Raw genomic sequence first — 56,686 nt, forward strand, 5'->3', positions numbered from 1 at the left:
TAAAAGAGTCCAGAATAAAGAGTGGTTCGCATGTCCGCCGCCATTGTTGCGGACAGCCGTGCGGATATCCTCCGGCACTGCGTTTAAATCAGCAACAAGCTCATCTACGGATTTCTCTGCAAGCGCTGATCCTTCGATCGCTTTGTTCAGGTTTGTAACGTATGTGTTATGGTGCTTCGTATGGTGAATCGTCATCGTTTCCTTATCGATATGCGGTTCTAAAGCATCATAAGCGTAAGGCAATTCTGGAAGTTTGTAAGCCATAATTTTTTTCCTCCTTTAAATATATGTACTGAAATGCCGCTATGCGCGAACTTTTCTAATCTCAATGTAACAAAAGAAAGCATGGTAATCAATGAAAAAGCTCACAATCCGGCGATTCCAGCAGACATACTACACTTTATCCGTTCACAGCCGAAATTAAACCTTCTAAAGCACCGTCCACAAGAAGTATCCGATCATAAAGAGCTGAATGACTCCTTTGGCGACGACGCTTGTTAAAAAGCCGATTAAAGAGCCCAGCCCCACTTTTGCAGCGGATTTAATATCCTTTTGATGAACAAACACCTCAGCGCAGACAGCACCGATAAACGGGCCTAAAATAATGCCTGCCACGGGAATAACAAAAGGCCCGATCAATAACCCGATCGTGCTTCCCCAGATCGCCGCCCTGCTCCCGCCGTACCTTTTAATGCCAAGTAAATTTGACACGTAGTCAGCTGCGAATAAAACGGCCGCAAATACCGCCTCAATGAGCCAGAACAGGTAGGAATACGGGCTGAAGGAAAACAAAAATCCGTAAAGGAGAAAACCAGCCACTATAAAAATAACGCTTGGAATCACCGGATACACCAGACCGATAAAAGCAACGGCGAAGACCGCGATGATAATCACCCAATACAAAACACTCATAACAAAAACACCCTCCTTTGTTTTGCGGAGCGATCACCGCATTCCGCTTTTTTCTTATTATGTATGATTCCTTATCACCGCTTTAAATACTCTCGCTTGTGTTCATCCCCTGTGAACGATACAATAAGCAACATATACCAGTTTAGGCTAGGAAGTGAAGATGTTGAACATATTTACGGCTTTATGGAAAAGTACATACTCTCCGGCAGATATTGCGAAAACACGGTTTCAAGGGATAGGAAAAGCGATCCTTTATGTATTTTTGCTGTCTGTCCTTTTTACGCTGCCGAGCGCTTATTACCTCAGCTCCGGCACCGTAAACTCAATGAACGGTTTCAAAACCGTGTTAGAAAAAGATTTCCCTGATTTCAAAATTTCAAACGGCGAATTGCAGACGAAAGCCTCCGCCTCCAAGGAAACGGAAGCGAACGGGTTTGTCATCGTGTTTGATCCCACTGATGCTTACGGCGCGAAACAAATAGCGGCGAAACAAAACGCGATCGGCATTTTAAAAAATAAAATGGTGCTTGCTGTAGACGGACAGGCGACAGAAATGAATTATTCATTAATGCCTGCTGATATCACAAAAAAAGAAATCATATCAGCTTTAAACCAAAATAAAACGATGATCGTCACCGTCCTTTCCGTTTTGCTTTTCATCATGACGGCAGCCGGCAAATTCATTGAAGTCTCATTTCTCGCCGTCATCGGCCTGATCATAAAAAATGCGCAAAGAAAGACATTGAATTATCAGCAGCTCTGGAAGCTTTCGGCTTATTCCATAACGCTCTCCACCATATTCTTTACGATTATGCGCGCGCTTGTCATTACGGTGCCGAGTGAATTTTTAGTGAATTGGTTTGTAAACTTTATCATCCTTTTCCTCGTCTTAAAAGAGATACCGCCAAGAAAAACAGCTGTGTAAGACTGCCTGAGGCAGTCTTCTTTTTTGTCATGAACAAAATGGGACAAGCATACAATGAAGTAAAAATGTATGCGGGAGGCGGTTGGAATGAAGCGGCTTACTTTTTTATTCGGCAGTTTATTTGTGATATTTATTATCTTTTACGATCTGAAAATCGGGACAATCCCTGCTCAAGACCTTCCTGCATACGCAGCGGCGGCGGCTCAGCCTGCAAAACAGGAAGCATCATACAGAACGGTTACGGTCAAAAAAGGTGATACGGTGATGTCGATAGTCGGCGCACATAAAGCGCCGGAAGATATTGCGCAAGATTTTGAAACGCTGAATCCGAATGTAAAAGCAAACGCCATTCAGGCAGGCACCGCTTATAAATTCCCCGTCTATCGTAATTAAACGTTAATTTCTTGTCAGTTCGGCAAATACACTGTTACAATATAACATGTAAATAGAAGTTGCCTGACATGTAAAAGGCTCTGCCTCAAAAGCGGTAACTACAATTAAGGAGCGATTGACAAGTGAGTGAAATCACACATCGTACAAAAACGCGTCCCGTCAAAGTGGGACCTTTAACAATAGGCGGAAATAACGAAGTCGTCATTCAGAGTATGACGACGACCAAAACACACGACGTAGAAGCAACAGTAGCGGAAATCAACCGATTAGCCGAAGCCGGCTGCCAAATTGTCCGGGTTGCATGCCCTGACGAACGTGCAGCTGACGCGATTGCCGACATCAAAAAAAGGATTTCGATCCCTCTCGTTGTCGATATTCATTTTGATTACAAGCTTGCATTAAAAGCAATTGAGGGCGGCGCCGACAAAATCAGAATCAACCCGGGAAACATCGGCCGACGCGAAAAAGTGGAAGCCGTCGTAAAAGCGGCGAAAGAAAAAGGAATTCCGATCCGGATCGGCGTAAATGCAGGATCATTGGAAAAACGCATTTTGGAAAAGTACGGCTATCCGACTGCTGACGGAATGGTTGAGAGCGCGCTTCATCACATTAAAATCCTGGAAGATCTTGACTTCCACGACATCATTGTCAGCATGAAAGCGTCTGATGTCAATCTCGCCATAGAAGCATACGAAAAAGCGTCAAAAGCATTTGATTATCCGCTCCACCTCGGAATTACAGAATCAGGCACGCTGTTTGCCGGAACGGTAAAAAGCGCGGCCGGACTCGGAGCGATTTTAAGCAAAGGAATCGGAAACACGCTCCGGATCTCTTTGAGCGCTGACCCGGTTGAAGAAGTAAAAGTAGCCAGAGAGCTCCTGAAATCGTTCGGTCTCGCTTCAAACGCGGCTACGCTTATTTCATGCCCGACATGCGGACGGATCGAAATTGATCTCATCAGCATCGCAAACGAGGTGGAAGAATACATTTCAAAAGTAAAAGCGCCGATTAAAGTAGCCGTTCTCGGATGCGCCGTTAACGGACCAGGCGAAGCGAGAGAAGCCGATATCGGTATTGCCGGAGCGCGCGGCGAAGGACTGCTTTTCCGCAAAGGCCAAATCGTCCGCAAAGTCCCTGAAGAAACAATGGTCGAAGAGCTGAAAAAAGAAATCGACAAGCTGGCAGAAGAACACTACGCAAAGCTTGAGGCGGAAAAAGCCAAAGCAGAACAAGACACACAAAAAGCTTGACGGATATTCCGCCAAGCTTTTTGTGTGTTTTAGAAAAACGGTGTAATGAAAATGCCCAGCACAAGGGAAACAATACCGATTCCCATCGCCCATCCGCCTAAAGCGCCTGCTCCTCTTCTTCTGGCGATATAGCCGACGATAATGCCGCATGCCCCTAATAAAACAGGGAGCACAAACAGGGAAATGATAGAAATAGCCAATGCTGCATACCCTATCCCCCGGCCTTCACTTACTCCGTCCCGGTTATCATCGCGGTCTGCTGTCCGGTCAGAAGCGCGATATGGCTCTGCAATTTCAGCCGCTGTTTCTTCTGAATAAACATCACGCGTGATATCCGTTCCTTCCGATCCATGATCCACATAGTAGTCGTTGCCTTTTCGATTTTCGTAATCGTATGCCACCTTCAATTCCCCCTTTTTCTTTTATGAAAGGAGCTTTTTTAGTTTCCGCGTTTTTTACGGAATCATGTTTGCTAAACTTTGCTGGTATTGTTAATTGTTTATGTTACACTTGAAGGGATGAAAATATAGGAGTGTGGACATGTTACGGTTAGGTATAGATATTGACGGCACGGTTACGGCACAGGATACATTTGTCCCTTATTTAAACCGCTCATTTCATCTTTCCATTACTTTGGATGATATGACTGATTATGATCTGACTAAGCTTTTGAACATTACAACCGAGGAATTTTGGGAATGGATGAATGTTCATGAAGCAGTCATATATAAAGAAGCAAAGCTCGCGGAATTTGCCAAGCAAGCGCTGGACGGGCTGAAAGAAGAACATCGTCTCATTTACATAACGGCAAGACGCGGCCACTTAGAAGATGTAACGCTGGACTGGTTTGCAAACCGGGACATTCATTATGATCACATTGAGCTTGTCGGAGGCCATCACAAAGTGGAAGCTGTCAAAAAACACGGCATCGATCTGTTTTTTGAAGATCACCACGGCAACGCGACAATGATCGCAAAAGAAGCGGGCATTCCGGTAATCCTTTTTGATTCCCCTTACAATCAGCTCCCCATCGATTCCAATATTATCAGGGTGCGGAATTGGCTTGAAGCCGTCGCCTGGATCAATAAAAACAAACACAGCCTTCAGCATGTCAAAAGCTGAAAAAAACCTCCTGCTTATGCAGGAGGTTTTTTATCGGCACGCCGGACAGGTGCCGTAAATTTCAAATTTATGACCGCTGATGTCATACCCTTCCAAATTATCGTGAAGCTTATCCATCGGACAGGACTCAATTTCCTTCGTTTTCCCGCAGGTTAAACAGATAAAATGGTGATGGTGGTGGGTATAAGAGCATGTAAAACGGAACAGTTTTTCCCCGGAAAGCTCCGTTGTTTCCAAAATGCCGAGTTCTTCATATAAAGAAAGATTTCTGTATATGGTATCAAAGCTCAGACCCGGGTAGTCGTCATTTAATGCGGCAAGCACGTTTTTGGCGGTCAGATATTTATCAGAATCAGCAAAAAGCTGCAGCATGTCTTCTCGCTTACTCGTATATTTATACCCTTTTTCTTTCAGCAGGTTCAACGCTTCTTGTACGTTCATGAGGACCTCCCCTTTACATCACGGTATCGCTCCAAAAAGAAAATGGCAGCTGTCTGAACAGCAGGCCATTTTCCTATGCTGTATAAAATTATACCTATAAAATGATAAAAAGTAAACGAAAGCCTAGTGAATCGCGGTTTTGAACTTACCGCCCCTCGTTTCATGTGTATTCATGATTGTAATAAATGCGTTTTTATCAATTTCAAACACTATGGATTTCAATTTTGTCACTTCAAGCCTTGTCACGACCGCGTAAATGACTTCTTTGGATTCATCCGTATATCCGCCTTTTCCCTGAAGCTTGGTGGTCCCCCGTCCAAGCCGGTGCAAAATCGCGTCTGAAATTTCCGCGTACTGGTCTGCAACAATAATGACCGCTTTCGTTTCATCAAGACCCTGGATGACGGCGTCAATCGTCTTCATGGCAATATAATAAGTCATGAAAGAATACATCGCCTGCTCCGGCCCGTATACAAAACCGGCCCAAATAAAAATAAACACATTAATGAGCATAACGAATTCTCCGACTGAAAAGGGCAGCTTTTTTGTGAGAAGGATACCGAGGATTTCAGTACCGTCCATCGAGCCTCCGTTTCGGATGACAAGGCCTACCCCGAAACCGAGCAAAAGCCCCCCGAATACCGTCGCCAAAATAGGCTGGGTCGTAATGGCCTCCACATGATGCAATGAGGATTCAATCAGCGCTAAACCGACGATCCCGATAACCGTAGAGATGAGAAATGTTTTTCCGATATATTTATATCCGAAAATCATAAATGGAATGTTGAGTAACACAACGAATAAGGCGAAATTGAGGATGGGATTGGACATAAAGAGGTGGTCTAAAATTAATGAAACACCGATAATTCCTCCGTCGATCACATTATTTGGGACCAAAAACAATTCAATACTTGCGGCGGCTGAGCCCGCTCCGACCAGAATCAAGATGACCCTGAAGATAAAGTGTAAAAATGACTCTCTTTTATGCTGTTTATTTGGGGTCATAAAATCTCCTTTCCTTTAATAACTATTTTAAACAGTAAGCAACTTCATTTTACCATTAAAAGCTGTAACATTTTAATGATTTGCTCAATACATTATATTTAAAGAGGTGAAAGTATCGATGATTTTAATACAAAGAATTATTTTGCAGCGGCTCAATCAAGTCACTCCGGACGATCTGCTGAAATATTCCAAGCAATACGGAATCAGCATTACGAGAAGTCAAGCGGCTGAGGTAGCGGCTCTGATGCACGGTAAAAATATCAATATCTTTGATGAACAGGAGCGGCTGCGCCTGCTGAAAAAAGTGGAAACGATAACCTCAAAAGAAACGGCACGGAAAGTTGACGAACTTTTCAATCAATTCTCAGGGTAAAAAAGGAGGGGTGAATTCCCCTCCTTCTTCTTATTGAGCTAATATTTTTTCAAGAAGCTCCTTATCAAATTGCTTTTCTTTCAGCATTTCGATTTCAAAACGGTATGGCGGCTTCTTATTTTTCTTGTCTTCGCCCACATACGGTGTTTCAAGGATTTTCGGAATTTCGGCCAGCTGCTCATGATGAACAATGTACTGCAGCGCGTTAAAACCGATCTCACCGAACCCGATATTTTCATGACGGTCTTTCCGGGCTCCCCTGATATTTTTACTGTCGTTCACATGAAGGACTTTTATCCGGTCGATGCCGACGATTTTATCAAACTCATTGAGAACACCGTCAAAATCATTGGCAACATCATATCCTGCATCATGCGTATGGCAAGTGTCAAAGCAGACGGAAAGATGTTCATTATGTGTAACGCCCGCAATGATCTCGGCAAGCTCTTCAAAGCTTCTTCCGCATTCTGACCCTTTTCCCGCCATTGTCTCCAGCGCGATCTGCACGCTTTGATCCGGATCAATCACTTCGTTTAATCCTTCAATGATTTTTTTGATGCCCGTTTCAGCCCCGGCACCGACATGCGCCCCTGGATGAAGCACGATCTGTTTCGCGCCGATCGCTGCCGTTCTTTCAATTTCAGAACGGAGAAAATCAACGCCCAGCTCAAACGTTGCCGGATTAGTCGTATTTCCGATGTTAATGATATATGGCGCATGCACGACAATCTCGTCGATGCCGTTTTCCTTCATATGGGCGCGGCCCGCTTCAATATTCAAGTCTTCAATTTTTTTGCGGCGCGTATTTTGGGGAGCGCCCGTATATATCATAAATGTGTTCGCCCCGTACGAAACGGCTTCCTTGCTTGCGGCAAGGAGCATATGTTTTCCGCTCATTGAGACGTGTGAACCTATTTTCAGCAACCCGATTCCCCCTACTTCCCTTTGTTAGATTGGTTTCTTCTCTGTTTTCTTCTGATTTTTTCCATTTCATAGCTCATTTTCTTTTTATAGCCCGGTTTTACTTTTTTCGGCTTTTTCACAAGGCGCTTCGCAATTTGGTCTGCCTCATTTTCCGTCTTTTTACGTTTCTTGCGGCGGTGGCGGTCATCGCCTTTTTTCCATTCTCCGTTTACAAGCTCCGCATAAGCAAACTCAATGCCCATCTTCTCGAGTCTTACGAGCGCATCTTCGTCAGAAAGCTCATAAATGGTCAGTGCTTGGCCTGATGAGCCGGCGCGCGCTGTTCTTCCTACGCGGTGAACATAAAAATCCAGATCGTCCGGAAGCTCGTAGTTGATGACATGGCTTACGCCTTTAATGTCAATTCCTCTTGCCGCAAGGTCTGTCGCAATGACATAAGTGAACTCCAGATCATTAATCTGCTTCATTACCTTTTTACGCTCACGCGGCGTTAATCCCCCGTGCAGAAGGCCGATTCTCATGCCTTTTTCAGTCAGGTATTTCGCAATATGGTCAGCAGTGTTTTTCGTATTTGCAAACACAATGCCCAAATACGGATTCAGATTAGACATCATATCAAAAAGCAGCTTGTCTTTATCACGCTGTTTAGAAGGAACCAAAACATGTTCAATCTTTTCGGCTGTGATTCTTTTCGGCTCAACATGCGCGTATTTCGGATTTTCCATATACTTTTTCAAAAACGGCTTCAGCTTTTCCGGAATCGTAGCTGAGAAAACAAGCATCTGAAGTTCTTCCGGCATACGCGACCCGATGTAATCAACGTCTTCCAAAAACCCCAAATCAAGCATCAGATCAGCTTCGTCAATGACGAGAGACTGCGCTTTATAGACGTTCAATGCCTGCGCCTTAATCAGATCCGCAATCCGGCCCGGAGTTCCGACGACGAGATGAGGCTGTGTTTTCAGCTTATCAATCGATTTTTGCTTGTCCGTTCCGCCGATAAAGCATTTTGTCCGGATCTGCTCGTCTTCTGCACCCTGTGTGATTTTAAGCGCTTCCTGATAAATCTGATTGGCAAGCTCTCTCGTCGGCGCTGTGATAACAGCCTGTACCGTATCAGAACCCGGATCAATCCGATTCAGGATAGGCAATAAATAGGCGTGGGTTTTTCCCGTTCCCGTTTGGGACTGCCCGATGACGCTTTCGTTTTTCAATACAGCAGGTATCAGCCTCTTTTGAATATCTGTCGGTTCATAAAAACCAAGGCGGTGAACTGCATCTATAATAAACGGTTTTAAGTTGTATCCATCAAATTTAGTTTCTTTCATTTTTCCCAGCTCCTTAAAGCGGCACATTCTGTGTCCATCATCACATTATAACCGATTTCACTTAAAAACACCATGTCTTGGGGGAATCCTGTTTTCGAGATAGAAAAGCAAATGCCCCCTCCGATGCATATTGTAATAGCAGAGAGACAGAAAGGAGGTACAAGTATGTTTCCACAGCAGCCGATGAGAAATATGGCGCAGCAGGGCCGGCCGTTGATGAATCCGCGTATGATGATGGGAGGCAGACCGTCATTGCCGGGCCGGCAGCTGATGCAGCAGGGCCGGCAGTTATTCCCTCAGCAGCAGATTGCAGGAGCAGGCCTGAGAAACGCAGGCACAGGCGGAGGGGGCTTAAAAGGAATGCTTTCCCGTTTTTTACCCGGTTCAGGAGGAAGCGCTGCCGCGTCCGCTCCGACAGCGGCCAGCGGAGGAGCAGGCGCCGGACTGCAGGGATTGCAGGGGATTCAGAGTCTGGCAAGTCCGGCATCCCTGTCGAGCATGCTCGGCAACGTCCAGAAGGTGCTGGGCGTGGCGCAGCAGGTTACGCCGATGATCCAGCAGTACGGCCCTTTAGTACGGAATCTGCCCGCCATGATGAAGCTTTACAGTCAGTTAAGCAGCAACGATGATGAGACAGAAGATAAAGATGAGAATAAATCTGACGAGACAAAAGAAACAGACGAACAAGACAAAAAGGATGAAGCTGAAAAAACAGACGAAACAGAAGATGAAAACAAATCAGACGCCTCGTCTAAAACGTCAAAGAAAACGTCTGAAAAAGCATCCGCTTCAAAAGAAAAAGATGACGCTGAAGCAAAATCAGAAGAACGGCCGCGTCCAAAAAGAACATCGGGCAGATCAAAACCGAAATTATATATTTAACATTCTTTGATATCTCACGAAAGATTAGCTATAATGAGATCAGAAGAATGCAAGATTTAAGCCGTTTAACTACGGCTTTTTATATTGCCTCTACACTCACTTTTGATAGGAGGACATCTACATTGGACGTTATCAAAATCTCGCCGCGCGGCTATTGTTACGGCGTTGTTGATGCCATGGTCATAGCCAAAAACGCGTCACTCGATAAAACACTGCCAAGACCTATATATATACTCGGAATGATCGTTCACAATAAGCATGTCACAGATGCGTTTGAAGAAGACGGCATTTACACGCTTGACGGCACAAACCGTCTGGAGATTTTAAAGCAGATTGAAAAAGGAACCGTTATTTTCACGGCTCACGGAGTATCTCCGGAAGTAAGAAAAGCCGCTGAGGAAAAAGGGCTTGTTACGATTGACGCCACATGCCCGGACGTCACAAAAACACATGACTTAATCCGAAAAGTAAAAGCGGAAGGCTATCACGTCATTTATATCGGCAAAAAAGGCCACCCCGAGCCTGAAGGAGCCGTCGGCGTCGCCCCTGAAATCGTGCATCTCGTTGAAACAGAGGAAGACGTGAGAAACCTCGATATTCAGGCTGAAAAATTAATCGTTACAAACCAAACGACAATGTCCCAGTGGGACGTCCATGATATTATGGAATCAGTCAAAGAAAAGTACCCGCACGTGGAATATCATCAGGAAATCTGTCTGGCCACACAGGTTCGTCAAGAAGCTGTATCAGAGCAGGCAAAAAAAGCGGACTTAACCATTGTTGTCGGCGATCCGAAAAGCAATAACTCCAACAGACTGGCTCAAGTGTCAGAAGAAATCGCCGGAACAAAAGCCTATCGCATCGGTGACATCAGTGAACTGAAGCTCGAATGGCTGAAAGACGTCAATACCGTCGCCGTTACCGCAGGCGCGTCAACACCGACACCGATTACAAAGGAAGTAATCCGCTTTTTAGAGCAGTTCGACCATAACGATGAGTCTACATGGCAGCTTGAGCACAATGTGCCGCTCAAAAAAATCCTTCCGAAAGTAAAAATAAAAAACTGAGGCCGCGGCCTCAGTTTTTTTTATAAGAAGGCAAATGGATTTGTATCTGTTTCGGAAGCGAAAATACGCACGTCATAGTTTTTCTCTCCAGCCATTGCCGTAAGCTTCTCTGCTGTGCCTTTTCTCATGATCTTTTCAGCGTAATGCCCGGGATCCACGACGTTTAACCCCATCATCATCGCGTCATGCGCTACATGAAAATAAAGGTCGCCCGTCACATAAACATCTGCACCCTTCCGCTTTGCCTGATAAATGTATTTATTTCCGTCTCCGCCAAGCACCGCGACTTTTTTCACCTTGCTGTTTCGCTCTCCGACCATCCGGACTCCGTTAACGTCAAACTTCTCTTTTACAAACAGGGCAAACTCTTCAAGCGTCATGTCCTGCTGAAGTTTTCCGATGCGGCCAAGCCCTTTTTCAAGCGGAGACTGCTCCACCGGATAAATATCATACGCCACCTCTTCATACGGATGGCTTTTTTTCAGCGCTTTTACGACGGCTTTCTCCATACTTGCCGGAAAAATGGTCTCAAGTCTCACTTCATGAACGAGTTCCAATTCTCCCGTCTGTCCGATAAACGGGTCCGCTCCGTCCAGAGGCTTAAAGCTGCCGATTCCCTCAGAAGAAAACGCGCAATGGCTGTAATTGCCGATATGTCCAGCTCCTGCATTGCCAAGTGCGGTTCTGACAGCTTCTTCATAGTCTTTCGGGACAAACACGGCAAGCTTTTTCAGCGGGTCCGAATATGTCGGGACGAGCACTTCCGTATCTGTCAGGCCGAGAGCTTCCGCAAGCAGATCGTTAACTCCGCCGTCCGCCACATCAAGATTCGTATGAGCCGCATATACGGCAATATCATGCTTTATACATTTCTCAATCAGTCTTCCGCCGGGCTGATCAGTGGTGATCTGTTTAAGCGGCCGAAAAATCGGCGGATGGTGAGCGATAATTAAGTCAACCTTTTTCTCAATAGCTTCATCCACCGTTTGTTCCAGAACATCCAGCGTCACCATGACGTTTTTCACCGGCTTATTCAATGTGCCGATCTGCAGACCGATTTTGTCTCCTTCCACCGCAAAAGCCTTCGGTGAAAATTGTTCAAACAGCTGGATGATTTCCTGTCCGTTTACATGTTTAGGCATGTCCGATTACCTCCTTCAGCAGAGAGATCCGCTCTTTCAGCTCAGCTAATTTTTCTTGGTTTTCATGCTTTGCGCTGCGGCTGATCTGTTCATAAATTTGTTCAGTATGCTTAAGTTCCTGGCTCCATTTCCGAAGAAACACTTCATTCTTCTCTTTTAACAAAAACGGACCGGCAAGCATTCCGGCAGCCATCGAGATGTCCCGATAAGGTGCATCACGGTCGCCGGTTTCCGCGACGAGTATTTCATAACACTTTCCGTCTTCTTCAAGGATCACTTCATCAATCAGTTCATAGCCTTCCTGATAAAGCCACTCTCTTATATGAACGGCATGAATATTCGGCTGCAGAATCAGCCGTTCACGCCCCGTCAGTTTTGTTTTTCCGGACTCCAAAATATGAGCGATCAGCGCTCCGCCCATGCCCGCAATTGTAATGGCGCCCGCTTCTCCCTTTTCAAGGACGCTCAGCCCGTCACCTTTCCTTACGGAGATAAGAGTGCTTAAGTCCAGTTTTTCCACCTGCTGTTTGGCGGATAGAAACGGCCCGTCTGTAATTTCACCGGCAATTGCGCGGCTCGCTAAATGATTCAAAACTGCATAGCAAGGAAGATACGCATGGTCTGACCCGATATCAGCAACCAGGGCACCCGGAGGGATATATTCCGCTACAGACTGCAATCTTTTAGATAACTTCATTTCATTCACAATATCACAACTTTTCTCAGGTTCTTTTTCCTTTACTATCATATAAAAAAACCGCCCGGAATCCAAGCGGCGGATAGAGTTTTTCATATGTCTTTTATATAGGGACCGGTAAAATTTTATTTAATCTTAGAAACCCATTTTGCCATGTCATCCAGCTTTTCGGCCGGAACAAGGCCTGCAGGCATCCCGTTGCCGCCCTTTTCAATTCTTGTTTTAATCGCAGCGACATCTTTTCTTTTGCCGACGCCTTTTAAGTTCGGCCCTGAGACACCTTCATAGTTTTCCCCGTGACAGGTGATGCAGTTCGCTTTATAAATTTCTTCAGGTGAAGCGTTTGCAGTTTCCTTTTCGGCATTTTTGCTTTCACCGCCGCTTGCGATCTGATGCGCATCTCCATTTCCTTTCACTGACAGAAAGAAAGTCAGCCCTATTCCCAGAACTGCAATGAGCAAAAAAGGAATCAGCGGATTCCACTTCATATCTCCATCCCCCTTTTTTCATTCTCCCCCTATGTAAACACTTCTAATTCTAACTTATTTTTACAAAATGTAAATGGTCTCATTAAGCCATTTCACTGATTTCACAATTTATACATAAAACAAAAATAACTGTTTTGTTTATCCAAAATTATCTTTATTCTATTGTATAATGAATTGTATACGCTTACAATAAGGAATATAAATAAACTTATCTCATTATCCCCCTTAAAAGGACATGCCGCATTTTTCCGAACTCATTTGCAAAACAAATGCTTATCCAGTAAAATAAAGGTATATTATCCATATATCTTATACATAAAAAAGAACGGATCAACAGACCCGTTCCATTCTATTCGAGAAAATCCTTCAGACGTTTGCTTCTGCTCGGATGTCTCAATTTGCGAAGCGCTTTTGCTTCAATTTGGCGAATACGCTCTCTCGTTACTCCAAACACTTTGCCGACTTCTTCCAGCGTTCTTGTGCGTCCGTCATCCAGACCGAAACGGAGACGCAGCACGTTTTCTTCACGATCCGTCAACGTATCCAGCACGTCTTCCAGCTGTTCTTTCAAAAGCTCATATGCCGCATGATCCGACGGAGACGTCGCTTCCTGGTCTTCGATGAAATCACCGAGATGTGAATCGTCTTCCTCACCGATCGGCGTTTCTAAAGAAACAGGCTCTTGGGCAATTTTTAATATTTCACGGACTTTTTCAGGCGTAAGATCCATGTCTTCAGCAATCTCTTCCGGTGTCGGCTCTCTGCCCAGATCCTGAAGAAGCTGACGCTGCACACGGATTAATTTGTTGATGGTTTCCACCATGTGAACAGGGATACGAATCGTTCTCGCCTGGTCAGCGATGGCGCGTGTAATCGCCTGTCTGATCCACCAAGTTGCATACGTACTGAATTTATATCCTTTACGGTAGTCAAACTTTTCGACGGCTTTCATGAGACCCATGTTTCCTTCTTGGATTAAGTCTAAGAAAAGCATGCCGCGGCCGACATACCGTTTAGCAATGCTGACAACTAAACGAAGGTTTGCTTCAGCCAATCTGCGTTTAGATTCCTCGTCACCCTCTTCAATTTTTTGAGCGTAGGTGATTTCTTCTTTAGCAGAAAGAAGATTTACCCGTCCGATTTCCTTGAGGTACATGCGGACTGGATCATTGATCTTTACGCCAGGCGGTACGCTGAGGTCATTAAGGTCAAATTCTTCTTCGGCTTTGGCAAGCTGTTGAATATTAGGATCTTCTGTTTCTTCATTTTCACTAATTAATTCAACACCTTGTTCTCCTAAAAATTCATAATACTCATCCATTTGGTCTGATTCAATTTCAAAGCTGGACATGCGTTCAGCAATTTCTTCATATGTTAAAACGCCACGTTTTTTTCCAGTTTCAGTCAGCTGGTCTTTTACCTGATCCAGTGTAAGTTCTGTTTCTGTCTCGTGGGTTTGTTTATCAGCCATTATGGATCCCTCCTTCCAAAGCTTGCAACGAATTCTAAAAGCGGTATGTTTCTTATCCGTCCCGGGAGCTTTCTTTCTTTTTCAGCATGCAGGGCAGCAGATAATAAATGACAATTCATGATGAGGTTAAGCGATCTATTTGCTCCTCCGCAAGGAATCATTGCCAATGAGAACGCGAGCCTCTTTTTTGATGTTATTTTAATGATCGGTTCAATGCGACAATTTCTTGAGCCAGAGACGCAGCTTTCACAAAGTCTTTCTGCCGCTCTGCATCCGCTCTTTCTGCTTCTTTTTCCTTTATCATTGACCATTTTCGGTGATCCAACACTTTTTTTACGTAATCGGATAACTCGGCCTCTGAGAGCTCCTCGTTCACTTGGAGCATCCCTATATCTGAAAGCAGCTGGCTGATTTCCTCATCCTGCATTCTCGCCATAAGATGCTGCGGCGTCATTTCAGCGCCCTCTTCATAAACAGCGTACAGATATGCTGCCAGCGCACGATGTCCGTCAATGTTAAATTCAAAGCCGACACGTTCAATCACTTTCTTGATGACGTTTCTGTCTCTCAGCATATGAGCGAGAAGAAGCCTTTCCGCATTCTCATAGGCGGGACGGAGACGGCGCCGTTTCGCTTTTGTCGTCACCCGGGCCCGTCTTGTCTGCGGTTCGGCGTTTTTGTCGCCGGGGGCGTTTTGTCTGGCATAGATGGAAAGCTGTTCGGTCAGAGATTCTACCGAAAGAGAAAATTCGGAGGCGAGCTGCTTCACATACATTTCCTGCTCAAGCGACCCGGAAAGTGCGCTGATTTCTTTCAGCACTTCTTTCATGTAAGCAAGCCGGTCTCCTTCATCAGATAAGTTTTTCCCTTTGCGGAAATATTGCATTTTAAAGGCCATGACCGTAACGCTTGCATCAATGATATCGGTCTTGAATTTTTCTCCGCCCCGGGTTCTGATATAATCATCAGGGTCAAGCCCGTCAGGCATCATGCATACTCTTACCTTACAATCAGCTTTCTGCAGCAGGCCGGCCGCTTTCAGCGTAGCCTCATACCCGGCTTTATCCGAATCGTAGCAGAGAATGACCTCCTGAACATTTCTTCTGAGGATTTTCACATGCTCTTCGGTGAGCGACGTCCCCATGGTGGCGATGCTTTCTTTTACGCCTGAGCTGACGGCGGATATGACATCCGCGAAGCCTTCAAACAGAACGGCTCTCTCCTCTTTCCTGATCGGCAGGCGCGCCTTATGGAAGTTATACAGCAGCTTAGATTTATGAAACAGCGGCGTTTCCGGACTGTTCATATATTTCGGCTGCTGGCTTCCGAGCGCCCTCCCTGAAAAAGCCGCCACGGCTCCGTGATGATCATGAATGGGAAACATAATTCTGTTTCTGAAACGGTCAAAATACCCGCTGCCGTCTTCCCTTCTGATCAACAGACCCGCTTTTTCCATCTGTTCTTCCTCAAAACCGCGCTTTTTCAAGAACTTCGTCATGAAATCCCAAGAATCCAGCGCGTAGCCGATTTCAAACTCATCTATGAGCTCTTTCGTAAAACCCCTTGATAAAAGGTAATCTAACGCTTCCTGGCCTTCCTTTGTATTCATTAGCAAATGATGGTAAAATTTCTTCAGGAGCTCGTGAGCTTCCGCCATCTTGTGCTCTCCGGAAGATTCCGGCCTGGATGCAGAGTGAATCGTTATATCATCAGGGAAATCAATCTGATATTTATCCGCAAGGTGAGAAACAGCTTCCGTAAATGAATAGCCTTCCATCTGCCGTAAAAAAGAGAAAACGTTCCCGCCCGCTCCGCACCCGAAGCAATGAAAGATCTGCTTATCGCTGGAGACGGAAAACGAGGGCGTGTTTTCACCGTGAAACGGGCAGAGCCCAAAGTAGTTGCGGCCTTGCTTTTTCAATTGGACATAATCACCTATGACTTCAACAATGTCTGCTGACTGCTGCACCTGATTAACTACTTCATCTGGTATGCGGTTTCCCATCTTATAACACTCCGTCGTACATTATTCGATGTTTTGATTTGAAATCCCTTCATCATTCGACAGGATTTTTTTAAGCAGGGTAACAAATCGATTCCGATCTTCTTTATTTAATTTTTTAGGTCCTTTGGAATGGATGCCGCTTCTTCTCATTTTGCCCGACATATGACGGCTCATCAGAGCGAAGTCAATCGTGTCTTCGGTATAAGAACGGCCCCTTTCCGATAAGACGGCAATATTTCTGTTCAGCAAAAGGGATGCCAAACCGATATCCTGCGTGACTACGATGTCTCCCGATCTCACATGGTTTGCGATATATAAATCTGCCGCTTCTTTATGAGGATCAACGTATATCCAGTTCTCGTTTTTGCTTCTGGAAAGCTGGTAGTGTTCAAATGATGCGACGAAAATAACCCGAACGCTGAATTGCGATGCAATGAGCAATATTTCCTCTTTTACGGGGCATGCGTCTGCATCGACAAAAATCGTCTTTTCTTTTTCATTTAGAAGACTAATTCTCCATCCCTCCATCAATCTCCTGCATAAAAACAAGCGAAATCGCATATGCTCCATGACTGCGGATCTATTTTTGTCTTTGTCGAAAAATTTCCGGGAGTTATTCTTGACATCTTACTCGTAATAGTTTATTCGTATCACACTAAGCTTAAACCTAAAAATAAACATTTTATCACAATTTTTTATTATAATACAAACTTCGCGAAGATGCCATCCTTTTTGTTTATTCCCTATTTGCATACCCAAAAACCCAGGATAAAGCGTCCTGAGTTATCGGCCCTTTGTTTTTAGATGATGAATGATGTTCGCTGTTTCCTCGACCGCTTTATTCGAAACATCAACGACTTGGCAGCCGATCCGGGCCACGATTTTCTCGAAATACTCCAGCTCTTCTTTAATTCTGTTGATGTTGGCGTAAATGGCTTTGTCGTTTAAGCCGAGAGATTTTAACCGTTCTTTTCGAATATGGTTCAGTTTATCAGGACTGATTTTTAAACCGATGCATTTTTTCGGATCAACGCTGAACAGTTCTTCCGGCGGATCGACTTCAGGAACGATCGGCACGTTGGCCACTTTCAGACGCTTATGGGCAAGATATTGAGATAATGGGGTTTTAGACGTTCTGGATACTCCGAGCAGGATGATATCGGCTTTTAAAATGCCTCTTGGGTCCCTGCCATCGTCATATTTGACGGCAAACTCGATCGCCTCGACCTTTTTGAAATAATCTTCATCAAGCTGGCGGACGCGGCCCGGTTCATATTTCGCCGTCAGACCGTAGGCCGTTTCCATTTTATCGATGAGCGGACCGATAATATCGTAATACAGCACATTCGCTTTTTCCGCTTGTTCAACTAAGTATTTGCGGATTTCAGGAACAACGAGCGTAAAACAAATAATGCCGCCGTCCGCTTTGGCGAGAGACACGACTTCATTGATGGTGCCGATATCTTCCACGTAAGGTATTCTTCTGATATGCGTATCATCGGCTGAGCCGTTAAACTGGCTGAGCGAGGCTTTTACAACGAGTTCGGCGGTTTCTCCGACTGAGTCTGATACTACGTAAATGATGCGATTGTCCATGTTATCCCCCCGTTAGTTTTCAAGCTTATATGATTTCATTTTCTGATAAACTGACAAGTATCTTGGTCATATTCGTTTTCGTAAACCGGCCGATGACCTCAAAGCCTTTATCCGTATCTTTAATAACGGGCAGGGCATCGATCTGTTTTTCAATTAAAAACTTGGCGATGTCCATCACATAATCGTCACGCCGGCAGACGGCGATATTCGGCATTCTTGTCATAATAATATGAACCGGTATTGAGGCAAGTTCCTGCTGGCCGATGCTCGCCCGCAGCAAATCTTTGCGTGACAGCACACCGACTAAGACAGCATCACGATCTACGACAAATAACGTGCCGACATCTTCTAAAAACATGGTGCAGATGGCATCGTATACCGAGACATTTTCATTGATGACGACAGGAATGGATTGAAAATCTTTCACTTGCAGCTTTTTCAGTTTATCGGCAAGCAGCTGATTTCCCGTTTTCCCCGTATAAAAATAACCGACCCGCGGACGGGCCTCTAAGAAGCCTGACATGGTGAGTATGGCCAAGTCCGGCCGCAGTGTGGCTCTCGTTAAATTGAGCTGTTCTGCAATATGCTCTCCGGTAATCGGGCCGTTTTCCTTTACAATTTGTAAAATTTGTTCTTGCCGTTTATTTAATTCGATCGTACTCACCACCTTTATGGAAGGGTTTATTTATCTATGTTTTTCATTCTGTGATGTTATGTAAAAGGGGAAAAGACGATTGCCGATCACACAGCAACCGTCTTTTTCTTTATTTTACAATAAGATGATTCATATTAGCAAAAGACTTGATCACATCTGCAAGAGCGGTCATTTGCGCTAAACGGTTGGTTTTTAATGCTTCATTGTCCGCATTTACCATCGTATGATTAAAGTAATCTTCGATCGGCTCCTTTAATCCGCTGAGCGCGGTAAGCGCCTGTTCATAGTTTTTGGAGGCAAAGCTTTCCGCGACGCTGTCTTTTGTCTTTTGATAAGCGTCAAACAGCTTTTTCTCCTGTTCATTTTCAAACAGATCCGGCTTGATATCGCGGCTCTCGCCTTTTTTGCTGATGGAGATGACCCGTCCCAGTGCCTCAGCGGTTTCTTTAAAGCCCGGTGTGCCGAGGTGTTTCTCAAGCACTCTTGCCTTATGAACAGCTGCATACGGCTCAAGGTCAGTGCTGTCCAGAACGGCTTCAATAACGTCATGACGGATGTCTTCAGCATTCAAGACGTATTTCAGACGCTGTGTAAAGAAATCGAGGAGCTCATTTTCTTTTTCCGTTTCTGTCAATGACAGCAGCTCTTTAAAAGAAATGCCCCAGTTGCGGTCGATCAGAATGGAAACGATGCCGCTTGCCTGACGGCGCAAACCGTACGGATCCTGAGAACCTGTCGGAATCACGTCGATGCTGAAGAAGGAGGCAATCGTGTCCAGTTTATCAGCTAACGCCACAACCGCGCCGGTAAAGGTTGAAGGCACGTCTCCCCCGGCCGCTCTCGGCATATAGTGCTCATTTACCGCGGCAGCGACGGCTTCATCTTCGCCGAGCATGCGCGCATATTTTTCTCCCATGACGCCTTGAAGCTCAGGGAACTCATAAATCATGTGTGTAACCAGGTCAAATTTAGAAATCTCGGCGGCGCGCTTGACAAGTTTTTGCGTCTGTTCATCAGCCTTCAGGCGGACGGCAAGTTTGCCCGCAATGGCGGCCGCTCTTCTCACTTTATCTCCAAGGGAGCCAAGCTCTTCATGGAAAACGATATTTTCCAGTTTCTTCACGTTTGCATCGATGTTCAGCTTTTGGTCTTCTTTGTAGAAGAACGCAGCATCTGAAAGTCTCGCTCTCAGCACCTTCTCGTTTCCGCGGGCAACATTTTCAATTGCATGGCTGTTCCCGTTTCTTACCGTAATAAAATGAGGCAGCAGATTCCCGTTTTCATCTTTTACCGGGAAGTAGCGCTGATGCTCTTTCATTGTTGTCACAAGCACTTCTTCAGGCAAAGAAAGAAACTCGGATTCAAAAGAGCCGTAAAGCGCTGTCGGATATTCCACAAGTTGATTGACTTCGTTAAGCAGATCCTCATCAATCGGAATATTCCATTTCTTATCGGCCGCAAGCGCGTCCAGCTGGCTTTGGATCATTTGTTTGCGTACTTTCGGATCAGCAATGACGTGCTGTTCTTTCAGCAGCTCTTCGTATGATGACGGTGCGTCAATAGATACTTCTTCACCGAGAAAGCGGTGTCCCTGTGTGTTCCGTCCCGTCCCTACATTTGTGATCTCAAACGGAATAACGTCTTTTCCGAAGAGAGCTGCAATCCATTTGATCGGGCGGATATAGCGCAGGTCTTGTGTGCCCCAGCGCATGTTTTTAGGGAAATGCATTCCGGTAATCAGGTTTTCCAGCTGCGGTAAAAGTGTCTTCGTCTCTTGTCCAGCCTGGAATTTTTGGACGAAGACATATTCCGTGCCGTTTACGTCTTTTATATACAGGTCATCCACTCCGGCACCTTGGCCTTTGGAAAACCCGATAGCGGCTTTGGTCCAGTTCCCGTCAGCATCCAGAGCGATTTTTTTCGCCGGGCCTTTTGCTTCTTCCTGAATATCAGCCTGTTTTTCTGCTACGTCTTTTATATATACTGCCAGACGTCTCGGTGTATTAAAAAGTTTCACTTCGCCGTGAGCGATATTTTTTTCAGCCAGCCAGCCAGTCAGCTTTTCACCGAGCTGCACCATGCTGTCATGTAAAAAACGCGCCGGCATTTCCTCGAGTCCGATCTCTAAAAGCAAGTCTTGTTTACTCATGGGAAGAGCCCTCCTCTTTAAGCATTGGGAACCCTAATTTTTCCCGTTCTTCATAATACGTTTTTGCTACTTTTCTCGCTAAGTTGCGGACACGGCCGATATAACCCGTCCGCTCTGTCACCGAGATCGCGCCTTTTGCATCGAGCAGATTAAATGTGTGAGAGCATTTCAGCACATAATCATAGGCCGGATGCACAAGCCCGTTATCCATTTGTCTGATCGCTTCTTTTTCATACGTGCTGAACAAATGGAATAGCATATCCACATCTGATGTTTCAAAAGTATAAACGGAATGTTCATATTCAGCCATCATAAACAAATCCTTCACTGTAAATCCTGACGTCCATTCAAGATCAAAGACGTTTTCTTTATCCTGAATATAAGACGCAAGACGTTCAATGCCGTACGTGATCTCAACAGACACCGGTTTACATTCAATTCCGCCCACCTGCTGGAAGTACGTAAACTGGGTGATTTCCATCCCGTCAAGCCATACTTCCCAGCCGAGTCCCGCACAGCCTAAAGACGGGTTTTCCCAGTTGTCTTCTACGAAACGAATATCATGCTCGAGTGGGTTAATGCCGAGCGCGCGCAATGAATCTAGGTAAAGCTCTTGGATGTTATCAGGCGACGGCTTGATAATGACTTGGAATTGGTGATGCTGATAAAGCCTGTTCGGGTTTTCTCCGTATCGCCCATCCGCAGGCCGTCTGGACGGCTCAACGTAAGCTACTTTCCACGGCTCCGGCCCGATGCTCCGTAAAAATGTATACGGGCTCATTGTGCCTGCGCCTTTCTCCACATCATACGCCTGCATGAGCACACAGCCTTCACTCGACCAGTGCTTCTGCAAGGTTAAAATCATATCTTGAATGTTCATTTCAAGCACCTCCACTTTCTCCATTCTTTTACAAGTGCGGCGGCAATCAAAAAACTCCCGTCTCTATGCTTGCCAGCCGCAAACATAGGGACGAGAGTTCTCCCGCGGTTCCACCCTAGTTGCTGAGGATGTGAATCACTCAGCCTCTTTTTAAAGGGTTGCTCAAGAATGCCTTTCGTTGCGCGCTCATCCTTAGCTTACACTGTCCTAAGGTCGCTTATATGAGTTGGACGCAAGTACTTCTTTCTGTCACTGCAACATATTTTATAATAAATGATCATATAAAAAGATGGGCAGAATGTCAACTTTTGTTTTCATCCAAAAGGTGCTTCATGCTTTCCATCTGGTCTAAAAACCGTTTAGAATTTAAATAAAGCCCTGAATATTCCTCATAATACAGATCGATAACCCGTTTAAGTTCGTTTTTGGTTTCCTGTTTTAATGAGACGCTGCCGAGCCTTCCGATATCAAAGTAATAAAAAAGCCTTAGCAGCCTTGCCGTTTGCGGCGAAATCGGAACTTTGTACGGATCCTTTCCAAAGCAGCGGTGGCAGATAAAACCATTATCTCTTACCGAAAAATGAAACGTCCCGTCCCGGCTTTTGCAGTGGACACAATGATTCAGCTCCGGATACAGTCCCATGACGCCGAGCATTTTCATCTGAACGATGAAGGTGATCACGTCCGGGTCAGTCCCTTCATTCAGCCTCTTAAAGGATTCGAGAATCAATTCGAATAAATAGGGGTTCGGTTTCTTCTCTTCCGTTCCTTTGTCAGTAAGTTCAGCGATAAAAGCGGCATATGCCGTCAAAAACAAGTCTTCTCTGATCGTTCTCATGCTGAGAATCATTTCACCCTGCTGGAGCGTGCCGAGTCCGGATGTTCTTTGCATTAAAAATGACCCGTACAAAAACGGCTGGCTGACTGCTGACAGCCGGCTGGCTGACTTCCTGGCGCCTCTTGCCATAACGCCGATTTTGCCGTGTTCCCTCGTCAGCAATGTCACGATTTTATTCGTCTCTCCGTAGTCATTCGTACGGAGCACGATTCCTTCACATTTTGTCAGCATTTCCGCACCTTCCAACAATGGGAGGGGCCAAGAGGTTTACAAAATTGGAAAATCAATTCGGGCTAGCTCATCTTCCGGTTCTTCGGGTCTTTCCAGGTTCTCTTTTTCCAGTTCTTTAAAAAGAAGGTACGTATCAACACTTCCTGTTTGAGAAAATACGTTCCAGGTAAAATTCAACACAAAAAACCCACCTTTCATCATTAAACTAGCTTGCCAATCCAAATTCTTACCCTTATCTTGACCTGATGTCCTCCTTTTCATGTTAAACAAATTTTGCTAACGAATCCCTGTTTCTGTGAGGTAATCCCACACCTCACGTATGGGCTGAAATCATTTAATATTCATCCTCTTTGAAACCGAAATCACGCAGCTGAGACATTTTATTCCGCCAGTCCTTCTGCACTTTTACCCATAGTTCCAGGTAAACGCGTGAGCCCAGCAGCGCTTCAATATCAGCCCGCGCTCTTTTGCCGACTTCTTTCAGAAGAGCTCCTTTTTTCCCGATGACGATTCCTTTTTGAGAATCCCGCTCGACCACAATGGTGGCGGCGACATGGATGGAGCCGTTTTCCTGTCCTTTAATGGACTCGATAGCGACAGCGATGCTGTGCGGCACTTCTTCCCTTGTAAGATGGAGCACCTTTTCTCTGATCAGTTCAGAAATAATAAACCGCTCTGGATGGTCAGTCACCTGATCACTCGGATAGAACTGAGGCCCTTCCGGTAAATACGCTTCAATCTGTGCGAGCAGGGTCTCGACGTTGTTTCCTTCCAAAGCTGAGATCGGCACGATTTCCTTAAACGGATAGCGCGTACGGTACTCATCAATTAAAAGAAGGAGCTGATCAGGGTGGATCTTATCAATTTTGTTTACGATCAGAAAAACGGGCGTGGACGTCTGTCCGAGCTTTTCAATGATAAACTCGTCGCCCTTTCCGTACCCTTCTTCGGCGTTGATCATAAATAACACCAAGTCAACTTCTTTCAGCGTGTTCTGCGCCACTTTCATCATAAAATCGCCAAGCTTGTGCTTCGGCTTGTGAATACCCGGTGTATCAATAAAAATGGTCTGCGATGTGCCTGTTGTCAGCACCCCTTGGACTTTATTTCTTGTCGTCTGGGGTTTGTCGCTCATGATGGCGATCTTTTGACCGATGACCCTGTTTAAAAAGGTAGACTTTCCTACGTTCGGTCTTCCGATGATAGATACAAATCCTGATTTAAAGCTTTCGTTCGTCATGTAAATCCTCCGATGAAAATGCGCCCGGCAATAATTCTTCCGCAGTCATTTCTTTTATTTGTCCTTGTAAGTTGGTCAGAACAACAAGCATATCCTTTGAACACAGCTCGGAAATCACTTGTCTGCAGGCTCCGCACGGCGAAACCGGTCCCGGAGTGTCCGCAGCCACGGCGAGCATCACAAATTCCGTATCCCCCTCGGAAACAGCTTTGAATATCGCCGTGCGTTCGGCACAGTTGCACATGCTGTATGCCGCATTTTCAATGTTGCAGCCTCTGTACACTTTTCCGTCTTTGGTAAGAAGAGCGGCTCCCACTCTGAAGTTTGAATACGGCACATACGCTGTGTCCCGCGCTTTTAATGCTTCTGCAATCAATTCTTGTCTGTTCATGTGTACTTATTCCTCTCTTACCTTTATCCTGTATGATACCGCTGTCACTTTTATTTTACATAATTATGATTGGTTTTTCACGCCCATTTTTGGCAATGTAAAATAATTGTAAGAATCTTCTGCTAACATATTTTCGGCAAGAAGATGAGTAAACCAATGATACACGAAATCACGGCAAAGACGCAAACGGCTCCGGCGGCCGCGTCTTTTGCCGCTTTTGCGAGCGGATGATACTGATCGGTAACTAAATCAACAACATGCTCTATCGCGGTATTTACAAGCTCCAGAGCAAGCATCCCGCCGATCAGCATCAAAACAACGGCCCATTCGGCCGTGCTGAGCCCGGTGAGAAAACCGCAAAGAATAACGGCGCAGGCCGCGATGATATGAAATTGAAAATTACGCTCTGACCGCGCCGTTTTCCAGATTCCCCTCCATGCATGGACAAAGCTTTTCAGGAACCTGCTCCACTCGTTTTTATGATCTCGTGAGTCCATACTCATCCAGCAAATCCTTTTGCTTTGAAAACATTTCTTCCTCTTCTTCTTTTGTCATGTGATCATAGCCAAGCAAATGCAAAAAGCCGTGGACAGCCAGAAAACCGAGCTCTCTCATAAACGAATGGCCGTACTCTTCGGCCTGCTCTTTCGTTCTGTCTGCGCTGATGATAATATCTCCTAAAACTGGCGGCATGTCGGCGCCCACGATTTCAACCTCGTCTTCGCCTTCTTCCTCAAGCGCAAACGAAATTACGTCAGTCGGAGTGTCTTTTCCCCGGTAGTCTCTGTTGATTTCTCTGATTTCATCATTTGTCACAATCGTAACCGATACTTCAGCCTGATCCTGAACGCCTTCTTTTTCCGCCGCAAATTGGAGCAGCTTCTCCACTTCCTGGAGCGCATCGGCTGAAACGCTGTTTGTTTCATCAACAATATCTATGAGTAAACCCATTTATTTCACCTTCTTCGTAGCCTCCGGATATTCAATCCGGGAGTGGAAAATTCCTTTTAAAGTCGCACATAGTGTTTTTGCGATCGTATCCAGCTCTCGGAATGTGAGATCACATTCTGAGAACTGCCCGTCCTGAAGCTTGTCGGATATAATCCCCCGCACCAGTTTTTCAATACGTTCGGGATTGGGATTATGCATGGAACGGACGGCGGCTTCGACACTGTCGGCCACTGAGATAATAGCCGCTTCTTTTGATTGCGGCTTCGGTCCCGGGTAGCGGAACTCTTTCTCTGTAATCTGGTCGCCTTTTTCTTTCGCTTTATAATAAAAGAATTTTAAAAGGGACGTTCCGTGATGCTGCTCCGCGATATCCACAAGCTCTTTCGGAAACTTGTAGCTTCTGAGCATATTCGCACCGTCTGTCGTATGTGCGATGATGATATTTTTGCTGAGCTGAGGAGACAGCTTATCATGCGGATTATCCATATTCATCTGATTTTCAATAAAATATTGCGGGCGTTTCGTTTTGCCGAGATCGTGATAATACGCTCCGACCCGTGCTAAAAGACCGTTCGCCCCTACAGCTTCACAGGCCGCCTCCGACAGATTTGCCACCATGACGCTGTGATGATATGTACCTGGTGTTTCCGTTAAAATCTTGCGAAGCAGGGGATGGTTCGGATTAGACAGTTCAATCAGCCTCATCGTTGAAAGAATCCCGAATCCCGTCTCAAAAAACGGCATCAGGCCGATAATCAAAACGGATGAAGCAAGCCCCGAGACGACCCCCATCAGCATCAGCGTTCCGATTTCAACAGGTGACAGCGCCGTATTTTGTATTAGCAAAAGCGACAGCACGATAATCATATTAATAAATGATACAAACAGTCCCGCCTGCAATATCTTTGATCTCGCGTTATGTTTTCCCAAAAACAGAATGCCTGAAATGCTGCTTATTAAATAGTAAATACCGATCACATAATTAAACGTTCCCGTCACGCCTTGATTAAACATCATACTGCCGCAAATCGCCAAAATGATGCTTCCTAAAATAGCGAGCCTTTCATTAAGCAGCAGCCTGAATAATATGGCGCCGGCGGCGATCGGAACTAAATAACCGATATTCGTGTATTCGATTTTTTGAAACAGGCTGACGACTTCCATTATGACAAGAATCAGCGTTGTAATAATGGAAAATAACAAAAGTGATTTATTTTTCAGCTTAAGTTCCTGCTGCTGTTTCTCAAAATAGTAGACAAGCGTAGCAATGAACAGACCGATCATCAGAAGGAGACCGCTGATCGGTTTTAACAGGTTGGAATTGTTCAAAAGTCCCGTTAATTCGAGCTTTCTGTATACTTCCCGATCGATCAGGTCATTCTCTTCAACAAGAACCTGTCCTTGTTTGATTTGAACCGGCTGGACACTGTCTGACGCTTCCTGGCGCTTTGCATCAGTCGCTTTCGGATCAAATACGTAATTCGGGATGACCGCATATTTTCCGATTTCAGTTGCCGCTGACAAATACTTTGACGGCACGGAAGCGCTTTTCAGCTCTTTTGCGACTTTTTCCTTCGCTTCCGCTAATTTTTCGGACGGTATCTCACTGCTCATCACCGTATTTACCGCAGTAATGACGGAATCTCTTACAAATGAGAAATCTTCATTGTTCGCATGGAGAAGCGATGTAATAGCATCTTCCGAGATGGATTCATTGACATCCTGTGTCAGCTTGCTTTTCACCGCTTTTACCAGCGATTTTTCCGAAGGTGACTTTTTGTCTTTATCCGCATCTTGTTTCACTTCACCGATGCTGTCAAAAATGGAAGTGATCAGGTCAAGCCGGTTGTCGGTATAGCCTTTTTTCAGAGTGTACTGATCTTCCACCGCATCTTCGGCCGCCTGTTTTTTCGCTTCCGTCGCCTGCTGGTCTTCCACGGTGGCGGGCGCGTAAATCGTCTTATCACTGACTGAAAACAAATCCAAATTAAGTGATTCAGGTTTTACATGAATAAAGAGCAAACCAAACATGATCGCTGAAAGCAGCAGATACAGCAGCACATGGGCTGAGCGGGCATGTCTGAAACTGCGGAACCGTTCCCGGGCGCCTTTACCCTTTCCCTTCTTTTTCAAAACAAGAACCTCCTCCCTGAAACATCAGGAACACATCATATAAAAATGACCCGATAACGGGAGATCGGGTCATTTTGCATTACTTTTGCTTATCATAAGCTTCAATAATTTTTGCAACAAGCGGATGTCTGACCACATCTGTCTGGTCAAGTTCAATCACGGAAATGCCGTTTATGTCCTTCAGCATATCCCTCGCTACTGCAAGTCCCGATGTGACGCCTTTCGGCAGGTCAATTTGGCTTACGTCGCCCGTAATGATCATTTTAGAGCCAAAACCCAATCTCGTCAAAAACATTTTCATTTGAGCGGGGGTGGTATTCTGGGCCTCATCAAGAATCACATACGCGTCGTCAAGCGTCCGCCCTCTCATATAGGCGAGCGGGGCGATTTCGATAACCCCTCTTTCCATAAGACGTTCCGTATGGTCGCTTCCGAGCACATCATGGAGCGCGTCATACAGCGGGCGCAGGTAAGGATCTACTTTTTCCTTTAAATCTCCGGGCAGAAAACCGAGGCTCTCGCCGGCTTCCACAGCGGGTCTTGTTAAAATGATTTTTTTAATGTGGCCGTTTTTTAAAGCATGCACCGCTTTTACGACCGCCAAATATGTTTTGCCGGTTCCCGCCGGCCCGATGCCGAACACCATGTCGTTTTTCTTCATCGCCGCGACATATTCTCTCTGGCCGAGGGTTTTGACACGGATCGGTTTGCCTTTTGCCGTTTTCGTTATTTCTTCTTCATACATGCTTTCAAAATAGTCCAGTTCATCTTTCTTTGCCATTTTCACGGCATACAGCACATCACGTTCCGAAATCTCGATCCCCTTGCGAATTAAAGTAAGGAGCGAGCCCAATAATCTGTCAGCAATCTCAAAAGACTCATCATTGCCGGAAACGTAAATGGTTTCACCGCGTGTGATGATGCTTACGCCCAGATCCTTCTCCATCAAATGTAAAAAGGCGTCTTGGCTGCCGAACAAAGAAAGTGCTTCGTCCGGGCTTTTCAGTTTGTGATTCATCGCAAGTAAATGTTCTGCCATTCTTTAGTCTCCCTGAACAATAGGTGTGGTTTGAACGATATCTTCTATAACTTGGTAGAGAATAATCAACTTTACTTTACCATTCTCAACGGATTGGTGCAAAACTTTTTCACTTTCCACCTCTCCGCTGCCGCTTAATCGCTTTTCTACGTCTTGCCTGCCCATTTTGATGCCGGCCTGAACCGCTTCGTCTTTTTTATAAGTCCGCACGGATGTTTCGCTTTCTCTTATATGTTCTTGGACGTAAGAAACAGGGAGCTTTAACCCCAGAAATTGAAACGGGTGCTTTTCTTCCTCGGTTTTCGGATGTTTTAGCGGCTCTTCTTTAAACCCGAAGCCCCAAAAAGGTACGCCCCACGATCCGAAAGACAGCTTGTGCTTCGTCCTTACTTTACCCGTATATAGCGTAAATGATGTTTCAAGAGGCACGGTTACTTCAGACTTGTACCATGTTTCTCCGTAAATTTCCGCTTTGGAGGCGACTTTCTTCTGCTGCTCTTCATTACCGATCAGACCTGAGACAAGGAGCTGGCCTTTGTCAACATGATCGTTCACAAAAGCCATCGGCTGACCCTTTTGCACGAACATTCTTTTGATGACCGCTTTCTTTTTGGCAACGATATGGCGGGGGCTCAAGTATTTTTCTTTTGTCGGTTCATTTTTTTCGACCACTTTCATATGAAGGGCTGTCCCGTTCAACTCCACACCGACCCACGTAATATTTTCGATGCCGTTTGTTAATGATTTTTGAATTTTCTCCGGCGTCATCATTAAAAATTGCAAACGGCCTTTTTTCACACCGATTTCTTCAAGGTGCTTCACCATCTGATGCTCAGTTTCGGGCTTGGCCCCTTTAATATCGATTTCCCAAATCATGTTGGACAAAAGGAACAATATAATGAAAAAAATCACAAATCCCGCGGTAAAGCCTATGTTTAATTTAGATTTGAGAAGCAGAAAGGGCAGGCCCTTTCTTTTTGTAAAGCTTGCTTTGCATTCATGGTTTCTGATGACTCTTCTGAAAGCATGTACATCCTGAAGCTGAATCATAAGCATTACACAGTCTTGCTTTTTTTTCACCGCAAAGATGGCGATTCCGTTTCTTGTACATTCATTAAGCAGCCGTTCAATTCCTTTTCCTTTGACTTCCATTTGGACTTTACCCGAAAAAAATGACAGCCATTTGTTTTTCACATTATTTCCCCCCGGCTTTATGAATCGACATATCGTACGTGATCTATCGTGCCTTCCAAAAGAATTTCCTCAGGAAGGATTGCCTTAATGACCAAGTTTTTTCCTGATATGATACATTGCCCCTGCTTGAGCATCAGCCTGACTTCTTCTTCGCTGAACAGCAAGAGGCCTCTGTGATTCTCTATGTAGATATGAAGTCTGCCGACCATCGTAATACGAGGCAGATCCATCATAACGTCCGGGGGAATTTCCAATGCTCTTGTCAGCCACGCCTTTACACGATTCTTTCTTTGCCCCATAAAAAAAGAACCCCCTTTCATCTCATATGTATGATTAGAAAAGGGGTTCTAACACTTTATTTTTTACGGATGCTCCGCATGGTCCGGTGAGGTTTTTTCGCACGGGGCGGGCCTAAAATCTCACTGAATATGATGCCTTGCACCGCAGTTTCTTTCTTTATTTTGAGGGCTGGTTTCTTCAGAGTCGTATTTCGTTGGCGTGCAGATGTCAGCTGATGTTCAAGCCCATTGAACATCTGCTCTGTCTCCGCAAGACGCTTTTCAGCTTCCCTTCTTTTTTTCTCAAAAGGGTTCTCTTCTGGAACGGCAGGCATTTCTTCCGCTTCCGGCTTGTGCTCTTTATGCGGCTGTTTGTGCTCCTGCTTTTTTGCCTGATTCTCGGGACGTGTGCCCGGCGGACGTTTTTCATCTTTGTTTTTCTTGCCGAATATTGCCGATATAATGCCGATGACGGCGGCAATGACGAGCGGATTTGTCAGAATCTCGTGCATATAGCGGCTCCCTCCTTAATAGAGAGGTTATTGTTGGTCTTCATCTTGCTGGTCATTCGTCAGCTTGCCGATAGAATCCCTCATGTCCGTGTCAGCGTCGATATTTTTTATGTTCATATAATCCATGACACCGATGTTGCCTTCACGCAATGCTTCAGCCATCGCAAGCGGAACTTCCGCTTCGGCTTCCACGACTTTCGCACGCATTTCTTCTACGCGTGCGCGCATTTCCTGCTCTTGGGCGACGGCCATGGCGCGGCGCTCTTCCGCTTTGGCCTGCGCAATGTTTTTGTCTGCTTCCGCCTGATCTGTCTGAAGAATCGCTCCGATGTTTTTGCCGATATCAACGTCGGCGATGTCAATCGAGAGAATTTCAAATGCGGTGCCTGAATCCAGCCCTTTGCCAAGAACGGTCTGTGAAATCATATCAGGGTTTTCAAGCACTTTTTTATGATTATTCGAGGAACCGATTGTCGAGACAATCCCTTCTCCGACACGGGCGACAACCGTCTCTTCTCCCGCTCCCCCGACAAGACGGTCGATATTGGCTCTTACCGTGATTCTGGCTTTTGCTTTTACTTCAATTCCGTCCATGGCGACACCCGCGATAAACGGTGTTTCAATAACCTTCGGATTTACGCTCATCTGTACGGCTTCCAATACGTCACGCCCGGCCAGGTCAATGGCTGCGCATCGCTCGAATGACAGCTCAATATTGGCGCGCTGTGCCGCAATCAGGGCATTGACCACCCTGTCGACATTACCTCCGGCCAGATAGTGGCTTTCGAGCTGATTTGTTGTCGCAGCAAGGCCGGCTTTATGCGCTTTGATTAACGGATTGACAACGCGGCTTGGTATAACGCGGCGCAGCCTCATCCCGACCAAAGTGAAAATACTGATTCTGACTCCTGCTGCAAGCGCCGAAATCCATAGCATCACCGGTACAAAGGTGAAGAATATGGCTAACACAATAATGGCAGCTGCAACTAATGCTAAAATCGCCAAACTTGACAGTTCCATCTAATTCCTCCTCAAGGTTATCATCTATATTTCTCTCACGACAATGCGTGAGCCTTCCACTTTCACTACTTTCACCTGTCTGTCTTTTTCAGTGAATGACCCTTCCGAAACAACATCCAAGCGTTCATCATCAATAATGACGGTGCCTGACGGTCTGAGGGCTGTAGCGGTAACGCCGACTTTCCCCAATAGCTCCGTCCGGTTCTGATTTGAGACATAACCGCTCTCTGTGCTTGTTGAATCAGTTAATATCAATTTCTTAAAGAATTTCATTCGTTTCCCCAACACCCTTGTTAATATGATAAAGGCTGTAATAGACACAGCAAAGGCGATCAAGAGAGAAACCGCCATTACAGTAAAGCTGCCCGCAGCGAGAAAGAGGCTTGCGATGACGCCCGCAATCCCGATAAGGCCGATTATACCCCCGGGCAGAAAAATCTCTAAAAGGATAAACACCAAGCCCGCGCAGAATAAGAATATACTGTCATAGCCGGCAAATCCGGCTGCGATATGGCCTGCGAAAAACAGCAGCAAGGCTGTCAGTCCGACGGCACCCGGTATTCCGAGGCCCGGCGAAAACAATTCAATGGTCAAACCAAGCAAAGCAAGCGTTAATAAGACGGGGACAACAAACGGATTCGTCAGCCATCTGCTTAATTTGCCGACAAAACCCTCTTTTGCATGATGAACATCCGATTTATCAAAACCGAGCTTTGTATATAAAGCATCAAGGTTTGAAACCGTACCCTCCGAATATCCGACTTCCTTGGCTTTTTCAGCTGTCAGTGTCAGCAGCTTTCCCTTAGGGGCGCCCGCTTCTTTTGCATTGACGGCGGGGTCTGCCATGGCCAGGGCATATTTCGGGTTTCGGTTGTTTTTAGCCGCTGCGTCCTCCATTTCTGCATGCCACAGCGATTGGGCCTTTTTGTCTGCCGCGTTTCCTTTTCCGTCGATGATGGCTGCGGCACCCATTTTTCCGCCCGGCGCCATATAAATTTCATCTGCCTGAAGCGCTATATAAGCCCCGGCAGAAAGCGCCCGTTTATTCACGTAAGCGGTAACAGGAACATCCGAGCCGCCGATGATATCTGCAATATCCAAGGCTGATTGAACGGCGCCTCCCGGTGTATTGATGTCAAGGATAATGTGTGACGCACCGGATTCCTTCGCATCTTTGAAAGAACGCGATAAAAACGAGGCGAGCCCCTGTTCGACATTTTTCTCAACCGGGATGACATACACCGATGGATGATCAGCTTTTGCGTTCAACTGAACCCCTAATAAAGATAATACAAATAAGCCCAATAGAGCAACAGCAATTCCGGTTTTTTTTCGGAACAAGGCAAATATACCCTCCTTCCTGCTTCATTCTTCTTTATATACGTAACAAATGTACTTTAGTTTCATTTTTTATGTATAAAAAAAGACATCTCTCCAGGAAAGATGTCTTTTTCTTGTCAATTAGGATAATTGACTGCTGACAAGTCTGTTAATCACACTGCCGTCAGCTTTACCTTTTACTTTAGGCATAATAGCACTCATCACTTTGCCCATGTCCGCTTTGGAGCTCGCACCGACTTCAGCGATGGTTTCATTTACGATTGTCTGCAGCTCTTCTTCAGAAAGCTGCTTCGGTAAATAAACTTCTAAAATGTCCAGCTCTTTTTGAACTTTATCTACTAAATCTAAACGATTAGCGTTTGAAAATTCATGGAGGGAGTCTTTACGTTGCTTAAGTTCACGAGATAGGACAGTAAGTTCCTCATCCTCGGTCAAACTGTCTTTCTTAAGCTTAATTGCTTCGTTTTGAAGTGAAGCTTTCACCATTCGAACGACAGTCAGTTTGTCTTTCTCACGGCTTTTCATATACAGCTTCATATCTTGGTTAAGTCGCTCAAGAAGACTCATAAATCCACCCTCTTTTAGAATTTGCGTTTTCTAGCAGCTTCTGACTTTTTCTTGCGCTTTACGCTAGGTTTTTCATAAAATTCGCGCTTTCTTGCTTCTTGCAAAGTACCTGTCTTTGATACACTGCGTTTGAAGCGACGAAGAGCATCTTCAAGCGATTCGTTTTTTCTAACGACCGTTTTTGACATTCTCTTTCCCTCCCTCCGAATACACCAATCGACTACCTTTAAAAAGATACACATATAAACATGTACTTTGACATTATAATATAAGCCATCAGTCAGGTCAACTAAGTGAGTTCACTTTTCCGGCATGAAACAGGCGGCTTGTCTATATAATGACGGAAAGGGGTGTTTCGTTTGCTGATACTGATTCTTTTCACTGCACTTATCCTGATTTTTTTACTCGGAATGAGCCTGCTCAGACAGGGACTGATCGCATTAACGTATTCAAAAATTGAGAAGAGCCTGCTCTTGTTTACCGACCACCCGTTGAAAGCTTTTCTCATTAGCATCGTATTCACGGGTTTTCTTCAGAGCAGCTCAGCCTTTATGGTCATTGTTATCGGCTTTGTCAGTGCAGGCGCTTTACCTTTTAAACGGACGATTCCGATGATTCTCGGCACGAATGTCGGCTCCACATTTACGACGGAATTTTTGGCCATAAAAATGGATGTGCTCATTTGGGTTCTTTTTATCGGCGGCCTTGTGTTGATTCTCATCCGTAAATACCCGTTCAGGCAGATCGGCATAAGCTTCCTCGGTCTCGGCATCATCTTTTTTTGCATCACATGCTTCAGCCGTCTTGCCGTTCCGCTGACAGAAATGAAGGCGGGAGCGGAGGTATTGCGCCATGTAAATGATTCAAGCTGGTCCGCTCTTTTTATCGGCATGATATTGACTGCAATCATTCATTCAAGCTCCGTCTGCATCGGCATTTTAATGAGCTTTATGAACGAAGGGATGATCGGCATTGATCAGGCGGTCAGCGTCGTTTTGGGATCTAATATCGGGACATGCGTCACGGCCGTCATGGCTGCTGTTTCAGGCGGCTATGCCGCCAGACAGACCGCCGGCGCTCACGTTGTCTTTAATATTCTCGGCGTACTCCTCGTGTTTCCCTTCCTGTCCGTAACAGCGGATTTTACGGAGCGGCTGTCTGACGATCCCGCGCAAATGATCGCGCATTTCAGCCTTTTGTTCAATGTTGTCACCGCCTTATTGTTTCTGCCGTTCACTCATTTGTTTTACCGGCTGATTGACAGGCTGATCCCTGCGAAACCGTAAAAAAACCGATGCGCGAAAGCATCGGTTTTTTTTATCTGTTATGAAGACATGCGCATGTTCTGAGTCATTTCTTCCTCAACGACGCGGACGAATTGTCCTTCATTGTACGGATAGCCAGCTTTTTGAATTTTGACTTTGACAAGTTTACCGATTAAATCTTCCGAGCCTTTGAAGACGACTTTCATGTAATTGTCCGTATAGCCGACGAACATGCCGTCTTCATCAGACTCTTTAAACGTCTCCTCCGGAATGATTTCCAGAACCTCTCCTTCGTAATCAGAGGCATATTCTTTGGCAAGCTGGTCAGACAAGGCAATCAGCTTGTGCACCCGTTCATTTTTCACATTCTCGTCAACCTGGTCTTCCATTCTGGCCGCAGGTGTTCCGGTGCGTTTGCTGTAAGGGAATACATGAAGCTCAGAAAACTTATGTTCTTTAATGAACCGGTATGTTTCCATAAATTCTTCTTCTGTTTCACCCGGGAAACCGACGATAACATCAGAAGTAACGGCAAGACCCGGCAGTGCTTCTTTCAGCTTATTTAAACGGTCAGCGAAAAATTCCATCGTATATTTTCGTCTCATCCGTTTCAGCACGGTGTTTGATCCTGATTGAATCGGGATGTGAAGGTGGCGGACGATTTTATCAGACGCATCCAGCACTTCAATCACTTCATCAGTGATTTGGCTTGCTTCAATAGATGAAATTCTGATCCGTTTCAGTCCCTCTACACGTGTATCCAACTCACGAAGAAGCTTGGCGAAATTATAATCTTTCATATCTTCGCCGTAGCCGCCCGTATGAATCCCCGTCAGAACGATTTCTTTATAACCGGCATCCACCAGCTGCTGCGCCTGTTTAATGACTTCTTCGGGATCGCGGGAACGAAGCAGGCCGCGCGCCCAAGGGATAATGCAGAACGTACAGAAGTTGTTGCAGCCCTCTTGGATTTTCAATGACGCTCTTGTCCGGTCAGTAAAAGCGGGAACATCCAGCTCTTCAAACACGCGTGCTTTCATAATGTTGCCGACACCGTTGATCGGCTGGCGCTCTTCCCTGTACTGCTCAATGTAGCCGAGCATTTTTTCACGATCCTGCGTGCCGACGACGATGTCAACACCCGGGATGGCCATAATTTCTGCCGGGGATGTTTGCGCATAGCACCCTGTTACGCAGATTACGCCGTCAGGATTTTGGCGGATCGCCCGTCTGATGACTTGACGGCTTTTTTTATCTCCCGTGTTTGTTACCGTACATGTATTAATGACATATACATCTGCTGTCTGTTCGAATTCTTTTCGTTCATAACCCGCATCTTTAAACAGCTGCCAGATTGCTTCTGTTTCATAATGATTGACCTTGCAGCCAAGGGTATGAAAAGCAACAGTTGCCATTACTGATCACCTCTTAATAACTCTGTATGATAGGAAACTGCGCTTAACGCGTAAAGCGGCGCAGTTTCAGTCCGTAAAATTCTCGGTCCGAGGCCGCATAAGACGGCGCCTTTTTCTGAAAGCTGCTGAACTTCAGACTCAGTCAGACCGCCTTCAGGGCCGAATACGATTAAAAGAGACGAACCTTGCGGAAGGCTTTTGAGTTCCGCGGCGAAAGCGCCCGTTTCTCCCTGCTTTGATGACTCCTCGTATGCAACGACACATTTATCGACATTCTCCGCCATCTCAAGCAGCTGCCGGAATGTATGAACGGTTTTCACTTCGGGAATTTCATTGCGGTACGATTGCTCCGCCGCTTCCTTCGCGATTTTCGCCCATCTCTCCCGCTTTTTCTTTGCCTTTTTGTCGTCAAGCTTAACGACGGATCGGGCGCCTTGAAAAGGGATGAACATACTTGCCCCGAGCTCGGTCCCTTTTTGGATAATCCACTCAAGCTTATCGCCTTTCGGAAGGCCGCTGGCGATCCTGATCTTTAACGGCAGTTCACGGTTTTCCCCCGTCCATTCAGCGACGCTGCATGATATATGATCTTTAGAAACCTCTTTGAGCAGGCATAACGCTTCATGGCCGTCTTTCGAACAGCAGATAATCCGGCCTCCCGCACTCATTCTCATGACGTTGGCAATATGGTGGACGTCTTCCCCCGTGATGTGAAAATCGGGGCTTTCGTCCATCTCCTGCTTCGTGAGCTCGATAAAATATCGTTGCATACGCTGTGACACCTACTAACTGTTATTTTTTCGCGATGATGCTGACCCAATCTTCCATAGACAGAATTTCTATGATGGTAAAGCCGGCTTTTTCCAACGCTTCTTTTACTTCCTGTTTTTTCTGGCCGATAATGCCAGAAGTAATAAAATGGCCTCCGTCTTTGAGCAGGTCGTACGCCTGCGATGTAAAGCGGAGAATCACTTCCGCCAAAATATTCGCGACAATGACATCGTGTTCGCCTGTGATGCCGTCTAGCAAATTGTTCTGTTTCACTTCAGCCGTATCGCTTACTTTGTTCAATTTCACATTCAGACGCGCGCTTTCAACAGCGACCGGGTCAAGATCATACGCATGAACCGATTCAGCCTCAAGCATGGCGGCTGCAATGCTCAAAATTCCTGAACCAGTGCCGACATCAATGACACGGTCTCCTTTTTGAACGATACGCTCAAGCGCCTGAATACACAGAACGGTTGTCGGATGCGTTCCCGTACCGAATGCCATGCCCGGGTCCATTTCGATAATCAGTTCATCCGTATGCACCGGTGTATATGTTTCCCAGGTGGGAACGATCGTGAACTTTTCAGAAATTTTCACAGGATGGTAATACTTTTTCCAAGCTGTCGCCCATTCTTCTTCATTAACTTCAGAAATGGTGATTTTGTTTCTGCCCAAATCAATATCGTACAGCAGCAGATTATTAATCGTCTCTTTAATGCCGTCGACCGTTTCGCCCAGGAAACTGTTGATCGGGAGATACGCTTTGACTATGACACCCTCATCGGGGTAATCATTGGGGTCGAGCTGGTAGATTTCCCCGTAAACATTCTCACGCTCTTTCATTAAATCAAGCGGATCTTCGATGACAACCCCGCTCGCACCAGCTTCATGCAAAATATTTGAGATGGGTTCGACCGCTTCATGTGTTGTGTGAATGCTGATTTCGGACCATTTCAAAACTACCAACTCCTATCCAATCATTACTCGCCTTTAAATGCGCGTTTTACTTTGTCAAAGAAACTCATTTCTTGTTCATCCGGCAGGTTACCGCTCACTTCAGCAAACTCGCGGATGATGTCTTTTTGTTTATCTGTCAGATTTGTCGGTGTGACGACGCGGACGACAATGTGCTGGTCGCCTTGTCCGTAGCCCCGGACATTCTGCACGCCTTTGCCTCTTAATCTGAATTTTGTGCCGGTTTGTGTGCCGGCAGGAATTTTCAATTTCACTTTTCCGTGAAGTGTCGGCACTTCCACTTCGTCTCCGAGTGCCGCTTGGGCAAACGTTAACGGCATTTCACAGTAAATATCATCTCCGTCACGCTCAAAGAACTCGTGGGCGCGCACATGGAATACGACAAACAGATCTCCCGGAGGACCTCCGTTTACACCCGGTTCACCTTGACCCGGAACGCGCAGCTGCTGTCCGTCATCCACACCGGCAGGGATCGTAACGTTGATTTTTTTCCGTTTTTTCACTTTGCCCGTGCCGCCGCAGTCCGCACACTTGTTTTTGATGATTTTTCCTGTTCCTTCACAGTGGTGGCAGACTCTTCGGTTAACCACTTTGCCAAACGGCGTGTTCTGTTCGACATTCAGCTGGCCTGAACCTCCGCAATGCGAGCACGTTTCCGGCTTTGTTCCCGGCTTTGCGCCAGAGCCTTTACATGTTTCGCAATTCTCTTCGCGCGGAATTTCAATGATCGTCTCTTTTCCGAAAGCCGCATCTTCAAATGACAGTGTCATTGTATACTGCAGATCAGCGCCTTGCCGCGGTGCATTCGGATCACGGCGTCTCGTGCCGCCGCCGAAAATGCTTGAGAAGATGTCATCGAAACCGAAACCGCCGAAGTCTCCCCCGCCGCCGAATCCGCCTCCGAAGCCCTGATTAGGGTCAGTATGGCCGAATTGATCATATTGAGCGCGTTTTTGGTCGTCTGAGAGCGCTTCGTATGCTTCTTTTACCTCTTTGAATTTTTCATCTGCTCCGGATTCTTTATTGATATCAGGATGATATTTTTTTGAAAGCTTCCGATAGGCTTTTTTGATTTCATCCTTTGAAGCGCTCTTACTTACTCCAAGCACTTCATAGTAATCACGCTTACTCATCTCGCTTCACTCTCCCGAATTTCTCACATAAATTAGATTGTATCATTTTGAATTATGTTTTTTCAATTCCTTTTATCCCGGGCAAGAAAAAAAGTCAAAGCCAAGAGATGCCTGACTTTGACTTTCTGTCTGTTGAATCAGAATATGCTGTGTGTTCTTCCGCTTTCTGCGGAAAGAACTTATTTTTTCGCTTCGTCGTCTTTTACTTCTTCGTATTCCGCATCGACAACGTTATCGTCCGCTTTTTTGCCTTCAGCGTTTGCTCCGCCTTCAGCCTGCTGCGCTTTTGCCGCTTCTTCATAAAGCTTCATGGAAAGCTCTTGAACGATTGTTTGAAGCTCATCTTTTTTCGCTTTGATCTCTTCAATTTCGTTTTTCTCGATAGCTGCTTTCAGCGCGTCTTTCGCGTCGTTTGCTTTTTTCACTTGCTCTTCGTCCACTTTGCCTTCCAGGTCTTTTAATGTTTTTTCCGTTTGGAACACAAGCTGGTCAGCTTCGTTGCGGACTTCGATTTCTTCTTTTCTCTTCGCATCAGCGTCAGCGTTTTCTTCCGCTTCTTTTACCATGCGTTCGATTTCGTCATCTGAAAGACCTGAAGAAGATTTGATTGTAATGTTTTGTTCTTTTCCTGTGCCTAAGTCTTTCGCTCTTACGTTTACGATACCGTTTTTATCAATATCGAAAGAAACTTCGATTTGCGGTACGCCGCGCGGTGCAGGCGGGATATCTGTAAGCTGGAAGCGGCCGAGCGTTTTGTTGTCGGCAGACATCGGGCGCTCACCTTGAAGCACGTGAATGTCAACAGCCGTTTGGTTGTCAGCTGCAGTTGAGAATACTTGAGACTTGCTCGTCGGAATTGTCGTATTGCGGTCGATCAGTTTCGTGAACACGCCGCCCATTGTTTCAATACCAAGAGAAAGCGGTGTAACGTCAAGAAGTACAACGTCTTTTACGTCTCCTGTGATGACGCCCCCTTGGATCGCAGCACCAAGCGCTACAACTTCATCAGGGTTTACGCCTTTATGCGCTTCTTTACCTGTTTCTTTTTTGATCGCTTCCTGTACGGCAGGAATACGTGTAGATCCGCCAACAAGGATAACTTTGTCGATTTCGCTTGCAGAAAGATCCGCATCTTGAAGAGCCTGACGGACAGGAGCCATTGTGCGTTCAACAAGATGAGCGGAAAGCTCTTCAAATTTAGCGCGGGTCAATGTCAGCTCAAGGTGAAGAGGACCTGCTTCTCCCGCTGTGATAAATGGTAAAGAAATTTGCGTAGATGATACGCCGGAAAGGTCTTTTTTCGCTTTCTCAGCTGCATCTTTCAAACGCTGAAGCGCCATTTTGTCTTTTGAAAGATCAATGCCGTTTTCTTTTTTGAATTCTGCTACGAGATGATCGATGATGACTTGGTCAAAGTCGTCCCCGCCAAGACGGTTGTCACCGGCAGTTGAACGGACTTCAAACACGCCGTCGCCAAGTTCAAGAACAGATACGTCAAACGTACCGCCGCCAAGGTCGTATACAAGAATGGTTTGGTCTTCGTCCGTTTTATCAAGTCCGTATGCAAGCGCTGCTGCAGTCGGTTCGTTGATAATACGCTCTACTTCAAGACCGGCGATTTTACCGGCATCTTTTGTCGCTTGACGCTCTGCATCGTTGAAGTATGCCGGAACCGTGATAACAGCTTTTGAAACTGTTTCGCCCAGGTAGCTTTCAGCGTATGCTTTCAGATGCTGAAGGATAATAGCTGACACTTCTTGAGGCGTGTAGTCTTTTCCTTCGATTTCTACTTTATAGTCAGTACCCATATGGCGTTTGACAGACATGATTGTGTTAGGGTTTGTGATGGATTGGCGTTTTGCCACTTCCCCTACTTGGCGCTCGCCGTTTTTAAATGCAACGACTGACGGAGTAGTACGGTTTCCTTCAGCGTTGGCGATAACTGTAGGCTCGCCGCCTTCAAGCACTGCCACACATGAGTTTGTCGTACCCAAGTCAATTCCGATTACTTTACTCACTTTGAATTACCTCCTGCTATGTAGTTATTGATTCACTTTTACCATTGAAGGACGGATAACGCGATCCTTCAGTTTGTAGCCTTTTTGCAGTTCTTCGATAACAATATTGCTGCCGAAGTTTTCATCTTCGACCTGCATTACGGCTTGGTGAAGGTTCGGATCAAATTCCTGACCGACAGCTTCGATGGCTTCAACGCCTTCTTTTTTAAGAGCGTCCATCAGCTGGCGGCGGACCATTTCCATACCTTGCAGCAAGCTTTTTGTCTGCTCGCTTTCAGCTTCTACTTGTAAAGCCCGCTCAAAGTTGTCGAGAGCCGGAAGGATTTCCGTTACGACGTTTTGAGAACGGTATTTCTGAGCAGCTTCCATTTCAAGGCGGCTGCGTCGTTTATAGTTTTCAAAGTCTGCTTGAACACGCAAAAGCTTGTTTTCTTTTTCATCAAGCAAACCCTGCAATTCATCAATTTGGTGCTGAAGATCTTCTTCCTGACCAGCGGTTTCTTCATGCTGTTCTTCTGAAGCGGCTTGTTCTGTCATTTCTTCTTGTTCAGCTGCTTCAACCTGTTCTGCGGTTTGTTTTTCTTCTGACATTGTGTTCACCTCCCTCAAATGCTGTAAAAAGATGACTGAAAATGATTGCCAAAATTCCCTTATTCATCATACAAACTTGTGAATGCTTTTGACAAGTCCGAAGTCACGTGCTGCAGCAGGCTGACGACTCTTGAATAATTCATGCGTGTCGGCCCGATGATGGCGATTGATCCGATCTGCTTCGTATCAACAGTATAGGTGGCCGTGATTAAGCTGCAGTTTTCCATTTCTTCGTAGTCATTTTCTTTCCCGATTTTGATTGAAATCCCGGCTTTTGATGACTGAAACAGCTTCAGAACATCCTGCTCTTTTTCAATTAAGGATAAGAGCGAGCGGACCCGTTCAATATCGTGGAACTCCGGCTGATTCAGCATATTGATTTTTCCGCCGAAAAACAATTTCTCAACATGGGTCGCCGGATGGAATGTGGATCGGAGCGATTCGAGAATGCTGTCATAGTTGGCAATATGCTGCCTTAAATATGTGACAACCTCTTTAAAAATACGCTCATTCAGTTCGTCCATCGGCACGCCCGCTAATCGATCGTTCAATATATTGACCAGTTTTTCAATATCGGACAAATCCACTTTAGCCGGGAAATTGATGGTGCGGTTCTCGACATGCCCCGTATTCGTGACGAGGATGGCGACCGCCTTATCCGGCTGGATCGGAACGATTTGAATCTGTTTAAGATAATTCTCGCTCAGCGTCGGCCCGAGGACAATCGATGTGTAGTTTGTCAGTTCGGACAGTATCTGCGCTGATTTTTGGACTGTTTTTTCAAGCTCGAAGATTTTTTCTTTAAATATCGAGTGAATTAAATCCAGATCGGTTTTTGTCAGCTTGACGGGCGACAGCAAATGGTCGACATAATACCTGTACCCTTTTTCCGACGGAATCCGTCCTGAGGATGAATGGGTTTTTTCAATAAAGCCCAAATCCTCCAAGTCAGCCATCTCGTTTCTGATCGTTGCAGAGCTGAATGTAATCTCGTCTTTTTTTGAAAGAGTTCTTGATCCTACAGGCTGCGCTGATTGTATAAAATCATTAATAATCACTTGCAGGATCAGCAGCTGACGATTTGTTAACATCATCATCACCCCTGTTAGCACTCTAGGTCAGCGAGTGCTAATTCTATATCAAAAGTAACAAACCAAAAGAAAAATGTCAATTATAACTCACCCAAAAAAGCGCCAAAAACCTCATTTCCTAATAATTTGCCCTCATGCGTCAGCGCAACCGATTTTTCCGTGTCACAAATCAAGCCCTTATCAGCTAAATTTTTGAGAACATCCGGAAACAGTTCATCGACTGAGCGTCCGAATTTATCGAGAAAAGCTTTCTTTTGCACGCCTGACATTTTTCTGAGGCCGAGGAACATTTCTTCCTCAATCTGTTCCTCCCGTGTCACCTCGTGCGTGTCCCGGTAAGGCAGCCCTTTTTCTTCGATGAGCTGCATGTAATGTTTCACAGGACCGGCGTTGACGGTGCGGGTGCCACTGATATATCCGTGAGCCCCTGCGCCGAAACCGAAATACTCTTCATTGCTCCAATACGTCAGATTATGCTGCGACTCGTATCCAGGCTTTGCAAAGTTGCTGATTTCATATTGGCGGATGCTTGCTTCACTCATCTGTCTCATGACCGTTTCATACATCTCAGCTTCTTTTTCCTGCGCCGGAAGATGCAGTCGGCCTTTTTGCATTAAATTATAAAATACCGTTTTCGGCTCTACGATCAGCGAGTAAACAGAATAGTGCTCCGCATCAAGCGACAAAGCCGTTTTGACGGAATTGTCAAGGTCATCAAGCGTCTGATTCGGCAGGCCGAACATTAAATCGAGACTGATGTTGTCGAAGCCGAGGGCTCTCGCCCGTTCAAAGGAAGTGAATACGTCCTTTTGTTTATGCACTCTGCCGATTTTTTGCAAAAGCGCGTCTTCAAAGGTTTGAACACCGAAGCTCAGCCGATTGACACCGGCGTTTTTCAAGATTCTTAATTTTTCCGAGGATAAATCATCCGGATTTGCTTCCACAGCAAATTCTATGAGTCCGTCTGAAGGCTTCAGCACGCGGTGAACGGAATCCATCAGTTTATCCAGCTGGACGGGTGAGAGCGATGTCGGCGTTCCTCCCCCGATAAAAATCGTGCGGAGATCAGGTCGGCCCGTCCGTTCTATAGTATTTATCATTTCCTTTTCGAGTGAGTTTAAGTACTCGTCGACAGGCTGGCTCTGAATAAAATATTTATTGAAATCGCAATAGTGGCAGATGTGCTCACAAAACGGAATATGAATATAAGCTGATTTCATTTGAAACACCTTCTTCTTTACAGAAAGAAGCCGCAGTGCGGGACTGCGGCGGCTTCCGTTATTTTTTCGGGCTGTCGTCCATTTTAAGGACGGCCATAAACGCTTCCTGCGGCACTTCGACTGAGCCGACCTGCTTCATCCGGCGTTTTCCTTCTTTTTGTTTTTCAAGAAGCTTCCGTTTCCGCGAGATGTCTCCTCCGTAACATTTTGCAAGAACGTTTTTCCGCATGGCCTTAATGGTTGAACGCGCCACGATTTTCTGTCCGATCGCTGCCTGCACCGGCACTTCGAATTGCTGGCGAGGGATCAGTTCTTTTAATTTTTCGACGATGACTTTTCCGCGCTCGTATGCATAATCACGGTGCACGATAAATGACAGCGCATCTATTTTTTCTGCATTCAGCATAATGTCCATCTTGACAAGTTTGGACGGCTTGTAGCCGATCAGCTCGTAATCGAAAGAAGCGTACCCTTTCGTGCTGGATTTCAGCTGATCAAAAAATTCATAAACAATTTCCGCAAGAGGCATCTCATATACAATGCTGACCCGGTTGGCGTCTAAGTACTGCATGTCGATAAAGTTGCCCCGTTTTCCCTGACAAAGCTCCATAACCGCTCCGACATAATCGTTCGGCACCATCATAGTCGCTTTGACATAAGGCTCTTCCACCCGCTCTATTTTTTGCGGGTCAGGCATGTTTGACGGGTTATCGACGATGATCTTTTCGCCGTCCGTCATATAAACGTCATAAATAACGCTCGGCGCGGTCGTAATGAGATCAATTTTAAATTCCCGTTCAATCCGCTCTTGAATGATTTCCATGTGAAGCATTCCTAAAAAGCCGCAGCGGAAGCCGAAACCGAGTGCTTGTGACGTCTCCGCCTCGTATTGAAGGGATGAGTCGTTCAATTCGAGTTTTTCAAGAGCCTCGCGCAAATCATTATATTTAGCTGTGTCGATCGGATAAAGTCCGCAGTACACCATCGGATTGAGTTTGCGGTAGCCCGGAAGCGCTTCTGCCGCAGGCTTAACCGCGCTTGTGATCGTATCACCGACACGGGTGTCGCCGACGTTTTTAATGGCGGCTGTCAAATAGCCTACATCACCGACTGTCAATTCGTCAGCCGGCTGCGCTTTCGGCGTGAAGACGCCTACTTCGATGACTTCAAACTCTTTTCCGGTCGCCATCATTTTAATTTTCTGGCCCGGTTTTACCGTTCCTTCCACGACTCTGATATACGCGACGACTCCTCGGTACGCGTCATAAAGCGAGTCAAAGATGAGCGCTTTCAGCGGAGCTTCCGGATCTCCCGCGGGAGCCGGCACTTTTTCTACGATCTGCTCTAAAATGTCTTCGATGCCGATGCCCGCTTTCGCTGAAGCGAGGACGGCTTCTGAAGCGTCAAGGCCGATAACGTCCTCAACCTCTTGACGCACACGTTCTGGCTCTGCGCTCGGAAGATCGATTTTATTAATGACAGGAAGAATCTCAAGGTCATTATCAAGCGCCAGATAGACGTTCGCCAATGTCTGCGCTTCAATTCCCTGAGCCGCATCAACAACGAGAATCGCGCCTTCGCAGGCAGCCAGGCTTCGCGATACTTCATATGTAAAGTCGACGTGTCCGGGCGTGTCGATGAGATGGAATATATATTCTTCTCCGTCTTTTGCTTTGTATTTCAGCTGAACGGAATTTAATTTGATGGTAATTCCCCGTTCGCGTTCAAGGTCCATTGAATCAAGCAATTGTTCCTTCATTTCCCGCTGGGTGATCGCCGATGTTTTTTCTAAAATCCGATCCGCCAAGGTCGATTTGCCGTGGTCTATATGGGCGATGATGGAGAAATTCCGGATTCTTGACTGCCTCTCTAAACGCTTTTCTTTATCTGTCACAATCTATCACTCCTACTATTAAACGCAAAATACACTAGCTTAGATTATATCAATAGGATTGTAAACATTCAATTAAAACAAGAAAGAGAAAAGCTTCCTTTAAGGAATCATCCGCTTTTCTCTTCATCAATGCTATCGGTTCAGTTTCAAAACCCACTTATACATCGCCTGCGCCGAGTCCGTCACGGTATTTGAAAGGGTTTCTCCGGCTTTTGAAAACAGGTTGAAGGTTTCCGCCTGTTCCAGCTGTTTTTGTTTTTCTTCCAAATCTTTCGCCGTAACGGTTTGGCCCAAAATGGAAGCTTCTTTCTCCTGCCCCTCTCCGCCGCCAAGCGTGAACGCTCCTTTTAATGAGGGGTCTTTGTATCCTTTCATATCAAGCATTCCGCTGTTTGCCTGCTGCATGCCGAACAAAACGCCGACAAACATGACAATGGCGATCAGCAGGCATTTGCCGGTAAAACGGATCATTCGAATCACCTGATTTCTATTGTTTTTTCTTCTCTCCTGATTGCGAGCTGACTTTTTCGGCGTCCCAGTACAGTTCGCTGAATACATCGGCCATAGCGTCTGATGCGCGTCTCAGTTCTTCTAGGTTGTTATCCACGCCCCCGAATTCCAGCAGAAGCGATCTGTCGTTTAAATCCTGGTTGTATACTCCATTATCTCCCGGAGAGCCTTTTGATAAAACACCGACGCTTAAGCCGGGGTATTTTTTCTCCATCAGCTTATGAAGTTCACTTGCGAGTTTATAGTTTTCTTCAAAATTGGCGCTTTTTTTTCCGACGACGATGGCGACTCTGGCATAGCTTTTTCCTTTAATATCGGCTGTCGTATTTTTCTTGCGGCGGGAATCCCGGTGAATATCTATGGTATATTGCAGGTTTTTATTTTTCGCGAGCGCGCTTTTTACGACAGGTCTTGATTCGTCATAGCTTCGCGCATAATTTAAACCGTCTTTGTTCAAGCGGGCCTGTATGTCGGTTTTATCTACGGTCGCTCCTACGCCTTGGGCTTCAAGCGCTTTTCCGAACATATCTCCGACAAGCGTGACATTGGCCTTTGAATGGCGGGCATTATCAGGATTTGTTTCCCCTTTTAACAGAGGGAGATAGGATTCGGTATTGTGAGTGTGATAAATAAAGACGACTTTCTTGCTGCCGGTCGAATGTTCGGGCGGCGCCGTTTCTTCTTTTTTCGTTTTGTTTTCGATTTCTGCCAGGTTCACTTCTTTTTCTTTTTCCATCACCTTTGACGGCGGCGGAGATTCAGCCGGCATATTCGTATAATCCGTCCCCTGCCCCGCCAAAAGGATTTCCGTATCGTATTGGGCAAATCCCGGAAGCTCACGTCCCAAGAAGCTCCGCGGGTCTTCCAGATTAATGCTTGTCGCCAGTTTTAAGGAAAGCCGGGATAGCTGAAATGAATCTTTTTCGGGAAGTTCTGACGCGAAATAATGATTCTCCATGCCAAGGAGGTGTGCAAACGCGTCACCCGGAAGTTCTCCGGCAATTCCGTGAAGAGAATCGGAAGAAAGCCTCAATTCAGGACGAAGCGATGTAAGCACACCGGATAATACGAAAATAACGATAAGGCTTGTCATAAACAAAAACATGCCCTTGAGCGCGTTTCCACCGTTTACTGCAACGACAATTTGACGGTTTCTGCGTTTTTTTCTCATGATTTGAATCCCTCCAGCGCTTGTCTAGTAATTACTCTATGAACAAGCTAGAGGAGGTAGAACCAATTTAGTGATTATACGAACCTTTATTATCTTGTGAGACCTTTTCATGAAGGGCGGTGTTTAACCCGTTTGCAAGCACGTTCGCCATATCATCAATAAAGGTGTCAATCTCCTTCGGCGTAACCATCAGATTATGGCCGAGCGGAGAAAGCACTTCATGAATCAGCTGGCGCTTTTCGTTTTCGTCAAGCGTGCCGACAATGCCGAGAAAGGATTGGCGTTCCTTTTCCCCGGGAAGATCCTCATCTGTAAGCACCTTCTTTTTGCCGAAGTTCATTCCGGCGGGCACCAGAGACCTTGACGGACTGTCATCTTTCATCTCTCTGCCGAAATGCTTTAATATGTAGTCCACTGTATCGCTTGCGATCGTTACCGCATCAACGACAGTCGGTACACCGATTGCGATGACGGGGATGCCGAGCGTTTCCTTGCTTAATTCTTTTCTCTTATTGCCGACGCCTGATCCCGGATGAATGCCTGTATCAGAAAATTGAATGGTCGTGTTCACTCTTTCAACGGCTCTTGCCGCAAGAGCGTCTACAGCAATCACGAAATCCGGCTTTGATTCTTTGATCACACCTTGAATAATATCGCTCGTTTCAATTCCCGTTAAGCCCATCACACCGGGGGCAAGCGCGCTGACTGGCCTGTACCCTTCCTGCACATTTTCCGGCTGAAGCCTGAACAAATGCCTCGTCACAAGAAGGTTTTCGGTTACGAGAGGGCCGAGCGCATCCGGCGTCACATTCCAGTTGCCGAGACCGACGATCAAACAGCTTGCATCCTTTGGAATCTTTAAAGCCGACAGATAGGCGGAAAATTCCTCGGCAAACACTTCCGTTACTTTTTCCTGCATTTCAGAGTCGTGCTCCCGGACCCCTTGCGCTTCGATCGTGACATAGCGCCCCTGCTTTTTGCCCGATAGCTCTGCGCCTTCTTTTGTAATATCTACGGTTCTGACTTTAATGCCGCCTTTGTCGCGTTCTTTTTCAATAAACCCGTTTATTTCTTTTTTCTGATCAGTTTGTCCGTCTTTTACCGCCTGTTTTGTTTCTACCGCTAAATCCGTCCGTATCAGAAATTGATTGACATCCAGTTCGTTGTTTTTCACAAGGTAGACCTCCTTCAATCATCGTGGTACATAGTGTTGCCATTTGCAAAACGAATCATGCGAATTTACCCATCAACGAAAAATACTTTACATTTATATTGCAATCTAAAGTTCTGTTTGATAGAATACAATTTGTTCTATTGTGAAGAAGATTTAACCTTAAGACACTGTGCTACAGGTTGTATCTTAGGAGGTGAAACACATGCCAAACATTAAATCAGCGATTAAACGTACAAAAACAAACAACGAACGCCGCGCTCATAACGCGACAATCAAATCTGCTATGCGTACTGCAATCAAACAAGTAGAAGCTTCTGTTGCTAACAACGAAGCCGATAAAGCGAAAACTGCTCTTTCTGAAGCAGCGAAACGTATTGATAAAGCAGTGAAAACAGGTCTTGTACACAAAAATGCCGCAGCTCGATACAAATCAAGACTTGCGAAACAAGTGAACGGACTTTCTGCATAATACAAAAACGATCCCTTTTACGGGGATCGTTTTTTTCATTCAGTCCGGAGAAGCTCAAGGAGAAAGAGCTCAAGCAGGAGCTGCTTGTCCTTTTTCCCCGTTTTCATTTCATAATCCATCACTGCGAGTTTCTCTATAATACGCCGAAGCTCTTCTTCAGAAAAAAGCCTCGCCTGATCCATCGCCAGCTTTACCCGGAAGGGGTGAACCTTTAAGTTTGATGCGATTTGCTTTTGGCCGTATCCTTGTCCGGCAAAATACTTTGTCTGCATAATCAGACGGAATTGATTGGCGATCAGCGCCATAATTTTGATCGGCTCTTCGTTTTGTTTTAAAAGATCATAAAATATTTGAAGGCTTTCCGTCCGTTTTCGGTTCACGATTTTGTTGATCAGCTCAAAAATATTCTGCTCCAAACTTCTTGCGACAAGCTCCCGGACATCTTCAAGCGTGATTTCTTGTCTGTCACCGGTATAGGCGGTGAGTTTTTGTATTTCCTGATATATGGAAGACAGGTGGCCGTTTACGAGCAGAACCAAATGCTCGGCAGCCTCTGTATCGATCGTTTTATTTTCGGATTTCGCCAGATTAATCGTAAAATCAGTCGTCTCCTTTGCATTCAGCTCCTTAGCTTCAATCATAAGGGCTTTTTGCTTCAGCGCCTTCGTCAGCTTTTTCCGCTCGTCCAGCTTCTCATACGGAGCCACGATCACAAAGACCGTATAAGGCGCAGGCTCTGTCAGATAAGTCTCCAGAGCGCCTGTATTGTGCTCTATTTTTTCTTTCTTTTTTTCCCCTGTTAAAAAAGACGGATTTTTTACGATGACCAGCCGCTTCTCCCCCATAAACGGAAACGTTTCCGCATCGGTTATGGCCTGGTCAAGCGGATCCTCTTCAAGATCAAAAACAGACAGGTTAAAATCTTTCGTCCCCTCATCAACGACTGCTTGTCTGATCCGGCTGACAGTCTCTTGGAGCAGATAAGTTTCTTTTCCGTATAAACAATAAACGGAGCGGACATCCCCTTTTTTCAGGGCTTTCCAAACATCAAATACCATGATCGTATGACTTCCTCTCTTTCTTGATCCCCTTCTATCCTAAATTGAGTTCGGCAAATAGTAAAGAGGAAGCTTTAAAAAGGACAGCTTCCTCATTTATATTAAACGCCTGATTCACAAGCTCCCGGGGCTGCTTGTAAAAAGGCGATAATCACAAGAACAGAAAACGTTACCATCACTTCTAGATTTTTCAAAACAATTCCAGTATACTTAAGGAAGTCAGGAGGGATGAAATTGAATGATTTTGAAAAAAACGTTCAAAGCAAACGAAATGATGCTGTTGACTCAGCTGTCGGTTTTGTCGTGTCCTTCGGATTTTTCGCCTTTTTGTTCGTGATGGCAACAGCCATCCATCTTATCGGCTCTTAGCCGCATTCCGGGCTGCTGTCAATCGGCAGTCTTTTTTACTTCCTGCGCCCTGGTTTCTTCTATATCATATGGAGGGAAGACAGAAAACGTTCCGGCGCCTTTTTTAAATCTGTATCGAATAGTTCCGCTGACATCGGTGCGAAGCACATTGACAGAGTAAGCTTTCAAACGATCCAGCACTTCTTCATGCGGATGATGATAACGATTATCTTTTCCTGCTGAAATCAGTGCTGTCTCCGGCTGAAGCTGTTTCAAAAAGGCGTCACTCGTAGAGCTTTTGCTGCCGTGATGACCGGCCTTCAATATATCAGCCTTCAGATTCGGATACGTTTTCAGCACCTCTGTTTCGCCGTCCGATTCTAAATCTCCCGTCAAAAGCCAGCTCACTCTGCCTAAAACCGTCCAAAGCACCAGTGACGAATCATTTTTACTCCTTCCGCCAGGCGACTCCGGAGACAGCACCTGAAACTGAAGATCACCGGCTGTTATGGTATCGCCCCGTTTTGCTTCAGCAACGGGAATGTTGTTTTCTTTCGCCATATTCAATATTTCCCCATCCTTCGGTTCCTTCACGAATCCCACGGGGACAAATTAACCGCTTCACTCTATGTTTTTTGATTAATACTCCGGCTTCCCCGATATGATCCTGATCCGCATGGGTTAAAATCAGCGCATCCAGCTTTTTCACCCCTTTTCCGTTCAAAAACGGAACTAAAACTTTCTCACCGATAGAATACGGGTGGTGTTTTTCTTTCCACGATTCTTCGGAATAAGCAATCACTCCTCCTGTATCAACCATTACGGTACCTTTACGGTGCGGGGCACTTATAAACAGTGAGTCTCCCTGCCCGATATCAAGCATATCCGCTTCTCCCCAAGGACTGAAATAAGGACGGAACATTATATATGCCAAAACCGCAAAGAAAAAAAGAGCCGATTTCCTGAGCTTTAAAAAACCTCCCTTTTCCAAAGCTGCAAAAAGCGTAAAAACGGAAACCGCAAGCATAAGAAGCGACAGAAAGTCAGGCTTTGACGCAATCATTGTAAATAAATCAACGGATGCCGCATATGTAATGAAATCATGCACAGGCTTCATCACAAGATCAAACAGGTAAAACAAAAATTCCCCCGCCTGCCTGGAAAGTAAGAGAAGAAGAAAACCGATGACAGAAAACGGAATGACAAATAACGTATAAAATGGCACCATCACCATATTCATCGGAAAACTGACGAGCGAAATCTGCTGAAAATGATAGAGAAGAAACGGCAGCGAACTGAGCTCCGCAATAAATGAAGCCATCGCAAGCCCGGCGAGTCTGTTTTTCCCTGCTTTCTTTAAAATGGAGGATGACAGAATTAAAGCGGCGCTTACCGCAAAGGAAAGCTGGAAGCCCGCCTGCCAAAGGAGGTAAGGATCAAACAGCAGAAGCAGCAGATAAGACATGGACAATGCAGCTGAGGAATGAATGCTGCGTTTCAAAAGAGTTCCGGCGATATAAAATCCCAGCATGAGGGATGCGCGTAGCACAGATGGGGCAGCCCCGCTTAACAACGTATACACCGGCAAAAAAAGCAGCAACAACATCCCCGCCTTTTCTCTTGTCAGTCCAATTCTGATAAGGGCATAAAATAACCCCGCCGTAATAAGACCGACATGCATTCCGGAAATCGCCATTAAATGAACGACTCCCAAATTTTGATAAGCGCTCAGTATATCGTCCTCTATAGAAAATCTTTCACCTAAGGTCAGCGCCTCAACAATTCCGGCGGAAGATTCAGGTACATGATTCCGAATGATCGAAATCAAATTCTTTCTGATGTTCAGAAGCTTAAACAGCGGCTGTTCGGATTTTTCGCACTGCTTAATGGAAGTAACGGAAAATATCCAGTGAATATGCTGGGAATAAAGAAATTCCTTATAATCAAAACCCCCGGGAACCGTCGCATGTCGGGGCTGTTCCAGTGAGCCTGTAAACGTACAGCGCATCCCCGGTTCCAGCTGTTCAATGAGTCTTTTTTCTTCAAGGGACCGGATTTTGTACGAAGCGGCCCATTTTTCTTTGTCATGGGTACGGATAACGGCTGACATTTTCGCTCCGTCAACCTTCGGAATGTTTATGATGAGAGCCTGTTCAGTATAGCTGCCGGCCTGATACCGGGATACATTCGCAGCGTCACAAACCGTATACAGAAAGAAATAAAGACAAAAAGAAACGAGGCAGACGATAACCGGTGTGTGCTGCTTTGTTTTTACGATAATAAAGAGAAGATACAGAAGGAAAAAGAATAGGACCCAGAAGGAATTAGCGGCGGCAGTTCCCGCGGTTGCAGAAACCGCCGCCAGAGGCAGAAGAAGGTATTTATATTTCATTTATACGTAGCTGGTAAACAGCTCATTGGCCTGTTCATGAATTTTTTTCAGTTCGTCTTCCTTAACCCCCGCATCAGATAATTGCTGAATCAGCCCGGCTACAAAAGACAATTTTTCACGGTTTTTCAAATCGATGATCATTTCATCAAGTTCAACCTGCTCCACCTTGACTCCGGCTTGGTTGAACAGCTCTTTTGCGTAAGGCTGTGTTTTGTAATCTTCGGCATAATAGACAGTTTTGATGCCTGCCTGAATAATCGATTTACAGCATTGAATACAAGGATAATGCGTCACATAAATCTCGGCGCCCTCCGTCGGCACACCGAACTTAGAGCATTGCAAAATCGCATTCATCTCTGCATGTATGGTCCGCTGGCAATGATTATCTATTAAAAGGCATCCTTCATCAGCGCAATGGACGCCGCCCGCAATTGAGCCGTTGTATCCGCCGGCAATCATCCGCTTGTCTCTGACAACGGTTGCCCCGACTGACAGTCTCGGACATGTGCTTCTCAGCGCCAGCAAATGGCTTTGCGCCATAAAATATTGATTCCATGAGATTCGTTCCACAAGTGTTCCCTCCAAAAGTCTTGTTGCTGTTCTAAGTTTACATAGTTTTGAGCAAAACCGTCAATTCACTTTACCGTAATGGAAGTTTTTATCCGCTCAAATGACTTTTCTCCAAAACCTGATACATTCATCAAATCTTCAGCAGTCTGAAACCGCCCATTTTCTTCTCGGTAGGCGATAATCGCTTCCGCTTTTTTCTGCCCCACACCGGGAATCGCCTGAAGTTCGTCAAGAGATGCCGTATTGATATTGACAGAAGCATTCTCCTTTTCACCTGCTGCGGTTTTCGGGGGATTCGCCTCTTCGCCTTCACTCGGGATATAAACGATCGTCCCGTCCTGCAGCTGCTCTGCTAAATTAACATTCAGTTCATCCGCCTTTTCCTTCAGGCCGCCGGCTTTCTTAATGGCTTGCGTCACTCTGTCTCCCGCCTTCATTTCATAAACGCCGGGATGTCGGACCGCTCCTTTAATATCAATCATAATCTTATCGTCTGCGGTGTCTTTTTTGTCCGTGACGGGCGCTGAGGCTGTTTGGCCGAGCACGGACTGCTGTTTGACAGGCTCTTCTTTTTCGGAACGAAACAGCAAAATGCAGATCAAAACCGCCCCTGCCGCAAGACAAACGCCAAGAATTTTCAGGTACTGCCTCTGCCGCTCCGTCATCATCACTTTCGTCATATTGCATTGCCTCCCCGCATAAGGTTTAGAGGATTAAGGGAAAAAGGAGGGGAATTTCATTGAAAATAGGCTTTATCGGCACCGGAAACATGGGAACGATCCTGATTGAATCGCTTATTGAATCAAACGCTGCCGATCCCTCACAAATCACCATCACAAACAGAACAATCGAAAAAGCATTGAAACTAAAAGAACGTTTCAGCGGCATCCATGTCACCGAGGATCAGGAAAAGCTCGTTCAGGAAAATGATATGATATTCATTTGTGTAAAACCGCTGGATATATATCCTTTGCTGAAGAAACTCACACCGCATTTACGAAAAGATCACATTTTAATCTCCATTACCAGCCCCGTTCAAACGGAACAGATTGAACATGCGGTTCCGTGTCAGACGGCACGCGTCATTCCGAGCATTACGAACCGCGCCTTTGCCGGTGTCTCGCTTGTTACATTCGGCAAAAGCTGCAGTGAGTCTGCAAAAGCGGATATTCAAACACTGATCACTCATATTTCAAAACCTGTAGAAATCAGCAGCGGCATTACGAGGGCGGCGTCAGACATTGTCAGCTGCGGACCCGCTTTTATGAGTTATCTCGTACAGCGCTTTATTGACGCGGCAGTGGAAGAAACGGACATTACAAAAGAAGAAGCCGTGATTATGTCGACGGAAATGCTTGTCGGTCTCGGAAAGCTTTTGGAAACAGGGCATTACACCCTTCCCGCCTTGCAGGAAAAAGTATGCGTAAAAGGCGGCGTTACCGGAGAAGGACTGAAGGCTCTCGAAAACGGTGTGCAGGATATGTTCAACCGTGTCTTTCAGCGTACACATGACAAATACGATGAAGATATATCTTTAGTGCAAAAGCAATTTCACGTGTAAATGAGTATGCCATAAAGTGCTTTATCGTGCCAATCGCTAAAAATGCATTTTAAAAACCATCGTTCCGTTTAAACGATGGTTTTTGGTTTGCCTGCCGTAAAGAAAAGACGTTCAGACTCTCTTGAAGGAGGACGGTCTGTAAAATCAGCCGTCACTTTCTTCAGTTCAAATCCGCTCTCCGCAAGCATTTGTTCATATTCTTCAATGTAAAATGTTTTTTGCTCATGCGTCTCGTCATAACGGTCATATGACTGTCCGTTCCATACGAAAAAGGACATATCATGGATGACAGATAGCTCTTCATCACCGGCAAAGCTTTGCCAGATATAGCTGATCTGTTCATCTTGATCCGCATGGGTGCTGTCCGGAAAAAGCTCCGTCATTTTATATGGGGAATGGACGTCAAACAGCAGCAAGCCGCCCTCTTTCAAAACACGAAAAACACTTTTGAAGGTGCTGAAGACATCATTTTTCGTTTTTAAGTAATTTAAGGAATCACAGCAGATGACAACGGCATCAAACTGTTCTTCAAAACCGGAAAGCTCTCTCATATCCTGCTGGAGAAATAGAATCGGCTTTCCCGTTTTTTTCTGCTGGGCACAGCTCAGCATGTCTTCACTTAAATCGATTCCCGTGACTTCGCAGCCCTTTTCGGCAAGCCTGACGGAAATTTCTCCGGTTCCGCAGGCAAGATCAAGCACCCGTCCCTTTTCCGGAAGAGCCGCTTCGATCCAGTCTGCCCATTCATCATACGGCGCATGCGACATTAACTCGTCATATACGCCGGCGAAGCCTTGGTAAATCATGAGTTCAAGCCGAGTTCAAGCTCTGCGAGCGGCGCGTCGCCCCATAGCTTTTCAAGATTGTAATAGCCTCTTTCATCTTTATGGAAAACGTGAACAATGACGTCGCCGAGATCAACTAAAATCCAGCGGGCTTCATCAAACCCTTCCATCTTTTTGACATCAATGCCGTTTTCTTCTGCCTGATCTTTAATTTCACGCGCAATTGCCTGAACCTGTTTATCAGAATTCCCGTGGCAGATTAAAAAGTAATCCGCTACAAGAGAGATTCCTTCCATGTCCAGCGCTAAAATATCCTCTGTACGTTTATCATCGCATGCTTTTGCCGCGATTTTTAATACGGAAGCTTGATTCATTTCCATATTCCTCCTGTCATTTTTGAGACACCAGCCAGTTATAGGTTGCAAACGTCTCCGGGAAGACCGGCTGGTTTTTTTTCATCAGAAATATCATTGTATTTTTCATCGCTTGTATGAGCGCTTCGTTCAGATCTGTTTCCGCCAGATGGCGCACCTCTTCCACTCCCGGAAAATGGCGGCCGGGTTCAATGTAATCCGCCACGTAAATGACTTTGTCTAAAAGGGTCATTCCGGGACGCCCTGACGTGTGATAACGGATCGCATCTAAGATCTCGGGGTCAGTGATCCCCGCTTCTTTCTCAGCCAGATACGCCCCCACAGGAGCATGCCACAGCTCGGCATTGTAATCCAAGAGCTCAGCCGGCATTTTTTCCCGCACGATGATCTGCTTCATTTCTTCTTTCGGCCGGAATTTCGCATAATCATGAAAAATAGCAGCCATTTCCGCTTTTTTCGGA

At 45.7% G+C, this 56,686-nt stretch carries 59 protein-coding genes and 4 pseudogenes (2 of these 63 running past the window's edge); 11 read left to right on the forward strand and 52 right to left on the reverse strand.

The window, feature by feature from the left end; genetic code table 11:
• Positions 1-264, reverse strand: partial view of a superoxide dismutase SodA gene (gene sodA, locus MHH91_RS13105; protein WP_014470669.1) — the 5' end (the start) only. Its footprint begins 342 nt before the window's first position; only the first 264 of its 606 coding nucleotides appear in the window; its start codon is at positions 262-264; its stop codon lies beyond the left edge, outside the window.
• A gap of 165 nt (positions 265-429) precedes the next feature.
• The gene (locus MHH91_RS13110) at positions 430-912 is read right to left on the reverse strand and encodes a DUF456 domain-containing protein (RefSeq protein ID WP_013352895.1); all 483 of its coding nucleotides are present in this window, start codon (positions 910-912) and stop codon (positions 430-432) included.
• A 160-nt stretch (positions 913-1,072) separates the two neighbouring features.
• On the opposite strand from MHH91_RS13110, the gene MHH91_RS13115 reads away from it, so the two are divergent.
• The 3 genes from MHH91_RS13115 (at position 1,073) to ispG (ending at position 3,480) form a co-directional block, all read left to right on the forward strand.
• A complete protein-coding gene (locus MHH91_RS13115) occupies positions 1,073-1,837 on the forward strand; it encodes a DUF1189 domain-containing protein (protein WP_014472109.1) in 765 nt (254 codons plus the stop codon).
• Positions 1,838-1,924: 87 nt separating this feature from the next.
• Positions 1,925-2,230, forward strand: coding sequence for a LysM peptidoglycan-binding domain-containing protein (locus MHH91_RS13120; RefSeq protein ID WP_013352897.1), 306 nt, complete (start codon positions 1,925-1,927; stop codon positions 2,228-2,230).
• A gap of 131 nt (positions 2,231-2,361) precedes the next feature.
• Positions 2,362-3,480, forward strand: coding sequence for a flavodoxin-dependent (E)-4-hydroxy-3-methylbut-2-enyl-diphosphate synthase (gene ispG / locus MHH91_RS13125; protein WP_182425410.1), 1,119 nt, complete (start codon positions 2,362-2,364; stop codon positions 3,478-3,480).
• Between the two features lie 29 nt (positions 3,481-3,509).
• On the opposite strand, the gene MHH91_RS13130 is transcribed toward ispG, so the two are convergent.
• Positions 3,510-3,887 carry a DUF308 domain-containing protein gene (locus MHH91_RS13130; protein WP_088030541.1) on the reverse strand — a complete coding sequence of 126 codons (378 nt, stop codon included), beginning with the start codon at positions 3,885-3,887 and terminating at the stop codon, positions 3,510-3,512.
• A 133-nt stretch (positions 3,888-4,020) separates the two neighbouring features.
• Between MHH91_RS13130 and MHH91_RS13135 the strand changes: the two genes are divergently transcribed.
• The gene (locus tag MHH91_RS13135; RefSeq protein ID WP_013352900.1) at positions 4,021-4,602 is read left to right on the forward strand and encodes a nucleotidase; all 582 of its coding nucleotides are present in this window, start codon (positions 4,021-4,023) and stop codon (positions 4,600-4,602) included.
• A gap of 30 nt (positions 4,603-4,632) precedes the next feature.
• On the opposite strand, the gene MHH91_RS13140 is transcribed toward MHH91_RS13135, so the two are convergent.
• Entirely contained in the window at positions 4,633-5,043 is a 411-nt protein-coding gene (locus tag MHH91_RS13140) for a Fur family transcriptional regulator (RefSeq protein WP_013352901.1), read from the reverse strand.
• Positions 5,044-5,166: 123 nt separating this feature from the next.
• Complete coding sequence (locus MHH91_RS13145) at positions 5,167-6,048, reverse strand: YitT family protein (RefSeq protein ID WP_013352902.1); 882 nt, start codon at positions 6,046-6,048, stop codon at positions 5,167-5,169.
• Between the two features lie 118 nt (positions 6,049-6,166).
• On the opposite strand from MHH91_RS13145, the gene MHH91_RS13150 reads away from it, so the two are divergent.
• Positions 6,167-6,421, forward strand: a complete 255-nt coding sequence (locus MHH91_RS13150; protein ID WP_014470672.1) for a DUF2624 domain-containing protein — start codon at positions 6,167-6,169, stop codon at positions 6,419-6,421.
• A gap of 30 nt (positions 6,422-6,451) precedes the next feature.
• On the opposite strand, the gene MHH91_RS13155 is transcribed toward MHH91_RS13150, so the two are convergent.
• Positions 6,452-7,345 carry a deoxyribonuclease IV gene (locus tag MHH91_RS13155; protein WP_014470673.1) on the reverse strand — a complete coding sequence of 298 codons (894 nt, stop codon included), beginning with the start codon at positions 7,343-7,345 and terminating at the stop codon, positions 6,452-6,454.
• Between the two features lie 11 nt (positions 7,346-7,356).
• On the reverse strand, positions 7,357-8,673 hold the full coding sequence (locus MHH91_RS13160; RefSeq protein ID WP_013352905.1) for a DEAD/DEAH box helicase: 1,317 nt from the start codon (positions 8,671-8,673) through the stop codon (positions 7,357-7,359).
• 165 nt (positions 8,674-8,838) lie between these two features.
• On the opposite strand from MHH91_RS13160, the gene vrrA reads away from it, so the two are divergent.
• Both vrrA and MHH91_RS13170 read left to right on the forward strand, forming a co-directional pair.
• Positions 8,839-9,555: a VrrA/YqfQ family protein gene (gene vrrA / locus MHH91_RS13165; protein WP_013352906.1), complete on the forward strand. Its 717-nt coding sequence runs from the start codon at positions 8,839-8,841 to the stop codon at positions 9,553-9,555.
• A gap of 122 nt (positions 9,556-9,677) precedes the next feature.
• Positions 9,678-10,622, forward strand: a complete 945-nt coding sequence (locus MHH91_RS13170; RefSeq protein ID WP_013352907.1) for a 4-hydroxy-3-methylbut-2-enyl diphosphate reductase — start codon at positions 9,678-9,680, stop codon at positions 10,620-10,622.
• 20 nt (positions 10,623-10,642) lie between these two features.
• Here MHH91_RS13170 and MHH91_RS13175 read toward each other — a convergent pair whose 3' ends face one another.
• From MHH91_RS13175 to rpsU, 25 genes and pseudogenes are all read right to left on the reverse strand, one after another.
• Positions 10,643-11,764 (reverse strand): Nif3-like dinuclear metal center hexameric protein, encoded by a 1,122-nt coding sequence (locus tag MHH91_RS13175; RefSeq protein ID WP_013352908.1) that lies wholly within the window; start codon positions 11,762-11,764, stop codon positions 10,643-10,645.
• Entirely contained in the window at positions 11,757-12,461 is a 705-nt protein-coding gene (locus MHH91_RS13180) for a tRNA (adenine(22)-N(1))-methyltransferase (RefSeq protein ID WP_088030688.1), read from the reverse strand. Before MHH91_RS13180 ends, MHH91_RS13175 begins: the two co-directional genes overlap by 8 nt.
• A gap of 125 nt (positions 12,462-12,586) precedes the next feature.
• A complete protein-coding gene (gene cccA, locus MHH91_RS13185) occupies positions 12,587-12,949 on the reverse strand; it encodes a cytochrome c550 (RefSeq protein ID WP_013352910.1) in 363 nt (120 codons plus the stop codon).
• 349 nt (positions 12,950-13,298) lie between these two features.
• A complete protein-coding gene (gene rpoD / locus MHH91_RS13190; protein ID WP_013352911.1) occupies positions 13,299-14,420 on the reverse strand; it encodes an RNA polymerase sigma factor RpoD in 1,122 nt (373 codons plus the stop codon).
• Positions 14,421-14,613: 193 nt separating this feature from the next.
• Positions 14,614-16,425 (reverse strand): DNA primase, encoded by a 1,812-nt coding sequence (gene dnaG, locus MHH91_RS13195; RefSeq protein WP_013352912.1) that lies wholly within the window; start codon positions 16,423-16,425, stop codon positions 14,614-14,616.
• Between the two features lie 21 nt (positions 16,426-16,446).
• Complete coding sequence (locus MHH91_RS13200; RefSeq protein WP_013352913.1) at positions 16,447-16,953, reverse strand: YaiI/YqxD family protein; 507 nt, start codon at positions 16,951-16,953, stop codon at positions 16,447-16,449.
• 255 nt (positions 16,954-17,208) lie between these two features.
• Positions 17,209-18,021 carry a pyruvate, water dikinase regulatory protein gene (locus tag MHH91_RS13205; protein WP_013352914.1) on the reverse strand — a complete coding sequence of 271 codons (813 nt, stop codon included), beginning with the start codon at positions 18,019-18,021 and terminating at the stop codon, positions 17,209-17,211.
• A gap of 25 nt (positions 18,022-18,046) precedes the next feature.
• Complete coding sequence (ccpN, locus tag MHH91_RS13210; protein WP_014470676.1) at positions 18,047-18,685, reverse strand: transcriptional regulator CcpN; 639 nt, start codon at positions 18,683-18,685, stop codon at positions 18,047-18,049.
• Positions 18,686-18,785: 100 nt separating this feature from the next.
• Entirely contained in the window at positions 18,786-20,825 is a 2,040-nt protein-coding gene (glyS, locus tag MHH91_RS13215; RefSeq protein ID WP_014470677.1) for a glycine--tRNA ligase subunit beta, read from the reverse strand.
• A complete protein-coding gene (gene glyQ, locus MHH91_RS13220) occupies positions 20,818-21,705 on the reverse strand; it encodes a glycine--tRNA ligase subunit alpha (protein ID WP_013352917.1) in 888 nt (295 codons plus the stop codon). The genes glyS and glyQ overlap by 8 nt, the downstream gene beginning before the upstream one ends.
• Positions 21,706-22,006: 301 nt before the next feature.
• Positions 22,007-22,774, reverse strand: coding sequence for a DNA repair protein RecO (gene recO, locus MHH91_RS13225; RefSeq protein WP_340978106.1), 768 nt, complete (start codon positions 22,772-22,774; stop codon positions 22,007-22,009).
• Positions 22,775-22,810: 36 nt separating this feature from the next.
• The gene (locus MHH91_RS13230; protein WP_007408286.1) at positions 22,811-22,954 is read right to left on the reverse strand and encodes a YqzL family protein; all 144 of its coding nucleotides are present in this window, start codon (positions 22,952-22,954) and stop codon (positions 22,811-22,813) included.
• A gap of 154 nt (positions 22,955-23,108) precedes the next feature.
• Positions 23,109-24,014, reverse strand: a complete 906-nt coding sequence (gene era, locus MHH91_RS13235) for a GTPase Era (protein WP_014470680.1) — start codon at positions 24,012-24,014, stop codon at positions 23,109-23,111.
• A complete protein-coding gene (locus MHH91_RS13240; protein WP_013352920.1) occupies positions 23,995-24,405 on the reverse strand; it encodes a cytidine deaminase in 411 nt (136 codons plus the stop codon). Before MHH91_RS13240 ends, era begins: the two co-directional genes overlap by 20 nt.
• Before the next feature lie 122 nt (positions 24,406-24,527).
• A complete protein-coding gene (locus MHH91_RS13245) occupies positions 24,528-24,902 on the reverse strand; it encodes a diacylglycerol kinase family protein (protein ID WP_014470681.1) in 375 nt (124 codons plus the stop codon).
• Positions 24,883-25,356 (reverse strand): rRNA maturation RNase YbeY, encoded by a 474-nt coding sequence (ybeY, locus tag MHH91_RS13250; protein ID WP_013352922.1) that lies wholly within the window; start codon positions 25,354-25,356, stop codon positions 24,883-24,885. The genes MHH91_RS13245 and ybeY overlap by 20 nt, the downstream gene beginning before the upstream one ends.
• Positions 25,357-27,489, reverse strand: coding sequence for an HD family phosphohydrolase (locus tag MHH91_RS13255; protein ID WP_013352923.1), 2,133 nt, complete (start codon positions 27,487-27,489; stop codon positions 25,357-25,359).
• A 79-nt stretch (positions 27,490-27,568) separates the two neighbouring features.
• The gene (locus MHH91_RS13260) at positions 27,569-28,528 is read right to left on the reverse strand and encodes a PhoH family protein (protein ID WP_013352924.1); all 960 of its coding nucleotides are present in this window, start codon (positions 28,526-28,528) and stop codon (positions 27,569-27,571) included.
• Positions 28,504-29,722: pseudogene (gene yqfD, locus MHH91_RS13265) on the reverse strand (sporulation protein YqfD). The gene MHH91_RS13260 and the pseudogene yqfD overlap by 25 nt, the downstream one beginning before the upstream one ends.
• Before the next feature lie 17 nt (positions 29,723-29,739).
• Positions 29,740-30,021: a sporulation protein YqfC gene (yqfC, locus tag MHH91_RS13270; RefSeq protein WP_003152966.1), complete on the reverse strand. Its 282-nt coding sequence runs from the start codon at positions 30,019-30,021 to the stop codon at positions 29,740-29,742.
• Positions 30,022-30,077: 56 nt separating this feature from the next.
• A complete protein-coding gene (locus MHH91_RS13275; protein WP_014470683.1) occupies positions 30,078-30,512 on the reverse strand; it encodes a hypothetical protein in 435 nt (144 codons plus the stop codon).
• Positions 30,513-30,539: 27 nt separating this feature from the next.
• Positions 30,540-31,532 carry a flotillin-like protein FloA gene (gene floA / locus MHH91_RS13280; protein WP_013352927.1) on the reverse strand — a complete coding sequence of 331 codons (993 nt, stop codon included), beginning with the start codon at positions 31,530-31,532 and terminating at the stop codon, positions 30,540-30,542.
• Positions 31,533-31,556: 24 nt separating this feature from the next.
• A complete protein-coding gene (locus MHH91_RS13285; RefSeq protein ID WP_014470684.1) occupies positions 31,557-32,873 on the reverse strand; it encodes an NfeD family protein in 1,317 nt (438 codons plus the stop codon).
• A gap of 120 nt (positions 32,874-32,993) precedes the next feature.
• Positions 32,994-33,440, reverse strand: coding sequence for a GatB/YqeY domain-containing protein (locus MHH91_RS13290; RefSeq protein ID WP_007408278.1), 447 nt, complete (start codon positions 33,438-33,440; stop codon positions 32,994-32,996).
• A gap of 14 nt (positions 33,441-33,454) precedes the next feature.
• On the reverse strand, positions 33,455-33,628 hold the full coding sequence (rpsU, locus tag MHH91_RS13295; RefSeq protein ID WP_003152957.1) for a 30S ribosomal protein S21: 174 nt from the start codon (positions 33,626-33,628) through the stop codon (positions 33,455-33,457).
• 171 nt (positions 33,629-33,799) lie between these two features.
• Here rpsU and MHH91_RS13300 point away from each other — a divergent pair, with 171 nt between their 5' ends.
• Entirely contained in the window at positions 33,800-34,726 is a 927-nt protein-coding gene (locus MHH91_RS13300) for a Na/Pi symporter (RefSeq protein ID WP_014470685.1), read from the forward strand.
• A 38-nt stretch (positions 34,727-34,764) separates the two neighbouring features.
• On the opposite strand, the gene mtaB is transcribed toward MHH91_RS13300, so the two are convergent.
• The 12 genes from mtaB to gpr all read right to left on the reverse strand — a co-directional run bounded on the left by mtaB (position 34,765) and on the right by gpr (position 48,668).
• A complete protein-coding gene (gene mtaB / locus MHH91_RS13305) occupies positions 34,765-36,120 on the reverse strand; it encodes a tRNA (N(6)-L-threonylcarbamoyladenosine(37)-C(2))-methylthiotransferase MtaB (RefSeq protein ID WP_014470686.1) in 1,356 nt (451 codons plus the stop codon).
• Entirely contained in the window at positions 36,120-36,890 is a 771-nt protein-coding gene (locus MHH91_RS13310) for a 16S rRNA (uracil(1498)-N(3))-methyltransferase (protein ID WP_014470687.1), read from the reverse strand. Before MHH91_RS13310 ends, mtaB begins: the two co-directional genes overlap by 1 nt.
• A 22-nt stretch (positions 36,891-36,912) precedes the next feature.
• A complete protein-coding gene (gene prmA / locus MHH91_RS13315) occupies positions 36,913-37,848 on the reverse strand; it encodes a 50S ribosomal protein L11 methyltransferase (RefSeq protein ID WP_014470688.1) in 936 nt (311 codons plus the stop codon).
• 23 nt (positions 37,849-37,871) lie between these two features.
• Complete coding sequence (gene dnaJ, locus MHH91_RS13320; RefSeq protein ID WP_014470689.1) at positions 37,872-38,999, reverse strand: molecular chaperone DnaJ; 1,128 nt, start codon at positions 38,997-38,999, stop codon at positions 37,872-37,874.
• 179 nt (positions 39,000-39,178) lie between these two features.
• Positions 39,179-41,017 carry a molecular chaperone DnaK gene (gene dnaK / locus MHH91_RS13325; RefSeq protein ID WP_014470690.1) on the reverse strand — a complete coding sequence of 613 codons (1,839 nt, stop codon included), beginning with the start codon at positions 41,015-41,017 and terminating at the stop codon, positions 39,179-39,181.
• A gap of 24 nt (positions 41,018-41,041) precedes the next feature.
• On the reverse strand, positions 41,042-41,608 hold the full coding sequence (gene grpE / locus MHH91_RS13330) for a nucleotide exchange factor GrpE (protein WP_014470691.1): 567 nt from the start codon (positions 41,606-41,608) through the stop codon (positions 41,042-41,044).
• 59 nt (positions 41,609-41,667) lie between these two features.
• Positions 41,668-42,699 carry a heat-inducible transcriptional repressor HrcA gene (gene hrcA, locus MHH91_RS13335; protein WP_014470692.1) on the reverse strand — a complete coding sequence of 344 codons (1,032 nt, stop codon included), beginning with the start codon at positions 42,697-42,699 and terminating at the stop codon, positions 41,668-41,670.
• Positions 42,700-42,779: 80 nt separating this feature from the next.
• The gene (gene hemW / locus MHH91_RS13340) at positions 42,780-43,919 is read right to left on the reverse strand and encodes a radical SAM family heme chaperone HemW (RefSeq protein ID WP_014470693.1); all 1,140 of its coding nucleotides are present in this window, start codon (positions 43,917-43,919) and stop codon (positions 42,780-42,782) included.
• 58 nt (positions 43,920-43,977) lie between these two features.
• On the reverse strand, positions 43,978-45,813 hold the full coding sequence (gene lepA / locus MHH91_RS13345) for a translation elongation factor 4 (RefSeq protein WP_014470694.1): 1,836 nt from the start codon (positions 45,811-45,813) through the stop codon (positions 43,978-43,980).
• A gap of 132 nt (positions 45,814-45,945) precedes the next feature.
• Positions 45,946-46,284, reverse strand: coding sequence for a YqxA family protein (locus tag MHH91_RS13350; protein WP_014470695.1), 339 nt, complete (start codon positions 46,282-46,284; stop codon positions 45,946-45,948).
• Between the two features lie 16 nt (positions 46,285-46,300).
• A complete protein-coding gene (gene spoIIP / locus MHH91_RS13355) occupies positions 46,301-47,494 on the reverse strand; it encodes a stage II sporulation protein P (protein WP_014470696.1) in 1,194 nt (397 codons plus the stop codon).
• Positions 47,495-47,561: 67 nt separating this feature from the next.
• A complete protein-coding gene (gpr, locus tag MHH91_RS13360; protein WP_014470697.1) occupies positions 47,562-48,668 on the reverse strand; it encodes a GPR endopeptidase in 1,107 nt (368 codons plus the stop codon).
• Between the two features lie 202 nt (positions 48,669-48,870).
• Between gpr and rpsT the strand changes: the two genes are divergently transcribed.
• Positions 48,871-49,137: a 30S ribosomal protein S20 gene (rpsT, locus tag MHH91_RS13365; RefSeq protein WP_003152876.1), complete on the forward strand. Its 267-nt coding sequence runs from the start codon at positions 48,871-48,873 to the stop codon at positions 49,135-49,137.
• 22 nt (positions 49,138-49,159) lie between these two features.
• Here the strand turns inward: rpsT and holA are convergent.
• Together holA and MHH91_RS13375 are read right to left on the reverse strand one after the other, a co-directional pair.
• Positions 49,160-50,195, reverse strand: a pseudogene (holA, locus tag MHH91_RS13370) (DNA polymerase III subunit delta); the annotation flags it as partial.
• A gap of 39 nt (positions 50,196-50,234) precedes the next feature.
• Positions 50,235-50,389 (reverse strand): annotated as a pseudogene (locus MHH91_RS13375) (hypothetical protein).
• Between the two features lie 40 nt (positions 50,390-50,429).
• Here MHH91_RS13375 and MHH91_RS13380 point away from each other — a divergent pair.
• Positions 50,430-50,564, forward strand: a complete 135-nt coding sequence (locus MHH91_RS13380) for a YqzM family protein (RefSeq protein ID WP_003152870.1) — start codon at positions 50,430-50,432, stop codon at positions 50,562-50,564.
• 18 nt (positions 50,565-50,582) lie between these two features.
• On the opposite strand, the pseudogene MHH91_RS13385 reads toward MHH91_RS13380, so the two are convergent.
• The 3 genes and pseudogenes from MHH91_RS13385 to MHH91_RS13395 all read right to left on the reverse strand — a co-directional run bounded on the left by MHH91_RS13385 (position 50,583) and on the right by MHH91_RS13395 (position 54,185).
• Positions 50,583-52,935: pseudogene (locus tag MHH91_RS13385) on the reverse strand (DNA internalization-related competence protein ComEC/Rec2).
• A complete protein-coding gene (locus MHH91_RS13390; RefSeq protein WP_014470700.1) occupies positions 52,936-53,505 on the reverse strand; it encodes a ComE operon protein 2 in 570 nt (189 codons plus the stop codon).
• Positions 53,506-53,570: 65 nt separating this feature from the next.
• The gene (locus tag MHH91_RS13395; protein WP_014470701.1) at positions 53,571-54,185 is read right to left on the reverse strand and encodes a helix-hairpin-helix domain-containing protein; all 615 of its coding nucleotides are present in this window, start codon (positions 54,183-54,185) and stop codon (positions 53,571-53,573) included.
• A 59-nt stretch (positions 54,186-54,244) separates the two neighbouring features.
• Here MHH91_RS13395 and comER point away from each other — a divergent pair, with 59 nt between their 5' ends.
• Positions 54,245-55,066: a late competence protein ComER gene (gene comER, locus MHH91_RS13400; protein ID WP_014470702.1), complete on the forward strand. Its 822-nt coding sequence runs from the start codon at positions 54,245-54,247 to the stop codon at positions 55,064-55,066.
• A 68-nt stretch (positions 55,067-55,134) separates the two neighbouring features.
• Here the strand turns inward: comER and MHH91_RS13405 are convergent, their stop codons facing one another.
• The 3 genes in view from MHH91_RS13405 to yqeK are tightly spaced (at most 16 nt apart) and all read right to left on the reverse strand, a layout consistent with a single transcriptional unit that may run on beyond the window.
• On the reverse strand, positions 55,135-55,872 hold the full coding sequence (locus MHH91_RS13405) for a class I SAM-dependent DNA methyltransferase (protein WP_014470703.1): 738 nt from the start codon (positions 55,870-55,872) through the stop codon (positions 55,135-55,137).
• Complete coding sequence (rsfS, locus tag MHH91_RS13410) at positions 55,869-56,225, reverse strand: ribosome silencing factor (protein WP_014470704.1); 357 nt, start codon at positions 56,223-56,225, stop codon at positions 55,869-55,871. The genes MHH91_RS13405 and rsfS overlap by 4 nt, the downstream gene beginning before the upstream one ends.
• 16 nt (positions 56,226-56,241) lie before the next feature.
• Positions 56,242-56,686 carry the 3' portion of a bis(5'-nucleosyl)-tetraphosphatase (symmetrical) YqeK gene (gene yqeK, locus MHH91_RS13415; RefSeq protein WP_014470705.1) on the reverse strand. Its footprint extends 116 nt past the window's final position, so 445 of the gene's 561 nt are visible here — the last part of the coding sequence; its start codon lies off the right edge, out of view; the stop codon is at positions 56,242-56,244.

The sequence above is a fragment of the Bacillus sp. FSL K6-2819 genome (assembly GCF_038008305.1).
GTDB lineage: Bacteria > Bacillota > Bacilli > Bacillales > Bacillaceae > Bacillus > Bacillus amyloliquefaciens.

Excerpts from the sequence above, each read along its gene's own strand:
- recO (WP_340978106.1), bottom strand. The coding sequence starts at position 22,774 with ATGCTGACAAAATGTGAAGGAATCGTGCTCCGTACGAATGACTACGGA.
- MHH91_RS13180 (WP_088030688.1), bottom strand. The coding sequence starts at position 12,461 with ATGAAGTTATCTAAAAGATTGCAGTCTGTAGCGGAATATATCCCTCCG.
- yqfC (WP_003152966.1), bottom strand. The coding sequence starts at position 30,021 with ATGGGGCAAAGAAAGAATCGTGTAAAGGCGTGGCTGACAAGAGCATTG.
- MHH91_RS13310 (WP_014470687.1), bottom strand. The coding sequence starts at position 36,890 with ATGCAACGATATTTTATCGAGCTCACGAAGCAGGAGATGGACGAAAGC.
- dnaG (WP_013352912.1), bottom strand. The coding sequence starts at position 16,425 with ATGGGAAACCGCATACCAGATGAAGTAGTTAATCAGGTGCAGCAGTCA.
- grpE (WP_014470691.1), bottom strand. The coding sequence starts at position 41,608 with ATGTCAGAAGAAAAACAAACCGCAGAACAGGTTGAAGCAGCTGAACAA.
- MHH91_RS13140 (WP_013352901.1), bottom strand. The coding sequence starts at position 5,043 with ATGAACGTACAAGAAGCGTTGAACCTGCTGAAAGAAAAAGGGTATAAA.
- dnaJ (WP_014470689.1), bottom strand. The coding sequence starts at position 38,999 with ATGAGTAAGCGTGATTACTATGAAGTGCTTGGAGTAAGTAAGAGCGCT.
- MHH91_RS13200 (WP_013352913.1), bottom strand. The coding sequence starts at position 16,953 with ATGGAGGGATGGAGAATTAGTCTTCTAAATGAAAAAGAAAAGACGATT.
- MHH91_RS13135 (WP_013352900.1), top strand. The coding sequence starts at position 4,021 with ATGTTACGGTTAGGTATAGATATTGACGGCACGGTTACGGCACAGGAT.
- MHH91_RS13160 (WP_013352905.1), bottom strand. The coding sequence starts at position 8,673 with ATGAAAGAAACTAAATTTGATGGATACAACTTAAAACCGTTTATTATA.
- MHH91_RS13145 (WP_013352902.1), bottom strand. The coding sequence starts at position 6,048 with ATGACCCCAAATAAACAGCATAAAAGAGAGTCATTTTTACACTTTATC.
- spoIIP (WP_014470696.1), bottom strand. The coding sequence starts at position 47,494 with ATGAGAAAAAAACGCAGAAACCGTCAAATTGTCGTTGCAGTAAACGGT.
- MHH91_RS13275 (WP_014470683.1), bottom strand. The coding sequence starts at position 30,512 with ATGCACGAGATTCTGACAAATCCGCTCGTCATTGCCGCCGTCATCGGC.
- MHH91_RS13290 (WP_007408278.1), bottom strand. The coding sequence starts at position 33,440 with ATGAGTCTTCTTGAGCGACTTAACCAAGATATGAAGCTGTATATGAAA.
- glyS (WP_014470677.1), bottom strand. The coding sequence starts at position 20,825 with ATGAGTAAACAAGACTTGCTTTTAGAGATCGGACTCGAGGAAATGCCG.
- hemW (WP_014470693.1), bottom strand. The coding sequence starts at position 43,919 with ATGAAATCAGCTTATATTCATATTCCGTTTTGTGAGCACATCTGCCAC.
- era (WP_014470680.1), bottom strand. The coding sequence starts at position 24,014 with ATGACGAACGAAAGCTTTAAATCAGGATTTGTATCTATCATCGGAAGA.
- MHH91_RS13350 (WP_014470695.1), bottom strand. The coding sequence starts at position 46,284 with ATGATCCGTTTTACCGGCAAATGCCTGCTGATCGCCATTGTCATGTTT.
- MHH91_RS13150 (WP_014470672.1), top strand. The coding sequence starts at position 6,167 with ATGATTTTAATACAAAGAATTATTTTGCAGCGGCTCAATCAAGTCACT.
- MHH91_RS13245 (WP_014470681.1), bottom strand. The coding sequence starts at position 24,902 with ATGGACTCACGAGATCATAAAAACGAGTGGAGCAGGTTCCTGAAAAGC.
- MHH91_RS13205 (WP_013352914.1), bottom strand. The coding sequence starts at position 18,021 with ATGGACAATCGCATCATTTACGTAGTATCAGACTCAGTCGGAGAAACC.
- rsfS (WP_014470704.1), bottom strand. The coding sequence starts at position 56,225 with ATGAATCAAGCTTCCGTATTAAAAATCGCGGCAAAAGCATGCGATGAT.
- ybeY (WP_013352922.1), bottom strand. The coding sequence starts at position 25,356 with ATGGGTTTACTCATAGATATTGTTGATGAAACAAACAGCGTTTCAGCC.
- MHH91_RS13115 (WP_014472109.1), top strand. The coding sequence starts at position 1,073 with ATGTTGAACATATTTACGGCTTTATGGAAAAGTACATACTCTCCGGCA.
- cccA (WP_013352910.1), bottom strand. The coding sequence starts at position 12,949 with ATGAAGTGGAATCCGCTGATTCCTTTTTTGCTCATTGCAGTTCTGGGA.
- MHH91_RS13110 (WP_013352895.1), bottom strand. The coding sequence starts at position 912 with ATGAGTGTTTTGTATTGGGTGATTATCATCGCGGTCTTCGCCGTTGCT.
- floA (WP_013352927.1), bottom strand. The coding sequence starts at position 31,532 with ATGGAACTGTCAAGTTTGGCGATTTTAGCATTAGTTGCAGCTGCCATT.
- MHH91_RS13175 (WP_013352908.1), bottom strand. The coding sequence starts at position 11,764 with ATGCCTAAACATGTAAACGGACAGGAAATCATCCAGCTGTTTGAACAA.
- mtaB (WP_014470686.1), bottom strand. The coding sequence starts at position 36,120 with ATGGCAACTGTTGCTTTTCATACCCTTGGCTGCAAGGTCAATCATTAT.
- glyQ (WP_013352917.1), bottom strand. The coding sequence starts at position 21,705 with ATGAACATTCAAGATATGATTTTAACCTTGCAGAAGCACTGGTCGAGT.
- MHH91_RS13120 (WP_013352897.1), top strand. The coding sequence starts at position 1,925 with ATGAAGCGGCTTACTTTTTTATTCGGCAGTTTATTTGTGATATTTATT.
- MHH91_RS13240 (WP_013352920.1), bottom strand. The coding sequence starts at position 24,405 with ATGAACAGACAAGAATTGATTGCAGAAGCATTAAAAGCGCGGGACACA.
- vrrA (WP_013352906.1), top strand. The coding sequence starts at position 8,839 with ATGTTTCCACAGCAGCCGATGAGAAATATGGCGCAGCAGGGCCGGCCG.
- MHH91_RS13395 (WP_014470701.1), bottom strand. The coding sequence starts at position 54,185 with ATGACGAAAGTGATGATGACGGAGCGGCAGAGGCAGTACCTGAAAATT.
- rpoD (WP_013352911.1), bottom strand. The coding sequence starts at position 14,420 with ATGGCTGATAAACAAACCCACGAGACAGAAACAGAACTTACACTGGAT.
- hrcA (WP_014470692.1), bottom strand. The coding sequence starts at position 42,699 with ATGTTAACAAATCGTCAGCTGCTGATCCTGCAAGTGATTATTAATGAT.
- MHH91_RS13405 (WP_014470703.1), bottom strand. The coding sequence starts at position 55,872 with ATGATTTACCAAGGCTTCGCCGGCGTATATGACGAGTTAATGTCGCAT.
- rpsT (WP_003152876.1), top strand. The coding sequence starts at position 48,871 with ATGCCAAACATTAAATCAGCGATTAAACGTACAAAAACAAACAACGAA.
- MHH91_RS13260 (WP_013352924.1), bottom strand. The coding sequence starts at position 28,528 with ATGGCAGAACATTTACTTGCGATGAATCACAAACTGAAAAGCCCGGAC.
- rpsU (WP_003152957.1), bottom strand. The coding sequence starts at position 33,628 with ATGTCAAAAACGGTCGTTAGAAAAAACGAATCGCTTGAAGATGCTCTT.